The sequence below is a fragment of the Saccharibacillus sp. JS10 genome, assembly GCF_024436065.1.
GTDB lineage: Bacteria > Bacillota > Bacilli > Paenibacillales > Paenibacillaceae > Saccharibacillus.
On sequence record NZ_JANFNS010000002.1, the window covers coordinates 634,386 to 692,056 of the forward strand.

Genomic DNA, 57,671 nt, shown 5'->3' on the forward strand with positions numbered 1-57,671 from the left:
CATAGTTCCGAATAACGAATAGAGTGCCTGATTTCTATTGATATCCATGGTTTGACCCGCAGCAAACGTCCATCCTCGTGATGCAAAACTATAAGGAAAAAGTTTGATTTCTCCAATATAAGGTTCAGCCCCCATCGCATGAGCCGACTTCGTAAATTTCGGTCCTACCGACACAGCTCCAAATACCAATACAAAAGCCAACATCACTTTCAAAAAAGCGTTAAAATGTTTTCCGGACAATGCTAGACACCTCCTTCATTTTTTGTATTTCATTTTAATGAAATTAAATCTAAAATATGTATCGACCCTTTCTAATCGCGTGCTTTTTGACCGCGCATCATCTAATTTAGTGCGTCTAGTTTACTTGATCTTTTATTGAAAAGATATAGGAATGACCTTCGTAAACCATCTTTATTTTTAAATATTTTTCAATCAAAAGTCAGTCATTGCCATATAGGACTTTAGAACGTTAAAATTTATGAATTTTGCTTTACTTTACACGCTTGCTTAAGTATGATAAGAAAGCCCAAAAAACGGGTACTTTTGATCATCAATCCGCCTGATGAAAAACCACCTATAGGCGTATTTATAAACAGGTTCCGATCAGGAACCTGTTTTCTTTCCGCACATAAAAAGAAAAATGTCTAATTTTGACGAAGTATAGCAGGAGATCGCAATATCGCGTAGAATTCAAATTGAAGGTGAGACAGATCGATTTTATGACATCCCAGCAGGACGGAAGTGAATCAATGAACACAACTTCGGCGACACGCCAACTGACTTTTTACACCATTTCCGTCTTTTTTCTCGTTTTTGTATGTGAAGTGGTCGAATCTTATTTTTATACATTAGGTTCAGACCGAAGATGGGCGTCCGCTTTATCGCTAATGACCGCGTGCTTTTCGGTTACGGCATGTTTGACCGTTTACTTCCATGCTACGCCTTTGTTTGATCGCCGAATCGGCAGCTACAGCAAGCGTATGGTGAAGTTAATGGGAGCAGTAGGAGCGGTAGAACTTCTTTATTTAGCTAATAATTTTTTTCATTTTATGAATGATCCGGTGCCCGGTCGCGCAGGCGGAGAATGGTTGCTTTCATTGGCGGCGCTGATTTACGCGTGTGGCTTGCTCATTTTATTTGTATTACCGGAGCGAAAAGGCGATTTGCCCAGCCGATTACTGTATGTAGGTCTTCCGATCTGTACAGCTTCGCTCGCTGGCATTTTATTTTGGACACGTCAGCTTCTTTCGCCAGGTAGCGCGCGTATGTTTGATCTTAGTTTATTGATTGCAGCCTTTGGTGCGGCGATGATCGTGGCTGGAATTTTATTTGGTCATTATCGTAAAAAAGGATTTAAAGCACATTGGGTTTCGGTTCAGTCTTTGGGCTTTGTGGTGATCGGTCAAATTTTGCTTCTGCAATCCGGTCATTCTTCGGGAATTCCTTTTCTGATTGCTTCGGCTTTGCATGCACTGGCTTACGCGATTTTGGTGAGTCAAGGGCTTCGACTTTCGATTGCTGAGCCGCTACGCGAACGCAGAGAAGCAGAAGACCGAATCGAGTTTCTAGCGTTCAACGATGAACTGACCGGCTTACCTAACCGTCGCAGTCTTCATTCAAAGCTAAATTCACATTTTGATAAAGACGATTCCGGCAAAACGGCATTGCTGGTTCTAAATATCAATCGATTCAAAACAATCAACGACTCGCTTGGTTACGAAGCCGGTGACCGTCTGCTGGGAATTGTATCGGAGCTGCTCAAAAACCATGTTGAAGAACCGGAAGAAGTGTTCCGTACAGGCGGAGACGAATTTGCTGTCGTACTGCCTGAGATCGGCGGAGACGAAGCGATGCGAAGGGCGCATACATTATTGGAAGAATTCGAACGTCCAGTGAATGTAGGCGGAATGGAGCATTATGTTGCGTTGTCAGCAGGCATCGCCGTATATCCAGAAGACGGAAGCGCGGCAGATAATTTATTGCAAAGTGCGGACGCTGCTGTTCATTTAGCAAAGGAACAAGGTTCCGAGGTGAAACGTTTCGCTAAAGGGATGACATTGATTGCACGGGAAAAATTGATTTTGGAAAGCGATCTGCGTAAAGGGTTAGAACGAGGCGAATTTTATTTGGAATATCAGCCTAAAATGTCGGTAGAAAACGGACGTATTCTAGGAATGGAAGCGCTGGTACGCTGGAATCACCCAAGACGCGGAGCGATATCACCCAATGAGTTTATCCCGTTGGCAGAAGAAAGCGGTCTGATCGTGCCTTTAGGAGAATGGGTTCTGTACGAAGCATGCAGGCAAAATAAAGAATGGCAAAATAAAGGATACGAACCTCTATGTATGTCAGTCAATCTATCGATTCGTCAATTTCGTCAAGTTGGCTTAGCTGAGCAGATTGAACAAATGTTAGAGCAGATCGGATTAGATTCCAAATATGTCGAGCTTGAAATCACTGAAAGTATGACTGTAGATAAAGATGCAGCTTTCGAGCAATTGCAACGGTTCAAGCAGCTTGGGCTACATATCAGTATCGATGATTTTGGAACCGGCTATAGCTCACTGCATTATTTGAAAAATATGCCGATTGACCGTTTGAAGATTGATCGTTCTTTTGTTAGCGAAGTGATGAGCGGAGAACGGGATGCTGCGATCGTATCGACGATCACCTCGATGGCGCATCACCTCAAACTCAAAGTAACCGCAGAAGGCGTAGAAAACGAAGAACAACTCGAATTTTTACGCAGCCAACGTTGTCATGAAGCGCAAGGATTTTTATTCAGTCGCCCAGTTCCAGCAGCTAAATTCGAACGAATGTTTTTGCTTCAGCAAAAGTTGGGTTGATTGATTAATACGTCCAAACAAGTTGCCAAAAAGGTAGCTTGTTTTTTTTTGATAAAAAAATGCTTGCAATCTCTGTGTGAGAATGGTATATTATTTCTTGTCCCCAAGAGGACGTGCAAGTAAAAAGTACCATATTTTATCGGGACGTAGCTCAGCTTGGTAGAGCACCTGCTTTGGGAGCAGGGGGTCGCATGTTCAAATCGTGTCGTCCCGACCATTCCTTTTTACTTACATAATATGCGGGTGTAGTTCAATGGTAGAACTCCAGCCTTCCAAGCTGGTAGCGTGGGTTCGATTCCCATCACCCGCTTCACAAAAAAGAAGCCCATCACCGGGCTTCTTTTTTATTGCTTGGAGCTACATTGTTGCAATCAAAAGCCGCTAACTTCGTGAATTTCTCGAAGCTAGCGGCTTTTGCGATCAGAAACGTCCAAATGTATGAATAGCAACTATGAACGAGTAGAGACCTGTACAGACAATACCCGTTGTTCACCAGCGGTTACTTGACCCATCTCACTTAGCTCTACATCTTGCACAACGTCGATTCCATCTGGCACCAGAACCGGAGTGATCGTAGAAAGCCCTGCGGATTGAATCGCGGCTAAGTCAAATTCCATCAACAATTGCCCCGCTTTGACACGATCACCGCTTTGCACATGCGTCGTAAAGCCTTGACCTTTGAGCGAAACGGTGTTGATCCCGACATGGATCAACAGTTGAGCGCCGTTATCATGTTCAAGAATGATCGCATGTTTGCTTTTGTCCATCACATGAGCGACGGTGCAATCGAAAGGCGCAATCACGCGTCCTTCGGTCGGCTCAATCGCAATACCGCGTCCCATATGCCCTTCGGAAAAAGCAGGGTCAGGAACTTCGGATAGCGGCAGTACGCGTCCGCTTAGGGGAGCTTGAACCGCAAGTACAGTAGAAGTTGAAGCTTCATCTGCTGCAACTTGGTTTGACGCAGGAACCTGACTCATAGTTTCAGCAGATGCAGGCGCCGATGAAGGAGTAGATGCTGCAACTTCGTTGTGATCTGTCGCCAGAATCTGTTCATCTTTGTACCCGAATAACCAAGTCAGTGCGAACGCGATCGCTGCGCCGATCAGGTTGCACAAAATATACAGCGGCAATTGATTATTCAGATAAAGCAGTGAACCCGGAATCACCGTAACCGCCATACCGGTACCCGCCAGATGGAATAAGGATGCGAAAAATCCACCGATTGCTCCGCCGATCAGACCCATAACAAAAGGTTTCATATAACGCAGATTTACGCCGAAAATAGCAGGTTCGGTAATCCCGAGGAATGCAGATAGGGAAGAAGGCAATGCCAAAGCTTTGAGTTTAGCATTTTTTGTTTTCAACCCTACGGCTAAGCAAGCGGCGCCTTGAGCTGCCATCGCGCAAGTGATAATCGCATTGAACGGATTAGAGCCTGTTTGTTCGAGTAATTGAATTTCCAAAAAGTTGAAAATATGATGAACGCCTGTGACGACAACGATTTGATGGAAAAATCCAATCAGTAGACCCGCCGTACCGAAAGGCAAGTTCAACAAAAACGTCGTTCCGTGCAGCACCACGTTTTCAAGCGAATGGAACACAGGTCCGATCGCGAACAGACCGAGGGTGATCATGACGAGCAACGTAATAAATGGAGTCAAAATCAAATCGAGTGCTTCAGGAACCCGTTTACGCAACACTCTTTCGAATTTGGCTCCGATCAGACCGACGAAAAATGCCGGAAGAACCGATCCTTGATACCCGACGACCGGAATAAAGCCGAACATCGTCAAAGCTTCCGCACTGCCGTCGGCAACGGCATAAGCATTCGGCAAAGCCGGATTGACCAGCATCAAGCCGAGGACGATACCGAGTACGGGACTGCCGCCAAATACGCGGAATGCCGACCAAGCGACCAGCGCAGGTAAAAAGGCGAACGCCGTATCCGTCAACACTTCGGTGAACAATAAGAAGTTAGGCGGAATACTGTCTGGCGTTGCACCGAACCAAGACAAGACTAATTCTTGCGTAAGCAGTCCGCGTAGACCCATAAATAATCCGGTCGCGACAAGAACCGGAATAATCGGAACAAACACATCACCGAAGGTGCGGATTGCGCGCTGGAACGCATTACCTTGTTTTTTGCCTTCGCTTTTGATTTCTTCTTTGGATGTACTTTCGATACCCAACTTTTCGACTTCTTCAAAGATCCGATTAACGGTACCTGTGCCGAAAATAATCTGGTATTGACCGGAGTTGAAAAAAGCACCTTTGACTTTATCTGTATTTTCGATCCGTTCTTGGTCGATCTTTTCTTTATCTTTGACCATGATGCGTAAACGAGTTGCGCAGTGTGCAAATGAAGCGATATTTTCTTTGCCGCCTACGGCTTCGACTACGGATAAAGCGATATCCCGATTTTCAGACATGATATTCATTCCTTTCGCTATGTAGCATTTTCATTTTTAATGAGGAAACAGATAGGAAATCCAATTATTCGGTCTTTTTTGCACGTTGCCTAATTTCAGCTGGAAGCTCGCGTGAAATTCCGTCTGAGTCCAATTGCCAAAAGGCGCCTTCGAAATCCGCGCTGCCACCGATTGCAAAAAAGGAGATGCCCGTACTAGCGGAGTCAGGGAATAACCGAGCCGTGAATGTGGCTTCTCCGTCGCCTACGAAAATTTCTACAGACGAGGTATCGACGAATATACGGAAAGTGATCGATTGCCCTAACTGATCTGGGTTTCGCGTATAGCTGCGAGTCGTACCGAATTCGGTGCTACAAGCTGCGCCAGACTGTGAGCGATCCAATGTAATCAAGCCGTTGGAAGCGTCGTAAAAAAGTACCGTGCGTTCCATATCTCCGGTGCGGAATTCGATTCCGAATACGCCTTCTTCAAAAGTGTCTGTCTCATCTATCGCCGAATTTTCTGCAATTGGACAAATAGAAAATTCTAATTCGTAAGAAGTACCTTCAACGCCTTGAAAACTTCGATGTTGATTGATGAGCTGAGCGGCAAACGGTACTTTTTTTCCTCGCAAGCTTTTCAAGCCTGCTGCTGGACGTTGGATCAACTTGCCTTGATGTACCGATAATTCTCTAGGTAACGTCAGGCAATGCGCCCAACCGTGAGAATCTGTCGGATATTCCAGATCGGGTACACCCATCCAGCCGACCAATATCCGTTCACCGTCTGCACCCAGAGTCGTTTGCGGCGCATAAAAGTCGAATCCATAATCAAGTTCGATAAATTCCCCGTGCGAAAAATATTGACCGTCAGAAGCTAATGGCTCGCCGAGCAAATAACCAGACTGATAAATGTTGCGGAACTTTTCGTTTTCTGGGGCTAATCCTTGTGGACAGAACAAGAGAATGCCCGCATCGTCTAACTCAAAATAATCGGGGCATTCCCACATATAGCCGAAAGAAGGCAAAGACGTCTGTAATTCGCCTTCGAATGTCCAATTTACAAGATCCGGTGAACGATACAGCACAGCGGTACCCGTCAGATTTTCACGTTGAGCGCCGATCACGCAGCGATAATCAGTACCGTCTTTCCAGACTTTCGGATCGCGAAAATGTTCGGTGTAACCCGTGGGAACGCTCTCAATAACAGGTGGCTCTATTTTCTGGGCAAGACCTTCGCCATCCGTAACCGCAAGACATTGATACGGATGACGAATCCATTGTTCATCGCGTGTATTGCCGGTGTACATGAGATATAATTTGCCGTCTTTTTCAATCCCGCTTCCGGAGTATGCTCCATGCGAATCGTAAGTCCCGCCCGGCTCCAGACCTATTCCCGCGTCTTCCCAATGCGCCAAATCTGACGAAACCAGATGATACCAATATTTCATGCCGTGATCGGTACCTAGAGGGAACCATTGATAAAATAAATGATACTTGCCGTTGTAAAAGGTAAATCCGTTCGGATCGTTCAGCAGTCCGATATGCGGTTGAATATGGTAGCCTTGTCGCCAACGGGATTGATGTACGAGACTTTCCAACTGCTGTATTTCTTCAATAGCTGCTTCTTCCAACAGTCGATATTTTTGTTCTTTTGTCATTTTCATAGATGTAGACATTCCTCCATAGTTATTTTCGGAACCGGTTCCATTTTTAGCTGAAAGTGATCTCAACAATTTTGACAAGATGATCATCGAAAACTCTATCCAACCACTTTACTTTTTTTAAAAAAGGAACCGGTTCCAAAACGTAGCGACGATAAAGTTCTATCGCGGGTCTGCGTGGGGCAGATCAGACGCTTCCGAACAAAACAAGCCGTACTTCCTTTGTTCGGAACCGGTTCCATTTGCATTATAACGGAGAAACTTTTAAATTGTCAACGCTTTCTCGAAGCCTCATTTCAACATCGATCACAGTCAACTTTTGGACATCTTCATCGGCTGCGAGCTTAAGAATATGACGCGCCGCAACTTTACCTGCTTCGAAATAAGGAAAATGTACGGTCGTTAGCTCCGGGTGAATGATCGTCGTTACTTCATAACCGCCAAAGCCCGTGATCGAGATTTGCGAAGGAATCGATAAACCGCGTAAATGCGCCGCTTTGACTACACCTAACGCAATATTATCGGTCGCGCATACGATCAATGTCGGTGCGCATTCGTCCAAAATTTGTTCTGCGACAAGCTTGGAATCGGCAAGTTTAAAACTACTTTCGTAATAAAAAATATCGCAGTCTCCACATTCTTCTATCGCTTGGCGGAAGCCTGACTTTCGCTGCTTGCCAACCGCTTCATCGTCTTCGGTCACGCCTAAATACGCGATTTTGCGATGCCCTTTTTCAAGCACATGACGACCCATCATCAGACCGGCTTGATAATCATCGTAGATCAGACTATGTAGATTATCGTTTTTTTGACCGACCAATAATACCGGAACCCCTGACACTTCGGCAGCGCGTAGATGTTCGTCGGTCACTTGCGCAGGCATTAGAATAATTCCGGCTACTTTTTGGCGTGCCAGATCATAGATCGCTTCGATTTCCCGCTGGCGATCTTGTCCGGTATTGTAGACAAGCATTTGTCCGCCTGCTGCGCGTAATTCTTCATCGATTCCCGTCATCGTTTGCGCAGCCGCAAATGAATCGAGCCGAGGAACGATCGTACCGATCAGATAATTGCGTTTGGCTTTGAGGCTTTGAGCGAATGTATTGGGCACATATCCCGCTTCACGTGTGATTCGTTCTAATTTTTGCTTTGTTTTGACACTGACAGATCCGCCGTTCAAATAACGAGATACCGTGCTTTTGGCGACGCCCGCCATTTGCGCGATATCCGATATTGTTTTTTTCATCTCCGCTTCGTCCTTTCCCGGTTGCTAAGCCGATTTTACCACGTTCATCAAAGTTTTGCAGATCAGGGGTATCGGAAATCGAGATTTCGACCGATAGATAAGAAGAAGGGTTTTGAGCCTGGGGGAAAAGATGAAAAACCTCATCGGAGCGTTAAGGAGCGGAGCAGATATGGACGACTACACGCGGGAAAAACGGGGAAATGGAATCGGTCTGGCTTTGATCGCCGGAATCGGATTATTGACGTATTTAGCTTTTTTGGTCGGCGTACTGTTTTTAGCAGGAAAAGGTCTGCACGCGGTATGGATGTATCTATTCGGGTAATAAAAGGAAAAGAGTTGTGATCGCTTACAGGTTTCGGTATACTAGCGGTGTTCCACTTTTTCCTGATTTATCTATTCTATAGAATTTGAGAGGTAACCAATATCCAATGAAAATGACGACGAATGTCCGCATCTAACTCCATTTTTTCGATCAATTCGGAAAATAACAACTCGACAGGCGAACGCTACCGGTTTGTCTGCGACTTGAGTGTGATTAGGATACGTCTGTCTTTCATAGGAAGCCGGTTGCCTTTTTTGCGTACCCGTTTTTCGGGAATTAGGCACAAGTTTTATTGAAAAACAACCGTTTCTTTTCGGGATTTTCAACTCAAGTTCGCAGCGGCGGTCGTCGTTTCGCGGACTTTTTTTGATACCGGAAAGGATGAAGAATATATGCCTACATGGATGATTGCAAAAGATATAGAAAAAGAATGGAACGGCCGCGTACTTTTTGAACAGATTAATTTGGAAGTGACCGAAGGAGAGCGGTTAGCGCTATTTGGACGCAACGGTTGCGGCAAAACGACGCTTCTGCGAATTTTGGCAGGCATCGACGAAGCAACGAGCGGTAGCATAGAACGTATTCTTCCGCTGGAAGAATGGGGCATGATGAAGCAGCATGAAGAAGTGCCGATTCATACAACTGCGCTAGAACGGGCTTATTTCGAACATGAACAATTGTATCAATTAAAAGAAGATTTAACGTATTGGATGCAGCAGATGAGCGGAGCGGATCAAGATTCTGAGCAAGCGCTAGAAGCTTACGGCTTTGCACTTCAGCAATACGAAGCACAAGGCGGATATGAGTGGGAATATGAAGTGGAAAAGCAACTTCAACAAATTGGAATGCCGAAAAGCACATGGGATCTGCCGTACTCCTCTTTAAGCGGCGGGCAAAAAACGCGGGTGCGTCTTGCGGCTTTACTTGCCAAATCACCTAAGCTGCTCATTTTGGACGAACCGACGAATCATTTGGACGAAGAGAGTCTACACGCGTTAGAGCAACAACTTAAAAATTACACAGGAACGCTGCTTTTCGTTTCCCATGACCGGCAGTTTATAGACGAAGTCGCGACTTCGGTCTGCGAACTGAACCCGGACGGAATCACGAAGTACCGCGGCGGGTATACCGATTACAAAAACTACAAAGAACGTGAGTTGCGTGAGCACGAAGCGCTGCACAAAAAGCAAGAACAACAACGTAAAGCGCTCGAAGAATCGATCCGTAATTATCAACAATGGTTTTTACAAGCGCATCATTCGGCAAGTCATCAGAGCGAAGTCAAAATCACAGCAAGCTTTTATAAAGCCAAAGCGAAAAAGAACGTCTCTCGTTATCATGCCAAGCAAAAGCAACTGGAGCGATTGGATGCGGAAAGCGTAGGCAGTGTACGTAAAGCCCCGCGAATGAAAATGAACTTGGAAGACGAAGGCTTCGAAGCGCGCACGTTACTTCGATTTGAGCATGTAGATTTTGCATATGAACAACGGATGATATTAAAAAATGTTCATTTCCAGCTCAATCGCGGCGATCGGTTGGCAGTGCGCGGAGCCAATGGAAGCGGCAAAACGACACTGCTGCGATTAGCCAACGGTAAACTGTCTGCGACAGATGGCAAAGTGATCCTTCATCCTAAAGTAAAGGTCGGTTATTTCTCGCAAGAGCTGGAAGGGTTGCCGGTTGATCAGACATTGCTCGATAGTTTACTGGAGTTGCCGAATATGACGCAGACGGAAGCGCGCACGCTACTGGGATGTTTTCTTTTTTCCAAAGAAGACGTGTTCAAAAAAATCGGCAATCTGAGTATGGGCGAAAAGTGCCGAGCCGCGTTTATCCGATTGTATTTTGGCGGTGCGAACTTACTTATTCTCGATGAACCGAATAACTATCTCGATATCGATACGCGTGAAGTGATGGAATCGGCATTGATGCGGTACTCCGGCGCTCTGCTCGTGGTTTCCCACGACCGGATGCTTGTGCGTAAAGTCGGGAATCGGATTATCGATCTGGATGGTAAAGGCGGGTTTTCGTTGTTCGAAGGGAGTCTTGAAGAACAAGAGGAAAATGACAAGCAGCGTATCAAAAATCCGGTTGGTCGCGAAGAAAACGAACGACGGTTGATGTTGGAGTTGAGGTTAGCGGAGTTGCTGAGAGGCGAAGTGGAAAACCGTTCAAGTGAAGCTCAGCCAAAGCCCAAGCATGATGTGCAGTTGTCGAATATGTCGCCGGAAAAGCTGTCCAATGAGACGATCAAGGAAATTCGCGAAGTGAAGCAAGAACTTGCGGAATTAAAAGGAAAGTCTTAAAAGGGAAAAGGTTGAGTAGATATTGCGGCGCGGCAGGTTTTCAGAGGCTTTTGTTGACGACTCTGCCGCTTTTTTAGTAGAATATACAGGTGTTTTATAATACATTTATAATATAAATTTTACGCGATGAAAGAGAAAAGTAAGCACCGCCGACGTACAGGGAAAAAATGCCGTTGGATTGAGAGCATTTTTACGAGCACGACGCTGCTGAAGTTCACTCTGGAGCTGCTTTTTGAACAGGGCGTTTGATGTCCGTTAGTAGGAAAGCCGGGTTGACGATCCGTTATTTTCGTCTCTGAGAGAAGTTCGGTCGCTGCGACCGCAATGTTTCCTTTGATGCCAACAGGCGGCGGGAAAACTTCTGAATTAGGGTGGTAACACGATCTTTTCGTCCCTGCGGACGGGAAGGTCTTTTTGTTTTTCGGCTGTTTTTGTAAAAAAAAGCAAATATTGATTAATCCCTGAATGGGAAAGGAGTCTGCGGACGATGAGAGAACGGTTAGAAGAATTAAAAGTAGAAGCGCTGGAGCAGTTAAGCAGCGTAGCAGACGCAAAACAACTCGACGAGTTGCGCGTCAAATACCAAGGTAAAAAAGGCAAACTGACAGAAATCTTGCGCGGAATGGGCGGATTGTCGGCAGAAGAACGTCCGGTAATCGGACAGCTTGCGAACGAAGTACGCGATGCGATCGATGCAGCGGTTAGCGCACACGCGGAGCGTTTCGAACGCGAAGATACGGAGCGTCGTTTGGCTTCCGAGACGATCGATATCTCGCTGCCGGGACGTAAGCTTTCCCGCGGTGCCGTTCATCCGTTGACACGCGTGATCGAAGAAATCGAACAAATCTTTATCGGAATGGGTTACCGCATCGCGGAAGGCCCGGAAGTCGAGACGGATTACCATAACTTCGAAGCGTTGAACTTGCCAAAAGACCACCCGGCGCGCGATATGCAAGATTCTTTCTATATTACAGAAGATCTGCTGATGCGTACGCAGACGTCTCCGGTACAAGTCCGCACGATGGAAGCGATGAGCGGCGAAGTGCCGGTTAAAATCATCTGCCCGGGCAAAGTCTACCGCCGCGATGACGACGATGCAACGCACTCTTTCCAATTCAATCAGATCGAAGGTCTGGTGATCGGCAAAAATATTCGTATGAGCGACCTAAAAGGCACGCTGCTGCACTTCATGAAAGAATTGTTCGGTAGCGACACCGAAATTCGGATGCGCCCAAGTTTCTTCCCGTTCACGGAGCCAAGCGCCGAAGTTGACGTGACGTACAAGAAAAAAGGCGCTACAGAAGCCGGCTGGCTAGAAGTGTTGGGTTGCGGCATGGTGCACCCTCGCGTGCTTGAAATGAGCGGTTATGATCCCGAACAATATAGCGGATTTGCTTTCGGTATCGGCGTAGAGCGTCTTGCGATGCTGAAATACGGCGTTGACGATATTCGTCATTTCTACAACAACGATGAACGGTTCTTGGAGCAGTTCGCACGTCAATAGAAGTTATGGATTCCATATCATATAGAAGCAAAATTATAGATTAAGGAAGTGAGCGGGCAGTGAAAGTATCCACGCAATGGTTATCGGAGTATGTAAGTATCGAAGGCGTAACGCCTGAACAGTTGGCTGAAAAAATTACGCGTTCGGGAATCGAGATCGATGAGATCGAGCAGCGCAATCAGGGCGTAACCGGCGTCGTAGTCGGTTATGTGAAACACAAAGAAAAACATCCGGATGCAGATAAATTGAACGTATGTACCGTAGACGTAGGCACAGGCGAAGATTTGCAAATCGTATGCGGAGCGAAAAACGTAGATGCGGGGCAAAAAGTACCGGTCGCGGTTGTCGGCGCGGTACTTCCAGGGAACTTCAAAATCAAAAACGCGAAACTTCGCGGCGTTGCTTCGCAAGGGATGATCTGTTCGGCAAGCGAGCTTGGCATGAACGACAAATTGCTGCCGAAAGATCAACAAGAAGGGATTCTCGTATTGCCGGAAAATACAGAACTCGGTCTGCCGATCACGCAAGTGTTGGGACTCGACGATGCCGTGTTGGAATTCGATCTGACACCTAACCGCTCGGATTGCCTGAGCATGATCGGTGCAGCGTATGAGACAGCGGCGATTTTGGGGCGCGAAGTGAAATTGCCTTCAATCGATCTGATTGAAAGCGGCAGCGCTGCTTCGGAAAAAGTGAGTGTAAGTATCGAAGACGAAAGTTTGTGCTCGCATTATGCGATTCGTTATATTTCCGATGTCAAAATCGGCCCTTCGCCGCAATGGATGCAAAACCGTCTGATGGCGGCGGGTGTTCGCCCGACGAACAACGTCGTAGATATTACAAACTACGTCATGCTGGAATGTGGACAACCGTTACATGCGTTCGACGCTGACAAGTTAGGCTCGCAAATCGGCGTACGCGCTGCACGCGAAGGCGAAGTATTGACTACGCTTGACGGTCAAGAACGCAAACTTGATCCGTCGATGCTGCTCATTACAGGCAACGATACGCCTGCTGCGCTTGCAGGCGTAATGGGCGGTCTTGCGACCGAAGTAACGGATGCAACCGTGAATATCGCGCTGGAATCGGCGAAATTCTCCGGTTCTTCGGTACGCAAAACATCGAGAAAACTCGGTCTTCGTTCCGAAGCAAGCTTGCGCTTCGAAAAAGAAGTCGATCCTTCTGCGGTTATCGCGGCTTTGGATCGCGCAGCGCTGCTGCTGTCGCGCCACGCTAGCGGTTCTGTGCAACACGGTGTTGTCGAGCAGCGCAGCGGACAAATCCAAGAACAGAAAATTACGCTTTCGCTATCGAAACTCAACCGTTACCTCGGTACCGACATTTCGATGCTGGAAGTGAAAGCGATCTTTGCGCGACTGAACTTCAAATGCGGAGACAGCGCTCAAGATCAACTTGAAATCCAGGTACCTACCCGTCGCGGCGATATTATGCACGATGTCGATCTGATCGAAGAAGTCGCTCGTATCCACGGGTATGATCAAATTCCAACGACGGTTATTGAAGGGCCTACTACTCCAGGTGCTTATAGCAAATCCCAAGCGGTGCGTTATGCGGTACGTCGTCGATTGACATCCGGTGGCTTCCACGAAGCCATCACGTATTCGTTCACGCGTCCGGAAAACACGCAAGTGTTCACTGCGTTTTCGGCGGATAGCCATGCTGTTCCGCTCGCGATGCCAATGAGTGAAGATCGCAGTGTGCTGCGTACAACTTTGGTTCCTTTGCTTTTAGAGTCGGCACAATACAACCGAAACCGCAAAAATAGCGATCTGTCGTTTTTCGAGATCGGTAAAGTATTCCATGCCAGTGAGCAAAAAGTGACGATTCAACCGATCGAGCGCATGATGCTCGGCTTGCTTCTGACAGGTAACCGTAATGACGGTACAGTGGGCGCAGCTTCGCGTAAGGTCGATTTCTTCGATCTTAAAGGCGCAGTTGAAAGCGTACTGGAAGAGCTGGGTCTTAGCGTTGAATTCCGCGCAGATGCACCGGACGGTTTCCATCCGGGACGTTCCGCTTCGTTATACTTGAAGCAAGCTCCGAGTCAACGAATCGGCGTATTGGGTCAACTGCATCCGCAGCTTCAGCGCGATTACGATCTGGATGATACGTACGCTGCCGAATTATGCCTGGACGAACTGTATAGCTATGCAGCGCCAGAAATCGAATACCGCGATCTGCCGCGTTACCCTTCTGCGCAGCGCGATATTGCAGTAGTCGTGGATCTATCACTCGAAGCTGGGAAATTGATCGAAGTTGTACGTCAATCGGCAGGCGAGTTGCTGCAAGACGTGAATGTGTTCGACGTCTATACAGGCGACCGCGTCGCTTCGGATAAAAAAAGCGTAGCTTTGGCACTTACTTATCGTCATGCTGAGCGCACGTTGACCGACGAAGAAGTAGCGACAGCGCAACAACAAGTCGTACAAGCTTTAGAAGAAAATTTTGCTGCAGAATTGAGAAAGTAAAGTCATTTCGGCAGGAAAACGGCAAAACCGCATCGAATTCTTTGAAGAAGTCCGTTCGTTATAGCGTTCGGAGCCTTGAAGAAGGGTGCGGTTTTTGGCTGTAAAAGCAGATGCTGCTTATCATGTTCTTTTTACATGTATGATTTTGTACACTTAAACTTAAAAAAGCCGGCAGATCGCCGAATGGATAGCATAATCATTAAACACCCAAGAGCGGAGAGGAGTTGTCGAATATGGCTGAAGAACGGAAAACAGTCAGCGTGGATATTTACGGAACATCTTATAAAATTTTCGGGAGCAGCCAAGACTACGTGAAACGGGTCGCTCGATTGGTTGATGAACGCATGACGGCAATTGCAACCGGGCATCCAAGATTGGATACCGTTCGGATTGCAGTCTTGGCAGCGGTTAATATGGCAGAGACGAACGTCATGAATCAAGACTTGCAAGCACGACTCAACGAAGCGACGATGCAAAGCGAAGGTCTTCAAGCGGAGATCGAAACGTTGCGTACGCAACGCCAATCGGAAGCCGCGATCATTGATGAATTGCGTGCAGAGAATGTTCGTTTGACAGCGGCTGAACAAGAATTGGCGGAGCGCAACCAAGAAATTCAAAAAGCAAATACGGAATTGCAGCGATTAAACGGGCTGAAGCAGCAGTTGGAAAGTAAGTTAAGCGAAGCGGAGAAATCCGGGAATGAAGCTCGCAACACGCTTAAAACAACCAACGAGAAGCTGACTTCGGAACGTAAAACCAACGAAGGTCTATCCAATGATCTAAAAGCCGCTCGTTCTGAGCTTGGACGTAGTCAAAGTGCGCTTGCCGAAAATCGCAAACGTAGTACAGCGCTTGAGCAAGAAGGTCAACAATTACGTGAGCAGTTAGCCACTAATCAATCGCGGATTGAAGACTTGGAACGCGAACTGAGCACACTGCTTCAACAAGAAACAGAAGCTCAGCAACAAAATGCGAATCTTACAGCTCAAATTGCCGAGCTAGAGCAAGTAGGTGAGCAAGCGCAGAAACAGAAAGAAGCGCTGCAAAGCGAACTCCAACAATTGCGTGTAAGCAAGCAAGAACTCGAAGATCAACAACAACAAGCGAACACACGTATTGCCGAATTGGATCAATCGGTGTTGACGTTAACAGAGCTTCGCCATACATTAGAAGATCGCGTTCAAGAACTTGAAGAAAGCGAAAGTATTTGGAGCGAAGAACATACACGTCTGGAATCGGAACTTGGCGAGACAAGAAATCGCGAACACGAATTGTCTGAACGTTATGAAGAAGCACGTTCGAATTTGCAGCAGTTGGAGCGACGCCAAGCCGAAGAAGAATCACGCCGCATAGAATTGGAAGCAGGGCTTGCCGATCTGCAAGAAACGGAGCGCGATTTGCGTGAAGAACAAGAGCGTCTACGCGTTGAAATTAGCGAACGTCATACTGCCCATGAGCAATTGGAACAACGCACCGCAGAACTTGCCGAAGCGGAAACCGCATTAGCTGAAGAAAATGCCGAGCTTAGCCAGAAGTTGAAGGTCTGGGAACAGGAACAACACAAGTGGGAAGAAGAAAAGCAAACGTTCGAGTCTATGCTTGAAGAATCGGATACGACCCTTGTTTCTGTGCAAAAGCAGTATCAAGAACAACGTGTAGAAGCCGAACGTCTGAGCAGCGAATTGAATACTCTGGGTGAAGTGAATACGCGCCTTGTGGCTGATTTGGAAACGGCAGAAGCCCAAAAACAACAACTTTCGGATGAGAAAGAATCTTTGATTGCGCAGCAGCAAAGTCTGGAGCACCAATTGCAGGAAGCTCAAAACCAGCACAATCAATTGGAGCAACGTACCGAGCAAGAAATTCAGCAACGCGGTGCACAGATTCAAGCCTTGTCTCAGCAATTGGAGACTGCGAAGCAATCCGTCGTAGAGCTTGAAGCGCAGCAAGCGCGTTTGGAGACGCGTATAAGCGAACTGACTCAAAACGAAGAGTATGTAACAGGCGAAGTGCTACGTTTGGAGCAAGAGTTAACTGAATTGACAGAACGCGAGCGGATGTTGCAAATCCAGTCTGATCGACAGCATGAAGAAATCAACACGCTAAGCCATGAACGTGCCGCGCTCGAAAATGAACGAAACTCTCTGCAAGGTCAGCTTCGCAGCCAAGAAGAAGTGTCCGAGCGTTTTGCGCAAGAACAACAACATCTGACTGAGCAATTGAACGAAGCACAGAGTAAACAACGAGAAATCGAAGAATTCAGCGATCGCGTTCAACAACAATTAACGCGTATGCAGACTGAGCATCAGTCTGTCGTTGAAGAACGTAGTGCATTGTCAACTCAACTGGATAACCTTCAAAGCCAGTTTGATAACGTTCAAGATCGTGCATCGCAATTGACGGCTGAACTTAAGGATTACACCGAGCGAGAAGCTCAGCATAATCGTCAGTATACGGAGATTGAGCAGAAGCTGACAGAATCGCTGCAACAGATCGCGGAAAGACAAGCTCAAATCCATACTCTTGAACATACAGTCGAGCAAGAACAGCAGCAAACGCAAGAAGCTTCGGAAGCTCTGGAACGTGCAGAAAAAGAGCGTCAAAAGTATGCTGCACAATTCGCTGAATTCGCAGGCAGAGAAGCATCGTGGAGAATCGAAACGAGCCGTCAACGCCGCGAATTGCAAGAAGCGAATGAACGCGAGAAACTGTTGACCAAGCAAAAAAACGGAGCGGAACGCAAGTTGGAAGAAGCCGAAGCGCTTAAAGCCAAACATTCCAGCGAAAACGGACAGTTGAACAACGAGCTTTCCAAAGAACGCCAGTCTGTTCAAAACCTTGAGAAGCAGCTTCGTGTGCTACAATCCGAATTACAACAACTTCAAGATCGTCGTCGTTCTTGGGAACAAGAAAAATCGGAGCTTGAAGCGCAATTGAACGATGCTCAAACACGATCTGTTCAAGCGGACGAAATCGACAAGTTGCAAAATGAACTGGGGCAGGTGACGGAGCAATATGAAGTTCTTTCCCATCAGCTTCGCATTCTTCATGTCGAAAGCCAAATGGACAAAGAAAAACGCGAAGCTGCCGAGCTTGAGTTTGCAAGATTGCAAGAACAATATGCTGCGCTCCAAAAAGAATATAACGAATGGATGGAATTGTTCGATCAAGAGCAGCAACATTAAGGTGCATTATGGGTAACGTCGATGTAGTCAATCGGCAGGTCTTAAATGCGTATTGGGTTGTCGTCGCGATGGTATTGGTTGTCGAAATCATTTATTTTATAAACGGCGGCAGCGGTCGTTACGATTTCGCTTCTTTGATCTATCGAATTGTTTTAGTAATCGGGATTGCGGGTCTAGGTGAGCTGCTTTACATCTATTTTCGGCGATACGGTAGGCAAGTCATCATCGGAGTCAGCTTAACGCTGGCGTATGTGAATTATTTGAATCTAAGTGTGTATACCGAAAACGTACCGGGAATGTTTTTGATTTTTCCAATGCTTGTCCCGCTGATTTATTTTGATCGCAAATTGCTGGATTTATTCGGTGTGCTCAATATTTTTCTGTATACGTTGTTTTACTTTACGTTAGAGCGTACGATTTACGACCGAAGTATCGAAGATTTTTTGTTGATGGAAGCGATGCTGGTTTCGGCTTTGCTTTTGGCACGTACGGTACTGGCGCGCGCAATCGAGATCGGTCGGCAAGTCGAGCATTTAACGCAATCGCAGCAAGATTTGCTCGTGGATAAAGCGGTATCTCAGCGTATGCTCAAAATCGATGCGCTCACCCAGCTTTATAATCATGTGACCTTTTACGAATACTTAGAAGATCTGGTCGATCAAAGTCATCGCAATGGTCTGGAGATTCAAGTCGCCGTATTAGACATCGATAATTTTAAAAAAATCAACGATACGTACGGTCATATCATCGGCGATTTAGTACTAAAAGAAGTGTCGATTCGGATCGGTATGACGGTCTCGTTGAACGATTTTGCAGCTAGGTATGGCGGCGAAGAGTTTGCTGTCATTTTTACGGAAAAAAGTTTGGAAGAAGCTTTTGACTATACGGAGCAGATTCGATTAGCTGTCGAAAATGCGAACTATTCGTATATGGGCAATCATCCGGTTACGGTCAGTATCGGGCTTTGTACGTATGAGCCGGAAGATACAGCGGAGACGATGTTCGCTAAAGCGGACGCAGCGTTATACCGTGCCAAGCGTTCGGGCAAAAATCGCGTGGAGCAATACGATGCGAATTTGGACAGCATCAAGCAACGTTAAGGTCATTTAGGTTTATAAAAGGTGTGGTAGACCCTTCCGTAAGTTTGGCGATGCCGAGCACGGAAGGGTCTTTGCGATAAGGTTATACGAATATGTACATGGTTTCATGACCTGTAATTCGTTATAATTAAAAGGCGGAGAGTTTTGGTTCTCCAGAACCGATAAGGAGTTGTCACGTTCTTGAACGATAAAATATTTGAAATTCTACAATATGAACGCATTTCAAATGCGCTTGCCGATCAAGCACAGACGTCGCTAGGCAAAGAAGCGGCACGTGCATTGAAACCGGATACGGAATTGTCTGCGGTACAAAAATTGCTACAAGCCACGCATGAAGCTTTTCATGCCGACCGACTTAAAGGCGCACCGCCGTTTGGCGGAATCGTCGATATTCGCCCAGCGGTTCAGCGTGCTCGAATCGGCGGGATGCTGAATCCCCACGAGTTGATGGGGATTGCGACGACCTTATACGGTTCGCGCAGGTTGCGTCGTTTTATCCAGACTTTGCATGATGAACACCCGGTTGAATTGTTGAATAGTTTAGCTGAACTGATCTCTGAGCAAAAAGATTTGGAACGTCTGATCAATTCATGTATCGGAGATGCTGCCGAAGTCTTGGACTCGGCAAGCCCTACGCTTGCGAATATCCGGCGCGAACTGCGCGGCGGAGAATCACGGATTCGCGAAAAGTTGGAATCGATGATTCGTTCGTCCAGCGTTTCCAAAATGCTTCAAGATCAATTGATTACGATTCGCGGCGATCGTTTCGTGATTCCGGTAAAGTCGGAATATCGTTCGCATTTCGGCGGGATCGTGCATGACCAATCCAGTTCCGGCGCAACGATGTTTATCGAGCCGGAAGCGATTGTCGCAATGAATAACAAGCTACGCGAAACGAAGTTGCGCGAGATTCAAGAAGTCGAGATCATTTTGCAAAAATTAACGGCGGCTGTAGGCGAACAAGCGGATCTTTTGGCGTATGACGTGGATACTTTGGCGCAGTTGGACTTCATTTTCGCAAAAGGGCGTCTGGCTCATCAGATGAAAGCAACCGAACCGACTGTGAACGATCGTGGATATTTAAAAATCCGTAAAGGTCGCCATCCGCTCATCGACGCGAAAGTCGTTGTCCCTCTCGATGTTGAACTTGGCGGCGAATTCTCAAGCATCATCGTTACAGGACCAAATACCGGGGGTAAAACGGTAACGCTCAAAACGATCGGCCTGCTCAGCATGATGGCAATGTCCGGGTTATTTGTCCCTGCGGATGAAGGTTGCGAACTTTGCGTATTCGACGCGATCTATGCCGATATCGGCGACGAGCAAAGTATCGAACAAAGTCTGAGTACGTTCTCCAGTCATATGACGAATATTATTCGGATTTTGAAAGACATGACGCCAAAAAGTTTGGTACTGCTCGACGAAGTCGGAGCAGGTACCGATCCGGCGGAAGGTTCGGCGCTGGCGATTGCCATTTTGGAATATATCCATCAGTTTAATTGCCGCATGGTGGCAACGACGCACTATAGCGAACTCAAAGCTTATGCGTATGAACGCAGCGGCGTTATCAATGCGAGTATGGAATTCGATGTGGCGACGCTCAGCCCGACTTATCGATTGCTTGTCGGTGTGCCTGGACGAAGCAACGCTTTTGCGATTGCTGAACGTCTAGGATTGCCCGGCAAAATCTTGAGCTTCGCTCGCGGCGAAGTCAAAGAAGAAGATTTGCGCGTCGAAAATATGATTAGCGCACTCGAAGAAAATCGCCTGGGCGCCGAAGCGGAACGCGAAGAAGCGGAGCGTCTGCGCCGCGAAATGGAAGAGCTTCGAACGCGTCACGAGCGCGAACTGGAAAAGCAAGAAGCTCAGCGCGAAGCCCGTCTTGAGAAAGCCGAGAACGAAGCGCGGGACATTCTTGCCAAAGCGCGTAAAGAAGCCGACGAAGTCGTATCGGAATTACGTCGTTTGGCGATGGAAGAAGGCGCTTCGGTCAAAGAACATAAGTTGATTGCAGCTCGCAGACAGTTGGATGAAGCGGAACCTGCGGCGCGTACGAAAAAAGCGAAAAAACCGGCGAATACGAAAGCTCCGCAACAAATCGGTGCCGGCGACGAAGTATTACTGCATAATCTCGGTCAGCGTGGTCATGTGATCGAATTGGATGGCAAAGAAGCTTTGGTACAAGTCGGAATCATGAAAATGAAAGTCTCGCTTGATTCGCTTGAACGTGTACAGACCAGCCCGGTCAAAGTACCGAAGCAAAAGCCGGTTACCGCGGTAAAACGTACTAAAGACGACAGTACACGCTCAGAACTCGATTTGCGCGGTACGAATTTGGAAGAAGCATTGATCGAGACCGATCGCTTCCTCGACGAGTCGTTTTTATCCAACTTGGGTCAAGTGTATCTGATCCACGGTAAAGGAACCGGAATTTTACGTACAGGCATTCAAGAACATTTGCGTCGGCATAAGCTTGTCAAATCTTATCGACTCGGGAACTACGGTGAAGGCGGCAACGGGGTAACCGTGGCTGAACTCAAGTAGTGGAAAGGGCGAGGTTTGATCTTTGATGAATACATTGATCGATTCGATGTTGGCGACGCCTATAGGAGCGTCGATTGCCTACTTTTCGGTAGCGGTTCTGGAATTGGTTGTCTTTTTATCGATTTTCGAATGGGTAACCCGGTATAAGTGTTGGGACGAAATTCGTAAAGGCAACTTGGCGGTTGCCATGGCAACCGGCGGTAAAATTTTTGGGATTTGCAATATTTTGCGCTTTTGTATCGAATCCGGTTCGACCGTCTATGAAAGTATGTTGTGGTCGGTTGTGGGGTTCGTACTATTGCTCCTTGCTTATTTCATATTTGAGTTTGTGACGCCGTTTTTCAAAGTGGACGAAGAGATTGGCAAAGATAATCGGGCTGTAGGCTTGATTTCGATGATCTTGTCGGTTTCGTTGTCTTACGTAATTGGGGTGTCGGTGTTGTGAGTGTTTTGGAGGCGCTGCGGGGATCGTTCATTTCAGTCGCTTGTTGCAATCGGGAAGCTGGATGGTATTGGAATGGAGGCTTCCCGATTGCAAAGGCGAACGCTACGCTCTTCCATCGAACGATCCCCTTCGCTACTCCATGCGTGTGTGGAGGTTAAGAGAGTTTAAAGATTAAGAGATAAAACAAAGAGCATTAAAGATGAACTGCCCCTATTTCCTTTGGAAATAGGGGTTTCGTTTAGAGAGTTCAAAAATTAGGCACAAAAGAAAATATAAAAAAAGCCGCCCGAAAGAGAAATTGAGGTAGGGGCGGTATGGTTGGAATGAGCGGAAGCGGTAGCATACGGATATTTTTTAAGGTAAGATGGGGTACAATGAAGCAAGTGAAATACGATCATAAAAGTTAAGATCAAGCGAAAAGATTTGGAGGCGTGTCTAGTGAAAGAAACGAATAAGCTCAAGCTTGATATTCTTGAATTGTTGGAAGAAGACGCACGGCGTACTCATGGGCTGCTCGCCACGATGCTGAATGTACCGGAAGAAGAAGTACGCGAAGCGGTCGCCGAGTTGGAACAAGATCATGTTATCGTTAAATATGCGACAGTTGTCAACGAAAGCAAAGTCAATGACGAGAAAGTGACGGCGTTGATCGAAGTGCAGATTACCCCGGAACGCGGACGCGGATTCGAAGGGATCGCCGAGCGCATTTATTTGTATCCACAAGTCAAAGCCGTATTTTTGATGTCGGGCGCTTATGATTTGCTCGTTGAAGTCGAAGGAATGAGCTTAAAAGAAGTAGCAAGTTTCGTTTCGGACAAGCTTTCGCCGATTGAATCCGTATTGTCGACCAAAACTCACTTTATTCTTAAAAAATACAAGCAAAACGGGATCATTTTCGAAGAACACGAAGAAGATCGCCGTCTGCTGATCTCGCCGTAAAGGATGCGAAACGATGATAACTAACCGGGAATTGAATGTAAACGGCACACAGCAACCTTCCGAATCGCAGCACGGTTCGATGGAACGATATTTGTCGCCGTTAGTACGCGATATTAAGCCTTCGGGCATCCGTAAGTTTTTCGATCTCGTCAGTGCGAGTAAAGATATTATTACACTTGGTGTCGGCGAACCCGATTTCGTTACGCCGTGGCATGTACGCGAAGCTTGCGTCTATTCGCTGGAACGTGGATATACGCGGTATACCTCGAATGCGGGAATGCCCGAACTTCGCGAAGCGATCTCGAATTATCTGGATCAATCGTTTGGAACGTCTTACGATCCGGAAAAAGAAGTGCTCGTTACCGTCGGCGGAAGCGAAGCGATCGATTTGGCACTGCGTGCTTTGATTCGTCCAGGCGACGAAGTGCTGGTGCCCGAACCTTGCTACATTTCGTATTCGCCGATCACTTCGATCGGAGGCGGTATTCCAGTCGGCATCGAGACTTTTGCCAAAGATAACTTCAAATTAACTGCCGAAGCACTCGAAGCGAGCATTACACCTAAATCGAAAGTCTTAATTTTATGTTATCCAAGTAACCCGACAGGTGCGACGATGACTGCCGAAGATTGGTTGCCGATTGCAAAAGTCGTGGAAAAACACGATCTGATCGTGATCTCGGATGAAATTTACGCGGAACTGAGCTACGGACAGGTTAAACACGCAAGTTTTGCAGCAGCTCCGGGCATGAAAGATCGCACGATTCTCGTCAGCGGTTTTTCTAAAGCTTTTGCGATGACGGGTTGGCGGATGGGCTATGCTTGCGGGCATCCTGAACTCATCTCTGCGATGCTGAAAATCCATCAGTACACAGTTATGTGTGCGCCAGTCATGGGACAGGTCGCAGCGCTTGAAGCGTTAACGAACGGTCTTGGAGAAAAAGATAAAATGGTTGAGTCGTACAATCGCCGTCGCCGCCTTGTTGTTCAAGGGCTGCGCGATGCGGGATTGGATTGCCATGAACCGGAAGGTGCTTTTTATGCGTTCCCAAGTATCCAATCGACCGGTCTGACATCGGAAAACTTTTCTCAACGTTTGCTAGTCGAAGGCAAAGTTGCGGCTGTACCGGGTAGCGTATTCGGGCTTGGCGGCGAAGGGTTTATGCGTTGTTCGTATGCGACCTCTGTCGCACAATTGAACGAAGCTTTGGACCGAATTGGTCAATTTGTATACAAAGTCAAACGCGAAGGCGCGTAATCGTCACCTCTAGAGAAAAGCTCGGATTTTAAAAGCAGTCTCCTTTTTACAAAAGTTGATTTTGATGGAAAGGTTCTATATAATGGGGACTCGAATCTGGCAACTTTTCAAGGGGGAATGCTTTTTGTCTGGCGCACTAGCAGAACGCGAACTTTTCTTGCAAGAAGAAATTCGGATTTTGCGTATCCAAATAGAAGAAACGTTCGTGCGCGAACAGTCGTTCACTGCGGAAACGGTCGTCGAAATTAGCAGTCAGCTCGATATGAAGATTAATGAGTATATGCAGCTTACACGCTAATCATGAGATATAACGTCTACTTTTTTACGTCTATCCCTTTTGTTAAAACTGAATAGTTATACACCGTAAAAGAAAGTGACTTCGCGCTGAAGTTCTTTCTTTTTTTGTTTATCCACAATTCGGTGACAAGAAATAACGAAAATGCTTACAGCTATACAATTATGATATATTGATTAAGTAGGTAGATGGGTAGGTCTAAATTGCAAGGAATCGTTCGAGGAGGAATAGAAGTGAAGTGGAGAAAAGCGGGATTCTTGTTGCTGCTGGTCGCGACGATTTCATTACTTGCCGGTTGCGGAAAAGAAGAAGGTACATTGATCTTTATGTCGGACAAAGCTTCATCAAACCGCGAAGGTATTGATACCATTCAAGAAAAATTAACTGCCGAAGTGCCTGATCTAAAAGCAGAATTTAACTATTCGCCATTATTCGATCTGAATAAAGTATTGGTAGAGTATGTAGGCGGAGACAACTCGATCGTTATTTTGCCAACAGATACGATCAAAGTCTACGGTAAAGACGGAGGGCATATTCCTCTTGACGATTATTTCGACCAAGCCGATTATCCAGATGGCGTATTTGAGAGCGGCGTATTGAAAGACGGCGAACAAGATGCAGTAATGGAAAAGCATTTGTTCGGGATTCCGGTCAAAGATATGAAGATGTTCCAAGATGCCGGGTATACACCTGACAATATGCTCGCTTGTGTATTGGTGACAGCTCCCGATCGTGAAGTCGCGATCAAAGTGTTGCAAAAACTGACTGAAGGCTAACAGACGGAACCGATAAGGAGGACGCGGATATGCGTATTTATACGAAAACGGGAGATCAAGGTCAAACGTCGGTTATCGGAGGTCGGGTTCGAAAAGACGATGCTCAAGTCGAAGCTTACGGCACGATCGACGAATTGAACAGTTTTGTAGGTCAAGCCGCTTCGTTACTTCAAGACGATCGGTTCAAAGATTTGCGTGAACAGTTAGCTGTTATTGGGCAAGAACTATTCGATTGCGGTTCGGATTTGGCGTATACGCCTGCGGCGCAGCAAGCCTACAAAACACATGAAGCGATGACTGGGCGATTGGAACTGTGGATTGATCGACTCGAAGCAGGAAATCCGCCGCTGGAACGTTTTATTTTACCGGGAGGAAGCCCGCCCGCAGCTGCTCTTCATGTCTGCCGCACCGTATGTAGACGCGCCGAGCGCCGAGTGGTCGCTTTGATGGATCATACTGAAATCAATGCCGAAGTATTAAAGTATCTGAACCGATTGTCTGATTATTTTTTCAGTGCCGCGCGTGCTGCCAATCTGAAATTAAGAGTCGACGACGTCGAATATGTGCGCAGCGCACGAGTATTTTCGACAGATCAAAACGAACAAGAGTCGGGTGAATAACGATTAAACCTTATGATTTTCCTACAGAAAAAGGGATTGAACCGAAACACGGGTATTACGATCCGATTGCGTATATTGTCACTGCGCGCGAACAAGGCTGGACACTCAAAACTTTGATGCAAAACAAGCTGGGTGTATCGCGCAAGCTGACCTCAAGATTGAAAATGACGGAAAAAGGCATCATGCTCAACGGAAAAAGAGTCTATATCAGTGTGCATCTTCAAGAAGGCGATCTTGTCGAGTTGCGTATGGAACGTGAAGAATCGGACGATATTTTGCCGGAAAACCTTGCATTTGATATTTTGTACGAAGATTCGCAGCTGCTTATTGTCAACAAACCAGCAGGGATGATCGTGCATCCGACGCAAGGACATTATACCGGCACATTGGCAAACGGCGTCGTTCAACATTGGATCAATCGCGGCGAACAAGTCCGGTTTCGTCCGGTACATCGGCTAGACCGGGAAACGTCGGGCGTTCTTGCGATTGCCAAAAATCCATATGTGCATCAACATATCTCGGAGCAGATGATTGCAGGAACCGTCGATAAAATTTACCGGGCTTGGGTGCATGGGACTCCAAATCCGCCAAGTGGGCGTATCGAAGGCGCGATTGACCGAAGCCCAGAAGATCCGCACGTTCGAGTCGTAACGGAATCAGGATATGCGGCGGCAACGCGTTACCAAACATTGGACATTTATCCGCAGCAAAACGCATCTTTGGTCGAATTAGAATTGGAAAGCGGACGGACGCATCAGATTCGGGTGCATATGACCTTTATCGGGCATCCTTTAATTGGAGATGACCTGTATAAATATGCGTTAGATGCTCCAATTACAGAAAATGAGCGAGCTGCTTCTGAAGAGCTAGACAAGAAGCTAGGCAGACAAGCGTTACATGCGTTCCGGTTGGCTTTTGTGCATCCAAGCACAGGTCAGCGAATGACGTTCGAAGCGCCTTTGCCACTTGATTTGCAGCAGTTGCAGCAAGAGTTACAAAGCGATAGGAGAGATTAACATGACCTCATTGAAAGTGTATCATTACGCAAAATGCAGTACGTGCCGCAATGCGATCAAATGGTTGCAAAACGCGGGACATGATTTGGAATTGATTCCAATCAACGAACAACCGCCTTCCAAAGAAGAAATCCTCGATCTGATTGCAAAAAGCGGATTGGAATCGAAAAAGTTTTTTAACGTAAGCGGCGAAGTCTATAAATCGATGGAACTCAAAAACAAACTGCCCGATTTGAACGAAGAAGAACGTGCCGAATTGCTTTCTTCTAACGGGATGTTAATCAAACGCCCTGTCGTGACAGATGGCATACAAGCGACAGTCGGCTTCAAACCCGAACAGTACGAGCAAAGCTGGAGTCCAAAGGAGAACCATTCATGAGTGAATACAACGGGATTGAAGGGTTACCGGAAAATGTACTGGCACGCAAACCGTCTTTGATGTTGATCGACGGGATGGCGCTGCTTTTTCGCGCGTATTATGCGACTGCGTTAAAAGGTTATATCCGCCGCACCGCAGCAGGTGTACCGACCAACGGGATTTACGGCTTTGTGCGGTATATGTGGGATGCGGTGCAGCAGTTTGATCCGACGCATATTGCGTGTTGTTGGGATATGGGCGGTCGCACATTCCGCACCGAACAATTCGAATCGTACAAAGGCAATCGCTCGGCGGCTCCCGACGATCTGATTCCGCAATTCGATCTGGTCAAAGAAGTCGTCGAAGCGATGAATATTCCGAATATCGGATTGAGCGGTTATGAAGCGGACGATTGTATCGGAACGATCGCCAAACGCTGCGTCCGCGAACATCAGATGGATGTACAAATTTTGTCCGGGGATAACGATCTGCTTCAACTGACGGAAGATCAGATCAAAGTCATCATTATGAAAAAAGGCTACGGCAATTACCAAGTGTATACGCCACAGTTTTTGATGGAAGAAAAAGGGCTAACCCCTTCGCAGATCATCGATATGAAAGGTCTGATGGGCGATGCCAGCGACAATTATCCGGGCGTCAAAGGAATCGGCGAAAAAACAGCGATCAAGCTGGTTCAAGAATACGGCGATATCGACGGAATTTTGGCGAATTTGGATCAATTGACGAAGTCGGTTCGGAGCAAGATCGAGAACGATCTGGATATGCTGCATATGTCACGCAAACTCGCAGAGATTCACTGCGAAGTGCCGATTGAATACGCGATTGACCTGTGCGAATTCAAGCTGGATGACGCGAAGATTGCGGCTAAGTTTGAAGAGCTTGAGATGAGTAGTCTTACCAAAATGGTCGGGGCTGACGTGTTCGGTTGACCGCTTTGGGATTGAGCGGGGCGGCGTGTGGAGATGCTGAGAAGCAATAGAGGCGCTGCGGGTGGAAAAGAGCTTCGATCGCCGCTAAAATCCGATTCCCCCTTATTGAATAAACAAGCTGGGGGAAGGGAATCGGATTTTAGATGCGAACGCTGACGCTTCTTCGCTTCTTTTCCACCCTCCGCTACGCTGCTGCAGAGCGGGGGCGGTCAACCTCTCCCTTTGGGATGGGAGAGGGGAAGGGCAAGCGAATGCCCATAAACCAATAGGCATCGCTTTTAAAGATTTTTCAAGAGAAAAGAGCTGAAAGGTAAATTTCCTTTCAGCTCTTTTCTCTTGATCACCCTAACAACAAAAAAGCTTCTGCCTTTTTTGTGCTTTAGGGCATAGGGGTACCGGCACTTACGAACTTAAGTGTGCGCGCGTGCGTGGGAGCGGAGGGGAAAGATGCCGGAAGAAGCAACGCGGTCGCTTTTAAAATCCGGTTTCTACCCACCAGCATGTTTGATCCAATCCAAAGAAACCGGATTTTACAGGCGATCTGAAGGCATTTTCCCCCGTAGCGTCTCCCCACAGCACCGAACCCCCACCTGCCAAACTTTTTTAACAAAATAGCAGGAAATCACCCCCTTTACCGCCAATTAAAGAAAGTAGGCGAGTTAGCATCGCATTATCATATTCAAGAAACAAGAGGAGAAGCGTTTAAATGAAAAGCAAAAAATGGGGAACTTTGCTGTTAGCAGGAGTGCTGGCGGTCACAGGTGTATTTAGTTTGTCGGGGGAACAAAAAGTCGAAGCCGCAGGATCGATCACCACGGCGGTTCGCAAAGTATCGGTATCAGGACGCACGTATAGTGTGCAGACTGTTAATATCCCGAAAGGAACCAAAGCAGCGCTGGGTTTGGCACAAGGGCAAGTCGGTCAGACGCAAAGTTTTGCTTCAATCGTCAAAAACACCAATGCGACAGCGGCGATCAACGGAGCTTTTTTCAATTCATATGGCGGTCCAGCCGATCCTTACGGAACTTTAATTTCAAAAGGGCAGATTATTCATACTGGATATTACGGTAGCAGTATTGGTTTTAAAAAAGACGGAACGGTTCTGATGGATTCGCTTCGTGCCAATGTTGGCGGTACGGTAAGCAGCAAGCCTGATAAAAACGGCAAAAGTCGAACACTCGGCTGGTACGCGACTTTCGTCAACCGTACACCGGATGCCGGGCAAAATGTCGTATTAATGTACAATCAAGCGCGTGGAAGCCATGTAGGATTCAGCGGCGGAGTCGCGGTAACGGTTCGTAAAGGCAAAGTGGTCAAAAAAGCGACGAATACCAATACGACCATTCCTTCGGACGGATATGTATTGGTCTTCCACGGTTCAGAACAACAAAACGCAGATCGATTCGACGTCGGATATACCGTAGATATGCAGTTTACGTATACCGATGCTTACGGAAAAAGTATTCCGTGGGACGATGTCGTGACGGCTGTAGGAGCAGGCCCGCGCCTTCTTACAAATAGCCAAATTTCACTCGACGCGAAAGGCGAAGGATTTAACGATCCGAAAATTTTAACTTCTTCCGGTGCGCGCAGCGGTATTGCGATTATGCCGGATGGCTCAGTGATGTTGGCGACGGTTAATGGAGCAACCATGAATCAATGGGCACAAATCATGAAAAAGCTCGGAGCCAAACAAGCGATGAATCTGGATGGCGGCGCTTCTTCCGCAATGTATGCGAACGGCAAAACGCTCACGAATGCAGGACGTCCACTCAGCAACACGTTAATTTTCGGGCAATGGGTAGCGATGCAGTAAAATTCATGACATAATAATTCCAAATAGAGGAGGGAAGCGGAATGAAATTGATCAAAATTGCTGCTGTGAATATCGGTCTGCCTCAAACCGTGCCTCACGGCAAAAAAGAAGTCGAAACCGGGATCTTCAAATCTCCAGTGAATAACGCCGTATATTTGAGTAAACTCGGTTTTGAAGGAGACGGACAAGCCGATTTGAAAAATCACGGCGGCGTAGACAAAGCAGCATGCGTATATTCGATCGACCGTTTTCCTTTTTGGGAAGCGGATTTGTTACCCAAGCTTGAACCGGGTGCGTTCGGCGAAAATCTATCTCTTGAAGGCGGAGCGGAAGAAGATTTTTGTATCGGCGATACTTTTGCAATCGGAGAAGCCATTGTACAAGTGAGTCAGCCTCGGCAACCTTGTTTCAAATTATCGGTTCGTTACGGTGTGCCGGAATTACCGGTGAAAGTACAGGAAACCGGCTATAGCGGATTTTATTTTCGGGTACTTCAAGAAGGTTTAATTCGAAGCGGCGATGTCTTTCAATTGATCGAGCGACATCCTGCCGCGATGACCGTCATGCGCGCGAATGAAATTAAGTACAAAGGACAAGACGATGCCGAAGGAATTCGCGAGTTACTCTCTATTCCGGAATTGGCAGAAGCTTGGCGAGGTTCTTTGGAGAAGCGATTGGCTAAATTAGAACACAATAGTTGATCCCAAATTTTAGGTTGACGAACTTCCGTGGAAGCGAGTATGATAAGTCCAACAGTATAACGACGCAGAGGAAGCACCTCTCTTACATATCTATGTAGGAGGGGTGCTTTTTTGCGTGCATGCTGAATATCGGGGATAGGGTGGGGGATGAAGATGACAATCGTATTTTTGAATCGGATGGAAATTGAAAAAGAACATGAGGTACAGGCAGCGAATGTTTGGATCGAAGAACAAGACGGGCTATGGATCTGTGGATGGAATCAAGAAGTAGAATTTCATTCGTCTGAGGATCAGCGAGATACTTGGTATGAGGGTGCAGATTGGAATGAAATGCTTGCCGTATATCGACATAAGCTTGCTTCAAAGCTTGCCGAAGGTTATCGTCCGATCATTCGCGATACGTTCCAAGAATTTCTCGAGTCCGGGCAGCGAGGTCGCTATACCCAAAAATTAATCTGCTATAGCGAACTTCACGCTGACGAAGAATTATACAAACAATTAGCGGCTTGGCGGCGTGTACGTGCAACCGAAGAACATCGCGCGCCTTATTTGATCGCAACGAACCGCGCGCTGCGCTTGATCGGAACTTTTTTGCCGCAGACTTTAGAAGAACTTCGCGAACTACCGGGAATCGGTGAACATACCGTCAATCGGTACGGTGAAGCTCTGATTGCACATACTCAAGATATTGAGCGCAAACATGCTTTTCCTCTGGATTGGGTAGAGCATCGTTTGAATGAAGAAGAATTCGAAGCTTGGACATACACGAGCAAAGAACGCAAATTCAAGCGGGAAGCGGAGCGAGTACGAGCTAATCGATTATTACTTGAAAGTATGGAGCCCCATAGTGATTATGTCTCGTTAACGTTGATCAGCCAAGAAAGCGGAATGCAGCGACGCGAATTGATCGAAATGATGGAATCGCTCCAAAAAGACGGGTATCATTTTGAAGAAATTGTTCAGCATGAAGTGCAATTGGTGTCAGAGTCGCAACTTGCAGCGATCGAACAAGCGTATCAAGAAATTGGCGATACGTTTCTCAAGCCTGTATTGAAAAAAGTGTATGGAGAAGAACTACCGAGCGAATCGGGAACGGATCTATTATACGAACAGCTTCGGTTATTGCGGATTCGTTATCGTCAGCGTGCCGAACGTGTCGCAGCAGAGTTAATTGGAAGCGAACAGCTTTCTACTACGCCAAAAGTCGTCGTAACTCCGTCCAAGCGCTCGAAGTCGCAGGCTGCTGCAACAGGAACAGAATAGATTCGATTTTGTTGCTAGACAAAAAGACCGTTTCAAGTCTCCTCAGAAGGAAATTCGAAACGGTCTTTGTTTATCTCAATGACGGGCTTATAACCAACCTTTTTTGCGGAACAGAAGATACATCGTCATACCTAGAATAATCATCAGTCCAATGACCATCGGATAACCATACGTCCAATGTAACTCTGGCATATGGTCGAAGTTCATTCCGTAAATCCCGGTTACGACCGTCAGCGGCATGAAGATCGTGGTGATCACGGTAAAGACTTTCATGATTTCGTTCGCGCGATTGGAGATACTGGACTGATAAGCTTCTCGAAGGTTGCCCATCAGATCGCGGTACGTATCGAAAGCTTCAGAGACTTTGACGGTATTTTCATAAATATCGCTAAAGTATTTTTGCAATTCATCGTCAATCAAGCGCAGGTCTTTCTTATTCAAAATATTGATCACTTCGCGCTGAGGAACCAGTACTTTTTTGAGCCACAAAATCTCTGCGCGTAACCCGATAATATCGTTCAAGTGGGTACGCTTCGTATTCATCAAAATATCTTCTTCCAACTGTTCGATCTGATCTTCGATCCGATCGCCTACCGCAAAGAAGTTGTCGACAACACGGTCAATCAGCAGATACATAAACCGGTCTGGCGTATTCACTTCTTCTTCCCACATAATCGGCTTGACCGTACGCAGCTCATGGATCTTTTGCCGAGTAACGGTAATCACAAAATGCCGCCCCAAAAAGATATTCAGTGCGCGCATAAAAATTTCTTCATTATCAAATCGAATACTATTGACGACCGTAAAGTAATGATTTTCGTAAATTTCGATCTTTGGTCGTTGTTCTTCTTCGCCAAGCATATCTTCGACAGCCAGATCATGCAGACCGAATGTGAGTTGCAACAATGTCACATCGTCCAGATCCGCGTCAATCCAATAAAAGCCTTCTTCGGGTGCGTTTAACGTTTCATTCAATTGTTCATTGTCAATCAGCGTAAATACGCCGTTTTTTACATGCCGGATTTTCATGCCGTTCACTCCTTCGAAATCGTAAGTCCTTACATCGTCTCGAATTTGCGGGAGAACGCAGGAAAAAACAAGCCGGCAAAGGTATGCGTCATCTCTAAAAGCTGAACATTTCAGTCTTTAGGAAGTCCCCATCTGGTGAATATCCAAAAATGGAGGCAAAAAGCCGGTAGGCTGTTTTTTCTGCTGTGTTTGATTCAACTGCGTTCTCTCACGCTTAGGCCTCGGGTCGCCGTCCATCTGAAATTCACCCCTTGTTTTCAATCATTGTTTTCATAAAACCCTCGTTAAGTATACCTTGCGACTATAGCCCTTTCAAGGCTTTATTATCGTAAGGTCGATGCTTTAGGTATCGGTTGAAAAGGTATTAAACTGTAGAGAATAAGCAAGGTAGGAAGGATGGAAAAGATAGGAATCCGAACCTCAAGTCTGATCCGCGAGATCGTGTTCACAGAAGGTTTTGCGATCCGTTATCCAAATTCTGAGATTGAACGATAGATGAACCGACCTTAGGAAGAATGGTTCGAATATGAAGACGAACAGCAATCGCGAATACAGTTGCAAAGTTATGCACAAAGAATTCATAATGATGTGCTACCCTATTTGAAAAAGAGCCGCTCTATATAAAGAAAAGTGAAAGAAAATTCATGTCAGCTTCTTCTTGATTGAATACATATTTCATGTATAATTGATCTAAAGTTATTCTGGCTTAACTGCTGGAACCCAACAATTGAATAGTTCTCCCGACGTGCACACGTCGGTTGAAAAGTGGAATCTTATCAAGAGCAGGTGGAGGGACTAGCCCGATGAAACCCGGCAACCGGCGACTTAGTCGCACGGTGCTAATTCTTGCAGTTACCATGCGATCCAAGACGAGGAACGAGTCGCTCACTCCTATCGTCATGGAACATGCGATTAAAGACAAGGTAGTCCTTATCCCCTTCGTCCTATCGCATCTTCGCTGGTAACTGGCAGATGAGAGAGGCGCTATCTTTCTATAGACCTTTCTCGGCTTGCCCAGGGGAGGTCTTTTTTGTACAAAAAGCCCTCTTTTTATCTCATTAACCACCAATTGAAATACCAGAAGGAGTGAAAAGTAGATGCCGATTAAAGTACCCGATAATTTACCGGCAAAAGAAGTATTGCTGGAGGAAAATATTTTCGTCATGGACGAAAGCCGAGCATACAGCCAAGATATTCGACCGCTGCGTATTGCGATTTTGAATTTGATGCCGACCAAAGAAACCACGGAAACGCAGTTATTGCGTTTGATCGGCAATACACCGCTTCAAGTCGATGTCGTGTTGCTTTATCCAAGTTCGCACACATCCAAAAACACTTCCGAAGAATATCTGAACACCTTTTACAAAACGTTTGACGAAATTAAGCATCAGCGTTTTGACGGGATGATTATTACCGGCGCACCGGTAGAACAACTGGAATTCGAAGAAGTAAGTTATTGGGATGAAATTCGCCAAATCTTTGAGTGGACCAAAAAAAATGTTACATCGACCATGCACATCTGTTGGGCTTCGCAAGCAGGGTTGTACCATCATTTTGGCGTTAGCAAAATTCCTTTGGCTGAAAAATGTTTCGGGGTGTTCCCGCACACCATCAACAAAACGAATGTCCAATTGCTACGCGGATTTGATGAATCTTTCGATGTGCCGCATTCTCGTCATACCGATGTGCAGCGTTCTGATATTTTGAAAAACGAAGAGTTGGAGATTTTAGCTGAATCCGAAGAAGCAGGGGTCTATCTGGTCGCAACCAAAGACGGCAAACAAATCTTCGCGACCGGTCATTCCGAATACGATCCTTTTTCGTTGAAATGGGAATACGACCGCGATATTGCAAAAGGGTTGGACGTAGCGGTTCCAAAAAATTATTTCCCGGGTGATGATCCAACTCGTAAACCGTTGTCTTCTTGGCGTGCGCATGCCAATCTGCTCTTTTCGAACTGGCTCAACTACTATGTATACCAAGAAACACCTTTCGATCAGGTCGATTTGACGAAGGCCAAAGAATTTAGCGATTACGGCGCAGGTATTTAATCTATTTCATATATTTCATCTATTCGAAAACTCGGGAGGAATAACCATGAAGGACGATAGACAGCTCAGAATAGAAAGTGCTTTGGCTCAGATCGGTTCGCTTGAAGATCCACAAACAGGGGGCGTAACGTTTCCGATTTATCATTCGACGGCTTACCGTCATCCGGGGCTGGGTCGCAGTACAGGATTCGATTACACGCGTACCAAAAACCCGACTCGATCGGTGTTGGAAGAAGCGTCGGCGAAGTTGGAATCGGGGGATGCAGGCTTCGCTTGTAGTTCGGGGATGGCGGCTTTGCAAACGATTTTCGCTTTATTCAGTCAAGGCGATCATCTGATTGTATCTCTGGATTTATACGGCGGAACGTATCGATTGTTGGAACGGATTCTTTCCCGCTTCGGTATTACTGCATCTTATGTCGATACAAATGACCTGGACGGAATCGAAAAGTTGCGTACACCGAATACGAAAGCCGTATTTATCGAGACGCCAACAAATCCATTGATGATGGTTACGGATATTAAAGCTGTAGCCGACTGGGCAAAACCACATGGTATTCTAACAATCGTGGATAACACGCTATTAACACCATTTTTCCAACGTCCAATCGAGTTGGGCGCTGACATCGTCGTTCACAGTGCGACTAAATATTTGGGCGGTCATAACGACGTGCTTGCCGGATTAATCATTACAAAAGGCGAAAAGTTGTCCGAAGAAATGTTTTTCCTGCATAACTCGATCGGTGCGGTGCTTAGCCCAACGGATTCGTATCAATTAATGCGCGGAATGAAGACGCTGGCGCTGCGTATGGAGCGTCACGAAAGCAATTCGCTCGCACTCGCTCGCTTTTTAGAGCAACATCCTCAGATCGAAGCAGTCTATCATCCAGGTCTGCCGGGACATCCGGGGCATGACGTTCAAAATCGCCAATCGAGCGGCAATACCGGCATTTTCTCTTTCAAAGTCAAAGATGCACGTTGGATCGAGCCGATCTTGAGTCATATCCGTCTGATTGCGTTTGCGGAAAGTCTAGGCGGCGTTGAATCGTTGATGACATATCCTTCGGTACAGACCCATGCGGATATTCCGCAAGAAATTCGCGATGCGATCGGCGTCGACGATAAATTGCTGCGTTTCTCGGTCGGTATTGAGCATATCGATGACCTGATTGCTGATTTGGATCAGGCTTTGCAAGCCGCATTACGTGTTACGGAAAGCGGGGAATAATCCGATGGCCCACGAACAAGAACAAACATTGAAGACCGGTACAGAAAAGCCGTCTCAACCTCAAGGAAGAACGCCTGAGCAAGCGGAGCATCTTCCTTCGCAACTTCAGACCCCGGAAGAAGCTGCCGCAGCGCTTAAAGGTCGACATTTCGATACCAAGTTGATTCATTTTGGTGCAGAGATCGACCCAGCGACAGGAGCTTCCAGCGTACCGATCTATCAAGCTTCGACGTTTCATCATTTCGATGTCTATAATCCGCCGCAATACGATTACAGCCGTTCGGGCAGCCCGACTCGTCAAGCATTGGAAGATTACATTTCGCTGCTCGAAGGCGGCGCAGGTGGTTATGCGTTTGCATCGGGTATGGCGGCGATCTCCGCTGCTTTAATGATGTTCTCGGCAGGCGATCATCTGATCGTGACTGAAGATGTCTACGGCGGTACGTACAGATTGCTAACAACCATTTTAAGCCGCATGAATATCGAGACGACTTTTGTCGATATGACCGATCTGGATCAGATCAAAAATGCGCTGCGTTCGAATACCAAAGGTGTGTTTATGGAAACCCCGTCTAATCCTACATTAAAAATTACAGATCTCGGTGCGGTGACCGCGTGGGCAAAAGAACATAATCTGTTGACCTTAGTGGACAACACCTTCATGACGCCTTACTACCAACGTCCAATTGAGCAAGGCGTAGACATCATTTTGCACAGCGCGACTAAATTCCTCGGCGGGCATAGTGATGTATTAGCAGGGCTTGCGGTTGCGCGTACTCCGGAACTTGCCGCAGAATTGAAAAAGTTGCAAAACGGTCTGGGCACAGTGTTGGGCCCGCAAGATAGTTGGCTGTTAATGCGAGGGATGAAAACGTTAGGCGCACGGATGGGACGCAGCGAAATCGGAGCGCGTAAGTTAGCGGCTTGGTTATCGGAGCGAAGCGATATTACGTCCGTGTATTATCCGGGGCTTGAGAATCATCCGGGCAAAGAAATTCACGAAAAACAATCCACCGGATACGGAGCAGTCGTTTCATTCGATGTCGGTTCGGAAGAACGCGCGAAGCGTCTGTTGAACAAAGTGAAGTTGCCTTTGGTGGCGGTCAGCTTAGGCGCTGTCGAAAGTATTTTGTCGTATCCGCCGATGATGTCCCATGCCGCAATGCCTCGTGAAGTACGTTTGGAACGAGGGATAGGCGACGGATTATTACGTTTTTCGGTAGGATTAGAGAACATCGACGATTTAATCGAAGATTTGGAGCAAGCTTTGATCGATTAACTTTATTTGGATAAAGGGAGTAAGCATATTTTTCTGTTATAATGCAAAATGAAGCTTACAACCTTGAACGAAAAGAGGAAAATCGATGGAAACTGTAGCTATTATTTTGGTAGCTCTAATCGCGCTGTTGCATGTATACATCTTGGTATTGGAAATGTTCATGTGGAACAAACCACGCGGCATGAAAGCTTTTGGATTAGAGCAAAAATTTGCGGATATGACCGTATCGCTTGCGGGCAATCAGGGGCTGTATAATGGATTTCTTGCCGCAGGATTGGTCTTCGGTCTAGTCTATCCAAATCCTGAAGCAGCAGCGCATATTCAAATCTTCTTCTTAGTCTGTGTGATGATCGCAGGCATTTACGGAGCAATTACAGCAAAAGCCAAAATTTTGTTTGTCCAAACGGTTCCGGCTTTGATCGCTTTGATTGCGGTACTGATCGCTTCGTAATCTATGGATAAGAGTTAGCCCACAATCGGTTCGCTTAGGCGGATCGATTGTTTGGTTTTGGATACTTTATTAATTAGCGCAATCGGTGAAATATTTAATTCTAGGATGGAATGTGATAGGATAGATCATACAAAGATTTCGCAATGCAGCTACACGAGTCTAATTTCATTTGAACCTATTTTCACAAAGGAGGCTGCATGTATGAATGCGGTTGATGCTATATTAGAAAAAGCTTTAAACGGAGGACGACTTACGGTCGAAGACGCCGTAGCTTTATATGAATCGGATGACGTCGAAAAACTCGGACGCGTAGCGAACGAATTGATGATGCGCAAAAATCCTGAGCCGATCACGACATTCGTAATCGGACGTAACGTCAATTATACGAACGTATGCGATGTTTTTTGTCGCTTCTGCGCATTTTATCGTCGTCCGGGTTCGCCAGAAGGTTATGTACTGCCGGATGAAGTGATTTTGCAAAAAATTCAAGAAACCCAAGACGTAGGCGGTACAGAGATTTTGATGCAAGGCGGAGTCAATCCCGATTTGCCGTTCCAATATTATTTAGATATTTTACGTAAAATCAAGCAGCATTTCCCGGATATCACGATGCACTCTTTCTCTCCTGCCGAGATTATGAAGATGCAAAAGCTGTCGGGAATGTCGATGGAAGATACCATTCGTGCGATCCACGAAGCGGGTCTTGATTCTTTGCCAGGCGGTGGCGGCGAGATTCTGGACGACCGTACACGCCGCAAAATCAGTCGCTTAAAAGGTTCGTGGCGCGATTGGATGGACGTGATGCAGACGGCGCACAAAGTCGGCATGAATACGACCGCTACGATGGTTATCGGATTTGGCGAGTCTTACGAAGAACGCGCACTGCATTTGCTTCGTGTGCGTGATGCACAAGACGAATGTATCGCGAACGGCTATGATTCGGAAGGATTCCTTGCGTTCATTTCTTGGACATTCCAGCCGGATAATACGAATATGAAAGTCGAAAAGCAAACGCCTGAACAATATTTGAAAAATGTTGCGATCAGCCGGATCTTTATCGATAATATCAAGCACTTCCAATCTTCTTGGGTAACGATGGGACCTGAAGTCGGCAAATTGTCGCTTCGTTACGGCTGTGACGACTTCGGTAGTACGATGATGGAAGAAAACGTCGTATCCGCAGCAGGCACTACGCATAAAGTGAATATCGAGCAAACGTTAGAAATCATTCGTGCAGCAGGCAAAATTCCCGCTCAGCGCGATACAAAATATAATCTGATCCAAGTCTTCGATGACGAAAACATGAAAGTCCAACGCGACTTTATTATGCAGAACTAATTCATCGATAACGGGATTTCAATAAAAAAACCTTTTCCGTCTTATTCGGTAGCCTGTAGAGGCATCCGATAAGAGGAAAAGGTTTTTTGTTTTGCAGACGTCGGTTAAGTCGGATTTTTTACCAATAAATAAAGGAAGTAAGGCGCTCCGATAAAAGCAACGATAATGCCGGCGGCAATGCCGTTTCCGAGATTACGACCAATCGTATCGGCAAGCAGCAGCAACCATCCGCCGCTCAAAAGAGAAATCGGAATCAAACGCTGATATGCTGCGCCGACCAGACTGCGAGCGATATGCGGAGCCATCAGACCGATAAAAGCGATCCCGCCTGTTACGGAAACGGCTGAAGCTGCCAACGCAACGGCTGTGAGCAGAAGCAAAATTCGATCTTTTTGTACGGTAACGCCTGCACCGACCGCCGAAGATTCGCCAAGCGAAAGTAAATTTAAAGCTTTAGATTTGTATAGTGCGTATGGGATCAGTACGATCAGCCACGGAAGCAACGCCCAGACGAAAGGCCAATCGGTTCCCCATATATTTCCCGCTAACCAAGTGGCAATAAAATCAACTTTGACCCGATCGACTGAAGAAATCAGTACAATCATCACACCGGATAAAGCCGTTGAAAATCCGACGCCGGTCAGAATCATTTTTAACGGCTGAACGCCTTCGCCTCGCTGATAAGCGAACAAATAAATACAGGTCGCGGTAAGCAGCGCACTGACGAAAGCGACTACCGGAAGCAGATAGACGAACGTCCCAACTTCAAGAGGAGCAAAAAGAAAAAATATGGCTACGCCAACTCCGGCGCCCGAATTGATACCGACGATACCCGGGTCAGCGAGTTCATTACGCGTAATACCTTGCAAAATAGCACCGGATAAAGCCAGTGCCATACCCGCAAGCAAAGTAATCAAAATACGGGGTAATCGAATACTGAACAATACAAATTCATCTTTGAACGTGCCTTGTCCAAACAAAGTCGGCAAAATCCGGTCAAACGAAACGGTGGACGAGCCCAAGCCCAGACTGATAAAGATCGTAACTAGAATGAGTAAAACCAGTGCAGCAGCAATCCGTTGCGTTTTTGGAATTGGAACAGCGGTCTTCGATAAGATCTTCACGATAAAGACTTGCCTCCTTTGCGTACAATCAACAGAAAGAAAGGTAGTCCCAATACGGCGATAATCGCTGCTACTGGCGTTTCAAGCGGTGCGTTCAACATACGCCCGAGCGTATCGGCAGCAATCATAAAGATTGCACCGAAGATCGCAGAAAAAGGCAAAATCACGCGGTAATCGGTTCCGACAAAAATACGAACTAAATGAGGAATCATCAGACCGACAAAAGCTAGATTACCGACAAGCGATACCGCAGCCCCCGCAAGCAAAGTGACGACGACGCATAAGACTAACTTGATCCAACCTGTGTTGAGTCCAAGACCGATCGCTGTCGATTCATTTAAGCTCATGATCGTAAGTTGCCGCGAAAATAACAGCGAAACAATCACGCATCCGACGATAACCGGAGAAATTGCGATAAGTTGATCCCAAGACGTTCCGATCAAGCCGCCGGATGTCCACATCGAGACGCTTTTGGAGATTTGAAAAGCAAGGCTGATCGCTTCGGCAAACGCAGTTAACAGCGCAGACACAGCGGCTCCGGCTAATACCATACGCAGTGGCGACAACGTTTTGCCGCGCAGCGCAAGCAAGCCGAATACGAACATCACGCCGACTGCCGCGCCGATGAAGCAAGCGATCATTACACCGAAATAACTGGCTGCCGGAATAAAAGCGAATACGACGGCAAGAGCCGCGTTCGCGCCTGCCGTGATCCCAAGAAGCCCGGGATCGGCAAGCGGGTTACGCGTCAGCCCTTGCATAATTGCACCCGATACAGCCAGTGCGGCACCGACCAATAACGCTCCAAGTTCTCTTGGGAGACGAAGTTCGCGAATGACCGATATATCTGGATTTGTGAGACTAGAGTTGCTGATTGCTAGCCAAATATCCGATACCGATACGTTTTTGGCTCCAACCAAGATCGCTCCGATAAAAACGAGCACTAATAGTAATAGAGACATCCCTAATTTGATTGCAGGTTGACGCAGCAACCGAGGAAGAGCGAAAGTTTTCATACGACTAGATTAGTTGCCGAGAAACGACTTTTTGAAGAAATCCAGTTGGTATTGAAGCGATACTGCATCGTTAAAGTAGAAAGCAGTTGCGTCAGTTTCATACACATGTCCGTTTTTGACAGCTGGAATATTTTTGTACGTATCGGTATTTTGGAACGAATTGTCGCCCGTCAACGTTTTGCTGAAAATAATATAATCGCCCATATATTCCGGTAATACTTCGAGCGATAGATCATAATAACCTTGCTTCGACGTCACTTCTTTGACTTTTTCCGGCATTTTTAGACCCATAGCTTGATACAACACTTCTGTACCCCGACCCCAAGCATCGCCGAAAATATACATCGCTTTGGCGTCGCCTTCCATCACGGTAACGGTTTGATCTGCACCGATCTTGGCTTTGATTTCCTCTCCGGCGGTTTGTGCTTGTTTTTTGAAATCAGCGACCCAAGCAGCACCTTCTTCGCCTTTGTTGATTGCTTTGGCTACTTCTTCGATCTGAGTCAAATAATCGACTTTATTGTACGTGTACGTCACGAGAGGAGCGATCTGCTTGAGTTTATCCGCATTTTTTACATCGCTTGAAGCAATAATAAGATCGGGTTGAAGTTCAATAATTTTCTCAATATCGTCTGCCGATACTTCAGGAACGTCTTTCAGTTGATCTTGGAAATTTGGATTGGCTTTACTCCACTTATCGACACCGACCACCGGAACACCGAATTTCAACAAGTTACCGGTATAGCTAGACAAATCGACGACGCGTTGAGGATTAGCAGGAACTTGAATCGGTCCATTTTCGGACTCGTATGTAATCGTATCGGAAGCGGTATCACTTGGAGCACTTTCATTTGTAGCACCGTTAGCTGTAGGCGTTTTCGCCGTATTTCCACATGCGCTTAGAACAAGAATGAACACCAACAACAAAGGCAAAGACCATTTTTTCAACAGAGACACTCCCCTTTTTTTTAATTGAAAACGATAATCGTTATCAATAGACAATATCCAAACTTTACGGTGGAGCGAATATTTTGTCAATAGGGAAAAGGAAAGAAAAAGTTTCATGACAAAAAAGACTTGCTTCTTTGCTGTATATGCAGCAAAGAAGCAAGCCTGTTTTTAAGAAATATAAATATTAGTTTTTGATGACTTTTTCGAAGAAATCCAACACGGCGCGGTATACGCGCATTTCATTTTCTTTTACCGCAAATCCATGCCCTTCGTCATCTAACACGATATATTCGACGTTGGCGCCTTTTTCTTGCAGTGCTTGAACGATCTGGTCGGATTCGGCTTTGACGACGCGGGGATCATTGGCGCCTTGAATGACCAGCATCGGCTTTGTCATTTGATCCAAATACGTAATCGGCGAATAAGCGGTCAGTTTGTCTTTGTCTTCGACGGGATCGCCTACCCATTGCTTCATCATCGGTTTCCAATGTTCCGGTACCGAGTTGATAAAGGAGAACAGGTCGCTAGGTCCGAACAGATCGACAACGGCTTTGAAATAGTCGGCATGGCGTCCGTGTAATAGAAGTGCCATATATCCACCGAAACTTCCGCCCATCAGCAGCAGCTTGTCACGATCCGCATGACCCTTTTCGATCAACCAATCTAGACCCGCGATATTGTCGAGACGAGGACCATCGCCCCAATCGCCTTCAACTTTTTTGCAGAAAGCTAGACCGTAACCGGTCGAACCCCGGAAATTCGGCGCGAAAATATTGAAACCGCGATTCACGAGAAATTGGAACAATGAGCGGAAAGCGAGACGCTCCGCAGCTTGAGGTCCGCCGTGCGGCCATAAGATGGTATGCCCATTCGACGTTTCTTCGGTAGCCCGGAAAAACAAAGCTTCGATATTCAGTCCGTCGAACGATGGATAATTCAGCACTTCAGGACGAACTAATTCCGATTCGGAAATACCGGGTACGCTATAGTTCGTGCATGTTGTCCATTCTTCGGAAAAACGTTCTTTTTTGAAAATATTCGTTGGGCTTACCGCACTGCGACCAAGCAGATACAGATTACCGCTTTCGGCAACTTTTACAGAAGAAATATTATCGACCGGAATCGGCACACCGCCTAATGTACCCGCTTCCAGATCATACGTATATAAATAATCGGCAACGCCTTTGCTCGCAGTCAAGTACAGCACTTTGCGTTCTTTATCGTAAGTGACCGAGGTGAAATCGACCCCTTCAAGCTCTAACAATTTGGTTTTCGTTTCGCTTTTAATATCGAATTTCGCCAAGTACGTAAAGTCGCCACCTGCATTGGTCAAAAAGTGCAACTCGGCATCGCCGGTAAACACGCTGTCCGATACGGTATACTCGCCTTGAGCTTCCGGATCGAGAGAAACATGCTTGTCTCCATAACATACAAAAGCAGGTGCGTACGTATTGGCAAAATGTTTGGCGTACACGAGATAATCTTCTTTTGGACTCACATCGGTCAAAAAGACCGAAGCATCGCCGGAACCTTGTAGCACCGACACTTCTTGCCCGGTACTCAGATCGCAGCAAAGCGCACTTAAAAAGGTCGCATCTTCTTTCGTCGACGTATAATAAAGCCGTTTGCCGTCCTCCGACAAGATCGGATTCATATGTCGATGACCTTTTTTGACGCAAAGAGGCAGCAGTTCCCCGCCTTGCGGTTGCAGCGCGTAAAGCTGTGCGTTCTCGTCGCCGTCTTGGTCAAATCCGGCTACCAGAAAACGTCCGCGCTTGTCGTACTGAACCCCATGACAATTTTGTCCATTGAACGTGAGTGGGTACGGAAAAGCATTTGGAAGATCCATTGCCCATAGATCAAACTTTCCGCTGAGATTGGTGCTCAGCACAAGCTGTTCTTCATCCGGGCTAATCGCAAACGCCTGGATTGCAAATGTGCGGAAAAACTGCTCGACATCAGGTTTTTTGAACGATAGCATGGAATCCTCCTTAGGGTCGGCTTATTGCCTTGAATGTGATTGTGCAGAACGCACATCTATAGTATTCGGGCTTTTCTAGAAGAATCCTGCAAGTTTTCTGTAAAATCGGGTACAAGAAAAGAGAGAGAAATGACGACTTAAACAAGGGGTGTAGAGACGATGGCACATAATCAACATAAAAACACAAAACATTTTGACGCAAACGAGATTAAAGTGATCGCTTTCGATCTGGATGGTACATTGATCGACGCGTCGAACGCGATGTTGGAAGTCGATGAAGAAGTATTCGGAGAAGCGGTCGAGAACGGTCATGCCGAGCGTAAACCCACCAAAGAAGAAATTTACGATACGTTCGGAATGATCGGCGATGAAGCTTGGGCGCAACTGTCTTCCGGGCTGCAAGAAGATCAAAAAGATCAGTACCGAAAAAAACGCGATGAACGTCTGCAAGCGAAAATGGATCAAAATTCGTATGCCTTATCCGGTGTACCCCAGTTGCTGCAAAGCTTATCCGAAAAAGGCTATAAACTTGCCACTGCAAGCAACTGTGGAGACAAATATTTGGAGCAAGTGCTGGCGCAAGACGGTTTAAGCCAATGGATCGATTATCCGTTATGTGCAGGCAATGTCGGAGCTTCGGAAAAAAGCGATGTGTTAATGGAGCTACTGAAGCAAAGTGGACTGGATGCGTCGCAAGCACTTATGGTCGGCGACCGGAAATCGGATATTGAAGCGGCGCAAAAAGCCGGGATGCCGGTCGTAGGCGTGCAATCCGAATTTGCAGAAGACGGGGAATTAGATGAAGCGAATGCGGTGATCGACGATATTCAAGATTTGGAAAAATGGCTAAGTGAGCATACAAATTCATCGTCCGGTTCCCGTTAAGTCTTGACGCTTTTCCTGCATGCGCTTATAATGAACAGCAGCAAAAGCTTCGACGAAGACATGAATGTAGAGATCAAGGACTGACCCAGAGAGAGGGAACATGGGCTGCAATTTCCTCCAGACCGATCTACGTTTACCCCTTCCGAGCTGCGTGTTCGAACTCTTTGTTTTCATGTCCATGAAACAAAGAAAGTAGATCCCGCCGGACCGCACTTCCGTTATTGATGTGCTCAATGAGGGCTTTTATTTCGTGATATCCGATTTTTTCGGAAGTTTGACGAAATCAAGCCGAATCAGGGTGGAACCACGGGTATAACGCTCGTCCCTTCGCGGGATGGGCGTTTTTTTGTGCGCGAATTCCGTATTGGCTTTTTCTAATTTGAGGAGGAATGATGATTTTGGCTATTTCTATTAGTCTGCCGGACGGCTCCGTCCGCGAATACGCAGAAGGCAGTACCATTGATGACGTGGCAGCGTCGATTAGCAGCAGCTTGCGTAAAAGCGCACTTGCAGGTAAACAAAACGGGATCGTTGTCGATCTGAGCACGCCTCTTGAAAATGGAGCGCAGATCGAAATCGTAATGCCGGGTTCGCCGGAAGGGCTTGAAGTGGTTCGTCACAGTACCGCTCACTTGACTGCGCAAGCGGTACGCCGTTTGTTCGGAACAAGCGAAGTGAAACTGGGCATCGGCCCTGTAATTGAAGAAGGTTTCTACTATGATATGGATCTGGAACACGGTCTGAACCCTGAAGATCTGCAAAAGATCGAGAAAGAAATGGAACGGATCGTTGGCGAAAACTTGCCGATTACGCGCCGCGAAGTAAGCCGCGAAGAAGCGCTCAAAATTTTCGGAGAGCTTGGCGATCCTTACAAAATCGAATTGATCGAAGCTTTGCCGGAAGATTCCGCGATTACAATCTACGATCAAGGCGAATTTTTCGACCTGTGCCGTGGACCACACGTGCCTTCGACAGGAAAGCTCAAAGTATTCAAACTTCTCAGCGTAGCCGGTGCTTACTGGCGCGGAGATAGCAAAAACAAAATGCTGCAACGGATTTACGGAACGGCGTTTTTCAAAAAAGCAGAACTAGATGAGCATATGCACTTCTTGGAAGAAGCGAAAAAACGCGATCACCGTAAACTAGGTAAAGATTTGAAAATGTTCACTTTTAACAATCTGGTTGGTCAAGGTCTGCCGATCTGGTTGCCGAACGGTGCAAGACTGCGTCGTACGCTGGAGCGTTACATCGTGGATTTGGAAGAAAGCCTGGGCTACCAACACGTCTATACTCCAGTTATGGGTAACGTCGAGTTGTACAAAACTTCGGGTCACTGGGAACACTACCAAGAAGATATGTTCCCGCCGATGGAACTGGACAACGAATCGCTTGTGCTGCGTCCGATGAACTGCCCTCACCATATGATGGTTTATAAAAGCGATATGCACAGCTACCGCGAACTGCCGATCCGTATCGCGGAACTCGGTCTGATGCACCGTTATGAAATGTCGGGCGCGTTGACAGGCTTCCACCGTGTACGTGCGATGACTTTGAACGATGCGCATATCTTCTGCCGTCCTGATCAGATCAAAGAAGAATTTGGTCGCGTCGTGAAGTTGATTGCGAAAGTCTACGAAGATTTCGGTATCGAAAGTTACCGTTTCCGTCTGTCGTACCGCGATCCGCAAGATACCGAGAAGTATTTCCAAAACGATGAAATGTGGGAAATGTCCCAACGTATGCTGCGTGAAGTTGTCGAAGAACTGGAACTTCCTTTCTATGAAGCAGAAGGCGAAGCCGCGTTCTACGGTCCGAAGCTTGACGTACAGATCAAAACAGCTCTGGGTAAAGAAGAAACATTATCGACCGCGCAACTCGATTTCTTGCTTCCAGAACGTTTTGAGTTGGAATATATCGGCGACGACGGTCAGAAGCATCGTCCAGTCGTAATCCACCGCGGGATCATCAGTACAATGGAACGTTTCACAGCATTCTTGCTGGAAAACTTTGCAGGCAATCTGCCGCTTTGGCTATCGCCTGTACAAGCAAAAATCATTCCGGTATCGGGCAACTACAGCGAATATGCCGAGCAAGTGGCAGATCGTATGAGAGAAGCGGGTATCCGCGTCGAGACCGATGTACGGAACGAAAAATTGGGCTATAAGATTCGCGAAGCTCAGCTTGAAAAATCACCGTACATGTTCGTAGTCGGCGAAAATGAAAAAGAAGCTGGCGGCGTATCGGTACGTAAACGCGGCGAAGGCGATCTCGGCGCGAAAGCGCTGGATGAAGTGATTGCGATGCTGCAAGAAGAAGTACGCACGCGCAAAGTCTAAGTAAAACTTGAAAGCAGAATTATCCAAAAGCCGCTCCTGGTAGACAGGGGCGGCTTTTTTGCGTTGGATGGCTACGTCGCAAGGCGGAAAAAGCCACGGCTAAAGCCTGACCGCTTTTTCGCTCCGCAGATGCAGAGTAAGATCATTCCCGCGCCGCTACTGGCTTTACCTTTTTTCGAACATACTGAAAAAAACGAAAAGGCGGCGTGAACAATGACAAAAAGCAGAGTAAGAAGATGGCTCAAACAATGGTATAGCCGGTGGTTACGTCCAAATCCTGTGGAATCCCGGCACACATTCGTCAACGATACAACGAAGCCTAATCAAAATCAGTCGATCGCAATTGACGGAATTCGTGGACGAGTATAGTCAAAGTAAAATGTTTATAAAGAACGCCTCGGTCTTAAGACCGAGAGAAGGTTCATTCCGTAGCCGCTTTTGGCTTTGCATCACTTTCGATACAATGAACCTATAAGAAATATCCGAAAAGAAAAACAAGAAAAATATTGGATGTATAAAAAAGAATGAGTAGTTGTTACTTCGAAGGAGGAGAGCGGCATGAAAAGATCTGGAGCGTTATGGCTAATTGTAATGGGTGTTGGATTTATGGCTTATCAGGCAGGCTTCATTACTTACGGAATCGGAGATTTGATTCGTACATTTTGGCCGATGATTTTGATTATGGTCGGGCTTTCGCAATTGTTAAGTACGAAAAAACATAGTTCAAGCGTCATTGGGCACGTCATTTTGATCGCAATCGGCGGATACTTCCAAGTTCGCAATTTGGGGCTTACCGATATGGGCACAGGCGAGTTTTTCAAATTTATGATTCCTGCAGGATTGATCGCGATTGGAGTGTATACTTTGTTCAAACCAAAATCTACTCCTGACTATCCGTTACCGCGTCCGGAAGAAAGTCATCACATACCGCCGTATAACGGAAATCATCAACATTTTCCGCCTACGCCGCCAACACCGCCGTCACCGATCGAGCCGTTGGAATCGCCGTTAGATCGGATGTTTGTGAACTTAGACAAAAAAGAGTTTGATCCAAATCATCAGGAAAATCATCGCGAAAAATATCAGGAACAAGAACATCCAAAATCCGAAAAAAATTCAGAGTTTCAAAAAATCGGAGACATGGCTCGCGAAATCGGTAAGCAAACGGCAGATCAAGTTCGTAAAATCGACTTTTCCCGGATTGCGGAAGAAGTGAAGCACGAGGTCGATAGTGCGATGAAAGATTTTAAAAAGTCTTCTACACACGATTCTCATCACCATACTCCTGGTAAAGTTTCGTTAGACAAAGAACCTTTTGCTCAAAATGTTTCAGACGATCCTCGATTTTATGGATATGATAGTGAAGAAATGAAAAAAACGCGTCAACAAGCAGACAAAGAAAAAAAAGATAAAACGGTTAATGAATCGAATTTTATCGGAGATTACTATATAGGAAGAGATTATTTCAAACTCAAGCCGCTCAATATTTCTCATTTTGTTGGAGATACGGTAATCGACTTGACGAAAGCTCAAATTCCTTATGGGACAACCAAAATCAATGTTTCCAGCTTTATCGGCGATGTCGTGATTTATATGCCGAATGATCCCGAAGTTGGAGTGAAAGTGAATAGCAGTTCATTTTTAGGGAATCATAACGTATTGGGCAAACGTCGCACGGGCATGGTTAGCGGTGTCGACGAAACGCAAAATTACGACGAATGTTCGAAACGCCTTAAAATTCATGTCAGCTCATTTATTTCGGATGTTAACGTCAATATCGTAGGGTAAAGGCGGTCGGTTATGGGAAATCTATTAAAAAACACGAAGTGGGAGCTTACGTTTTACTTTTTGCTAAGCGGCGGGATTCTCGCCGCTTTACTGTATTGGTTGAGCTTATACGGATTTGTAAAAGTCTTGCCCGCAAAAATTTGGATCTTATATCTGTTTGTTACGGTGTTAGTTGCGGTTGTAACCGGCTATATTGCGGGACGCCGAATCCAGCGCCGTATTGATGTGCTGCATTATACGATGCTCCAAGTCTCGCAAGGAAATTTAGCGCTCAGACTCGGGAGTCCGGATGATCAATCGTTTGCGCGGGTGTATAGTGAATTCAATACGATGATGGATTCGATCGAAACGAAAACCAAGTTGCTCCAAAAGTTGGGCGAAACCGAAGCGATCGGCAAAGAACAATTGGTCGATAACGCGGTGCGCGAAGAACGCCGCCGGATGGCACGCGATCTGCACGATTCGGTTAGCCAGCAGTTATTTGCGATCCATATGTCTGCCGCTTCGCTGCCAAAAGTGTTAGAGTTAAATCCAGAAGCTTCAGTACAAGTGATGCAGCAACTGATTCAGATGTCGAATCTGGCTCAGAAACAAATGCGTGCATTAATCGCGCAGCTTCGTCCTGTCGAGCTTGAAGGGATTGCGCTTCCTGCGGCTTTGGATCGCTGGTTCCCCGATTATTGTATTCAAAACGGCTTAAAAGGGATCAAAGACGTCGAATCTTGCGACGAATTATCCGAAGCGATCGAGCAACAGCTATTTTTGATCGTCCAAGAAGCGATGGGGAATATCGTGAAGCATGCTCAGGCGCAGATGGTAAGTTTGTCGCTACGTGAAAATGAACGCCAAGTCTTGCTGTCAATTAGCGATGATGGAAAAGGATTTGCTAGCGGCGCTACGCAAAGACAAGGTTCTTACGGCTTGACAACGATGCGGGAACGAGCCGAGAAATTAGGCGGGCGAGCCGAAATTTTATCGAAGCCAGGAGAAGGCACAACGATTCGTATACATATTCCAAAATTCACAGAAGGAAAGGCAGTGGACGAGCATGGAGAAGATCAAGATTCTGTTGGCGGACGATCACGACATGGTGAGAATGGGTCTGAAAACGTACTTGATGCTGGAACCGGGGTTTGATGTAATCGCCGAAGCATCGAATGGATTGGAAGTGATCGAACGCTTGCGGGAAATCGCGGCTGAAGGAAGCGAAATGCCGGATCTGATCTTGATGGATTTAATGATGCCGGAGATGAACGGAACCGAAGCGACGCGGCTTGTTTTATCGGAGTTTCCAGCTGTACGCGTCGTGATGCTGACTAGCTTTTTGGAAGATCGATTAGTGATGGAAGCGATCGAAGCTGGAGCTGTCAGCTATGTGCTGAAGACCGTAACCGCAGAAGAATTGATTTATGCGTTAAAAGGCGCTTTTCGCGGTATGCCGGTGATGACGGGCGACGTCTCCCAAGCTTTGACGCGCGGCATCCGTCAACGCACGGTTCAATCCGATTCTTCGCCGCTGACCGAGCGGGAAAAAGAAGTATTATTATTGATCGCCGAAGGCATGGGTAATAAAGAGATCGGCGAAGAATTACATATCAGTATCAAAACCGTCAAAACGCATGTAAGCAATTTGTTGATGAAATGCGAGTTGGAAGATCGGACGCAGCTTGCGATTTTTGCTCATCGGCAGGGGATGGTTAGGTTGTGACGGGGGGAAGCGAGAAGACTGCGAGATAAATTCGTTAGCGTATGCTTACGATGTGCCTTTCTTCGAAAGCCTTTAGGTCGCTTGTTGAAATCGGGAAATTTGATTGGAGTTTTTAATAGGTATTTTCCCGATTTCAAAGGCGAACATTCCATTCCTCCACTGAATTTATCTCTCCGTCTTCTCGCTTCCAGTTACGGTAGGTGTAGGTGGTACAGAAAACATATTTAAAGAAGACTCCTTCTTTTCTTAGAAGGAGTTGGCATGATTAAGAAACCCAGCTCTCATTATGGAGCTGGGTTTCTTTGCGTTGAATCAGGTTAATATTTGTATTGATTTGTAGAGTACATTCAGTGGAATACGGTCAAACGAGAAGAAGTAAAAAAAGCTATCGCCAAAACCAAACGTAACTGGAAGCGAGAAAACGGAGAGGGGAATTCAGTGCAGGAGCGTTAGCGTTCGCCTTTGAAATTGAGAAAACTCCTATTAAAAGTCCAATCAAAGTTTCTCAATTTCAACAAGCGACCGAAACGAATTCTCCTCGCAGTCTTCTCGCTTCCCCCACCCCGCCAACTAACATGTTTAACAAAGAGTTTTTCTTTATGTTTTTCTTATCTATCTTTATACCTGTTTTAATGTGTAATTAAGGTTGTTAGGCGAAAATAAGTACAGAAGCAAACGACACACAACAAACCACATCACAACTCGCTAGTCGATGAATCCAACCTAGTTTTACAAACAGTTTAATCCAAATTACGTGACTTCGGCATTGCCCGGAGGCGAGGAGGAAATAGAAATGGACGACAAAAAATACGGAAACTCTTTCGAAGGAAACAATGAAGCAGGGCAAAACGGAAATCCTCAAGAAGACCGCAACCAAGCATCGAATAACCGCTCCTCCGAGCAATCGGGCAACCCAGACGGTTCTTCGTACTACTACTCATACGGACCTTTCCAATCGGTAGGATCTTCGGAGTCCGAGTCGAAAAACCCGGTAAAAGATGTTGAAGTCACGCCGCCAAGCCCAGTTCGGAGTTATGATTCTTACGGAACTCCAAACGGATCGAACGGTTCTTCGCAAAATGGCAACTGGAACTATAACCAAAAACCAAAATCTTCGTTTAAAAATATGGTAACTTCGTTTGCGGCAGGTGCGCTTGGCGCGATCGTCATTACCGGTTCCGTTTTTACAGCAGGTCATGCAGGTTGGTTCGGCGGAGCAGATAACACGGCTCAAGCAGCAACGACGAACGCTACAGCAAAATCCAGCGGCGTATCGACAGCAGCCTACACGATTGCTTCTTCGAAAGATATTTCGGATGTCGTAAATCAAGCAAGCCCTTCGGTCGTCAAAATCGAAACCTTATCCAAAGGCGGCAGTTCTTCGAACAGTACGCAAGGCAATTACAACGATCCATTCTTCCGCTTCTTCGGCAATTCCCAAGGAAACGGTAACGAAGGTCAAAATAACAATAGCGGAAATTCCGATAGCTCAGGTCAGCTGACACCGCTTGGTCTGGGAACTGGATTTATTTTCGATAAAGAAGGATACATTTTGACCAATAACCACGTGGTTGAAGGTGGCGACGTGATCCAAGTTACGCTGGACGGCAATACGAAACCTTACGAAGCCAAACTGCTTGGTCATAGCGCTGATCTTGACTTAGCCGTACTGAAAATTACAAGCACCGACGGTAAAGACTTCCCAGCGATTTCGCTTGGTGATTCGGATGCAACCGCAATCGGGAACTGGGTCGTGGCGATTGGTAACCCGGAAGGATTCGAACATACCGTAACCGCAGGTGTACTGAGTGCGAAAGAACGCGAAATTTCGATCGCTGACCAATCGACAGGCGGAACAACCGATTACAAACACTTGCTACAAACAGATGCTTCAATCAACCCTGGTAACTCCGGCGGTCCGTTGCTTAACCTGAACGGCGAAGTGATCGGGATGAATACAGCCGTGAGCACAGAAGCGCAAGGTATCGGTTTTGCTATCTCGTCGAACACGATCAAGAACGTCGTTGAACAATTGAAAAATAACCAAGAAATTCCGAAAGAAGCGATTCCGTTTATCGGAGCAAGCTTGACTACCATGTCCGATAGCATCGCGCAACAAATGGGCGTAACGACAAAAGAAGGTTCTCTCGTAAGCAACGTTCTGTACGGTTCGCCAGCTTACAAAGCCGATCTGCGCAGCTACGATATTATTTCAGGTATGAACGGTCAAGCGTATGCAACTAGCCAAGATCTGATCACAGCGATTCAAAAACTGAAAGTCGGAGATACGGCGACACTCAATGTAATTCGTAACGACAAAAAAGTGGATATCAAAGTAACAATCGGCGACCGCAACGAATACGAAAAATCGAGTGCAGCTCAGCAAAATCCAAGTACTCAAAATGAGAATGGATTCATGAATCCGTTTGGCGGTCAATAAGCCTTATCTTTTTGACCTTAGAGTTACAGCGTAAGAAGTGCGGGAGGGACTACCCTCCCGTTTTTGCTGTGCGGATGCTACAATAATAAAAAAGCACGTAGAGGGGAAGAAAGCGTATTATGAGATCGAATATTCTGATTGTCGATGACGACGAAAAAATCATTTCTATGCTCAGGAGAGGGTTGGCTTTTGAAGGCTATGAAGTGCATACCGCTCCCAATGGTTCCGAAGGTTTGAAGCTAATGCGGACAACCGATCCTGACTTGTTGGTTTTGGATGTGATGATGCCCGAAGTCGATGGGTTCGAAGTCGTACGCCGATTACGCGAAGCAGGAAGCGCAGTACCGGTATTGATGTTGACTGCCAAAGACGAGCTCGAAAATCGGGTCAAAGGGTTGGATCTTGGCGCGGACGATTATTTGGTCAAACCTTTCGCGTTAGAAGAATTGTTGGCGCGTGTACGTGCACTTCTAAGGCGCAAAACGGATACCGTACGTGAAGACGACGGAGAACGACTGACTTTCGAAGATCTAGTCATGAACGTCGATTCTCGTGAAGTGACTCGCGGCGACAAACGAATCGAGCTGACGGCAAAAGAATTCGAACTGCTGCATCTATTCATGCTCAACCCTCGCCGAGTATTATCGCGTGATCTGATCATGGATAAAATCTGGGGTTACGATTATAGCGGCGAGTCGAATGTTCTCGAAGTCTACGTCGCGATGCTTAGACAAAAAACGGAAAGTCCTGAACATAAGCGCTTGATTCAGACCATCCGTGGTGCTGGTTACATCTTAAGAAGCGATTCCTAAAAGGGGGCAGCCCTCTGCTATGTCTATCCGTTTACGTTTGACCGCTTGGTACTCAGGCATTCTTGCGTTGACTTTATTAATGTTCAGCGGAATTATTTATACATTCGTCTACTACAATACGTATCAGAATACGTACGACACTTGGCAAAGTCGGATTCGAGAACAAATTCGGCAAAGTATTGTTGTGGATCAGACCGGCAGAGTAACGTCGGATATCAATATGGCGAATCTGCTCAAAACGATCGATAGTCGGTTATACGTACAAATTTACGATTATCGTACACGAACGTTGAAGCAATCGACCAATATGGCTTTTGTCAGCCCGACGTTCAAATTCAACGTGCCGGAGTTAGATGAAATCAACCAAGATTTCAGCCGGATCTATACAGAAAGTCGTCCGTACCTCATGTATCAGCAAGTATTGAGCACCGGTAACGGAGATCCTGTATTACTGCAAATTGCAGCAAGTACCGAAGAAGCCGAAAATTTGTTATCCGATCTCCGGTTTATTTTGTTGATGGGCTCGTTGTCGACGTTGATTTTGGCATTTACTTTAGGGCTGTTTTTGGCGAGGAAATCGATGGCACCGATCGGCAAAGTCATTGAAGCGGCGAACGCCGTTCAAACGAGTAGCGATCTGAGCGTACGAATCGATTATACAGGCCCTCAAGATGAAGTGGGTCAACTGATCAGTACCGTTAACCGGATGTTGGGGCGTACCGAGCACTTTTACAAAGATTTAGAAGAATCTTACCGGGCGCAGCGACGTTTTGTATCTGATGCTTCGCATGAGCTGCGTACACCGCTTACGACAATTCGCGGCAATACGGATTTGCTCAAAAAGATTTGGACGATGGACGGCGCTTCTTCCAGACTGAGCGAAGAAGATTTGAAGCAAATGTCGGTCGAAGCCATTGGCGATATTGCGGATGAATCCGAGCGTATGAGCCGCTTGATCGGCGATATGTTGTCGCTGGCAAGAGCAGATGCCGGGCAGACGATGCAAAAAGAATGGTTGGAACTCGGTCCGCTGGTTGAAGATGTAGTGCGCCGTGCACAATTTTTACCGCATCAAGCGGAATGGGCGCCCGGCGATTTAAGCGCTTTGGACGGTATTGCAGTGATTGGCAACAAAGATTATTTGCAGCAAATGTTGTTTATTTTTATCGAAAACTCGTTCAAATATACGACAGAAGGGCAAGTGTCTCTAGACATCGTCGTGTACCGTCAACAAGTCGGGATTCGAGTGAAAGATAGCGGAATCGGCATGGACAAGGACGAAGTGCCGCATATTTTCGAACGGTTCTACCGCGCGGACGAATCACGCGGGAAAACACCGGGCACAGGGCTTGGACTGTCGATCGCCAAATGGATTATTGACGAACATCAAGGCTCCGTTGAGGTGGTGACAGTCAAAGGCGAAGGGTCAACGTTTATTATTTGGCTGCCCGCATTATTCCCGGAAATCCAGGCTGCTGAAGATATCGAAGTCTTTTACGAAGACGAACCGATCGAAATTAATCCGGAAGTAAACGAAGAAAGTAAGCCAAAGTCTACCGATTCGGGTAAAGAGACATAGAGGCTGTACGTCTTCCGATATCACGAGAAAAGAAGGCGATCTTCTCACCAGCAAACGCGCTGATTGGAAGCTCGCCTTTCTTCGGCTTACAGAATACGTTATAATCGGGATATACGCGAGATTTCGCGTTTGAAGCCATGAATCCGAAAGCAGGTGCTAATAGATGGAAGTTCTACGTATCGCCCCGCGCGGCTATTGCTATGGAGTCGTTGACGCTATGGTGCTGGCTAGACAAGCGGCAAAAAATCTCGATCTGCCAAGACCTATTTATATACTCGGGATGATCGTGCACAACGCACACGTGACCCAATCGTTCGAAGACGAAGGCATCATTACGCTCGACGGACCGAACCGTTTGGAGATTTTGGAGCAAGTGGATCAAGGCACGGTTATCTTTACCGCACACGGCGTGTCTCCGGAAGTTCGCAAGCGTGCTCGTGAGCGCGGTCTGACGACCGTCGATGCGACATGCCCGGATGTCACGAAGACCCATGATTTGATTCGCGAGAAAGCCGATGAAGGCTACGAAATCATTTATATTGGCAAAAGAAATCATCCTGAACCCGAAGGCGCGATCGGAATCGCTCCGGACAAAGTTCATTTGATTGAAAAAGAAGAAGAAATTCAACATCTGAATGTACCCAATGGCAAAATCATTATCACAAACCAGACGACCATGAGCCAATGGGACATCAAAACGATTATGAAAATGTTGCTGGAACGTTACCCGGGAGCTGAAGTTCATAACGAAATTTGTTTGGCGACGCAAGTCCGTCAAGAAGCGGTTGCCGAGCAAGCCGGTCAAGCGGATCTCGTGATCGTCGTTGGTGATCCGCGCAGTAACAACTCGAACCGCCTTGCGCAAGTCTCGGAAGAGATTGCAGGCACTACGGCTTACCGCGTCTCTGACGTGAGCGAGATCAAGCAAGAATGGCTGATGGGTATCTCCAAAGTCGCAGTGACGGCTGGAGCATCGACGCCTACGCCGATTACGAAAGAAGTCATCAATTATTTGGAACAGTTCGAAGAAAGCGATGCGGCGACTTGGGAAATCAAGCGCACTATCGATATGAAGAAACTGCTGCCGCCGGTTCGTGAAAAAACAAAAGTTAAAGCACAAGCAGAATAAGGATTAGTAAAAGCCTCTTTTCTTTTTTTATCAAAGATTAGAGGCTTTTTTTATTTTTAAAAAGCTCTTGCGGTTGACGGAGAGCTTTTTGTTTGTTAATATTGCTTTATTGGATAAAAGCCTAAAAGCATAAAAGCGTTTAAGTGCGAAAGAGTCCGTGGGGTACAGACATCTCGGGAACAACGTTCCTATTCTTATATTGAAGGGAAGAGATAATCATGATCGCTATTTTATCGAACCAAGCTCCGGAGGAGCAATTGCAAGACGTAATTCGTACGATTGAAAAAGAAGGGCTGACCGTACATGTATCGCGAGGCTCAGACCGAACGGTTGTCGGATTGGTGGGTCAAGCCGAACCTAGACTTGCGGAGCATCTGCGTCAAATGAAAGGCGTCGAAGAAGTCGTGAAGATCTCCAAATCATACAAATTGGCAAGTCGCGATTTCCACCCGGAAGATACAGTGATTCAGATCGGCGACGTGAAGATCGGTGGCGG

General features: G+C 46.6%; 45 protein-coding genes, 2 tRNA genes and 1 riboswitch (2 of these 48 cut by a window edge). Of the genes, 38 read left to right on the plus strand and 9 right to left on the minus strand.

The annotated features are described in order from the left end of the window. On the minus strand, positions 1 to 240 hold the start of the coding sequence (locus NOM90_RS08270) for an InlB B-repeat-containing protein (protein WP_255941260.1). It extends 4,488 nt beyond the left edge of the window; 240 of the gene's 4,728 nt are visible here — the first part of the coding sequence; its start codon is at positions 238 to 240; the stop codon falls past the left edge of the window. Positions 241 to 749: 509 nt separating this feature from the next. Between NOM90_RS08270 and NOM90_RS08275 the strand changes: the two genes are divergently transcribed. From NOM90_RS08275 to NOM90_RS08285, 3 genes are all read left to right on the plus strand, one after another. Beyond that, positions 750 to 2,846, plus strand: a complete 2,097-nt coding sequence (locus NOM90_RS08275; protein ID WP_255941262.1) for a putative bifunctional diguanylate cyclase/phosphodiesterase — start codon at positions 750 to 752, stop codon at positions 2,844 to 2,846. A gap of 140 nt (positions 2,847 to 2,986) precedes the next feature. Then, positions 2,987 to 3,063 (plus strand) — tRNA-Pro (locus tag NOM90_RS08280). A gap of 22 nt (positions 3,064 to 3,085) precedes the next feature. Then, positions 3,086 to 3,156 (plus strand) — tRNA-Gly (locus NOM90_RS08285). Between the two features lie 139 nt (positions 3,157 to 3,295). Here NOM90_RS08285 and NOM90_RS08290 read toward each other — a convergent pair. The 3 genes from NOM90_RS08290 to NOM90_RS08300 all read right to left on the minus strand — a co-directional run bounded on the left by NOM90_RS08290 (position 3,296) and on the right by NOM90_RS08300 (position 8,166). Continuing rightward, the gene (locus tag NOM90_RS08290; protein WP_255941264.1) at positions 3,296 to 5,278 is read right to left on the minus strand and encodes a sucrose-specific PTS transporter subunit IIBC; all 1,983 of its coding nucleotides are present in this window, start codon (positions 5,276 to 5,278) and stop codon (positions 3,296 to 3,298) included. Between the two features lie 64 nt (positions 5,279 to 5,342). Continuing rightward, a complete protein-coding gene (locus tag NOM90_RS08295) occupies positions 5,343 to 6,923 on the minus strand; it encodes a glycoside hydrolase family 32 protein (RefSeq protein WP_255941266.1) in 1,581 nt (526 codons plus the stop codon). Positions 6,924 to 7,167: 244 nt separating this feature from the next. Then, the gene (locus NOM90_RS08300) at positions 7,168 to 8,166 is read right to left on the minus strand and encodes a LacI family DNA-binding transcriptional regulator (RefSeq protein WP_255941268.1); all 999 of its coding nucleotides are present in this window, start codon (positions 8,164 to 8,166) and stop codon (positions 7,168 to 7,170) included. A 130-nt stretch (positions 8,167 to 8,296) separates the two neighbouring features. Here NOM90_RS08300 and NOM90_RS08305 point away from each other — a divergent pair, with 130 nt between their 5' ends. The 19 genes from NOM90_RS08305 to NOM90_RS08395 all read left to right on the plus strand — a co-directional run bounded on the left by NOM90_RS08305 (position 8,297) and on the right by NOM90_RS08395 (position 32,050). After that, entirely contained in the window at positions 8,297 to 8,488 is a 192-nt protein-coding gene (locus NOM90_RS08305) for a hypothetical protein (RefSeq protein WP_255941270.1), read from the plus strand. 392 nt (positions 8,489 to 8,880) lie between these two features. Then, positions 8,881 to 10,794 (plus strand): ribosomal protection-like ABC-F family protein, encoded by a 1,914-nt coding sequence (gene abc-f, locus NOM90_RS08310; protein ID WP_255941272.1) that lies wholly within the window; start codon positions 8,881 to 8,883, stop codon positions 10,792 to 10,794. Positions 10,795 to 11,281: 487 nt separating this feature from the next. Then, complete coding sequence (gene pheS, locus NOM90_RS08315) at positions 11,282 to 12,298, plus strand: phenylalanine--tRNA ligase subunit alpha (protein ID WP_255941273.1); 1,017 nt, start codon at positions 11,282 to 11,284, stop codon at positions 12,296 to 12,298. A 59-nt stretch (positions 12,299 to 12,357) separates the two neighbouring features. Beyond that, complete coding sequence (gene pheT, locus NOM90_RS08320; RefSeq protein ID WP_255941274.1) at positions 12,358 to 14,787, plus strand: phenylalanine--tRNA ligase subunit beta; 2,430 nt, start codon at positions 12,358 to 12,360, stop codon at positions 14,785 to 14,787. Between the two features lie 233 nt (positions 14,788 to 15,020). Continuing rightward, positions 15,021 to 17,972, plus strand: a complete 2,952-nt coding sequence (gene zapA, locus NOM90_RS08325) for a cell division protein ZapA (RefSeq protein ID WP_255941275.1) — start codon at positions 15,021 to 15,023, stop codon at positions 17,970 to 17,972. An 8-nt stretch (positions 17,973 to 17,980) separates the two neighbouring features. Continuing rightward, positions 17,981 to 19,072, plus strand: coding sequence for a GGDEF domain-containing protein (locus NOM90_RS08330; RefSeq protein ID WP_255941276.1), 1,092 nt, complete (start codon positions 17,981 to 17,983; stop codon positions 19,070 to 19,072). 180 nt (positions 19,073 to 19,252) lie between these two features. Further along, on the plus strand, positions 19,253 to 21,616 hold the full coding sequence (locus NOM90_RS08335) for an endonuclease MutS2 (RefSeq protein WP_255941277.1): 2,364 nt from the start codon (positions 19,253 to 19,255) through the stop codon (positions 21,614 to 21,616). Between the two features lie 25 nt (positions 21,617 to 21,641). Further along, positions 21,642 to 22,061 carry a DUF350 domain-containing protein gene (locus NOM90_RS08340; RefSeq protein ID WP_255941278.1) on the plus strand — a complete coding sequence of 140 codons (420 nt, stop codon included), beginning with the start codon at positions 21,642 to 21,644 and terminating at the stop codon, positions 22,059 to 22,061. Positions 22,062 to 22,499: 438 nt separating this feature from the next. Continuing rightward, on the plus strand, positions 22,500 to 23,000 hold the full coding sequence (locus tag NOM90_RS08345) for an Lrp/AsnC family transcriptional regulator (protein WP_255941279.1): 501 nt from the start codon (positions 22,500 to 22,502) through the stop codon (positions 22,998 to 23,000). Positions 23,001 to 23,079: 79 nt separating this feature from the next. Continuing rightward, complete coding sequence (locus NOM90_RS08350) at positions 23,080 to 24,255, plus strand: aminotransferase class I/II-fold pyridoxal phosphate-dependent enzyme (protein ID WP_255941857.1); 1,176 nt, start codon at positions 23,080 to 23,082, stop codon at positions 24,253 to 24,255. A 124-nt stretch (positions 24,256 to 24,379) separates the two neighbouring features. Beyond that, a complete protein-coding gene (locus tag NOM90_RS08355; RefSeq protein ID WP_255941280.1) occupies positions 24,380 to 24,553 on the plus strand; it encodes an aspartyl-phosphate phosphatase Spo0E family protein in 174 nt (57 codons plus the stop codon). A 230-nt stretch (positions 24,554 to 24,783) separates the two neighbouring features. Then, a complete protein-coding gene (locus NOM90_RS08360; protein WP_255941281.1) occupies positions 24,784 to 25,326 on the plus strand; it encodes a type 2 periplasmic-binding domain-containing protein in 543 nt (180 codons plus the stop codon). Positions 25,327 to 25,355: 29 nt separating this feature from the next. After that, positions 25,356 to 25,946, plus strand: a complete 591-nt coding sequence (locus NOM90_RS08365; protein ID WP_255941282.1) for a cob(I)yrinic acid a,c-diamide adenosyltransferase — start codon at positions 25,356 to 25,358, stop codon at positions 25,944 to 25,946. A 35-nt stretch (positions 25,947 to 25,981) separates the two neighbouring features. Then, positions 25,982 to 26,962 carry an RluA family pseudouridine synthase gene (locus NOM90_RS08370; protein WP_255941858.1) on the plus strand — a complete coding sequence of 327 codons (981 nt, stop codon included), beginning with the start codon at positions 25,982 to 25,984 and terminating at the stop codon, positions 26,960 to 26,962. Between the two features lies 1 nt (position 26,963). Further along, positions 26,964 to 27,341: an arsenate reductase family protein gene (locus NOM90_RS08375; protein WP_255941283.1), complete on the plus strand. Its 378-nt coding sequence runs from the start codon at positions 26,964 to 26,966 to the stop codon at positions 27,339 to 27,341. Then, a complete protein-coding gene (locus NOM90_RS08380) occupies positions 27,338 to 28,270 on the plus strand; it encodes a 5'-3' exonuclease (RefSeq protein ID WP_255941285.1) in 933 nt (310 codons plus the stop codon). Before NOM90_RS08375 ends, NOM90_RS08380 begins: the two co-directional genes overlap by 4 nt. A gap of 706 nt (positions 28,271 to 28,976) precedes the next feature. Continuing rightward, positions 28,977 to 30,086: a phosphodiester glycosidase family protein gene (locus NOM90_RS08385; RefSeq protein WP_255941286.1), complete on the plus strand. Its 1,110-nt coding sequence runs from the start codon at positions 28,977 to 28,979 to the stop codon at positions 30,084 to 30,086. Between the two features lie 41 nt (positions 30,087 to 30,127). Continuing rightward, positions 30,128 to 30,787 (plus strand): MOSC domain-containing protein, encoded by a 660-nt coding sequence (locus NOM90_RS08390; protein WP_255941288.1) that lies wholly within the window; start codon positions 30,128 to 30,130, stop codon positions 30,785 to 30,787. 153 nt (positions 30,788 to 30,940) lie between these two features. Further along, entirely contained in the window at positions 30,941 to 32,050 is a 1,110-nt protein-coding gene (locus tag NOM90_RS08395) for an HRDC domain-containing protein (RefSeq protein WP_255941290.1), read from the plus strand. 87 nt (positions 32,051 to 32,137) lie between these two features. On the opposite strand, the gene corA is transcribed toward NOM90_RS08395, so the two are convergent. Continuing rightward, a complete protein-coding gene (gene corA, locus NOM90_RS08400; protein WP_255941292.1) occupies positions 32,138 to 33,079 on the minus strand; it encodes a magnesium/cobalt transporter CorA in 942 nt (313 codons plus the stop codon). 770 nt (positions 33,080 to 33,849) lie between these two features. Next, a riboswitch (SAM riboswitch) is annotated at positions 33,850 to 33,955 on the plus strand. A 221-nt stretch (positions 33,956 to 34,176) separates the two neighbouring features. Between corA and metA the strand changes: the two genes are divergently transcribed. From metA to mqnC, 5 genes are all read left to right on the plus strand, one after another. Continuing rightward, positions 34,177 to 35,130, plus strand: a complete 954-nt coding sequence (metA, locus tag NOM90_RS08405) for a homoserine O-acetyltransferase MetA (RefSeq protein WP_255941294.1) — start codon at positions 34,177 to 34,179, stop codon at positions 35,128 to 35,130. Positions 35,131 to 35,176: 46 nt separating this feature from the next. Next, entirely contained in the window at positions 35,177 to 36,358 is a 1,182-nt protein-coding gene (locus NOM90_RS08410) for an aminotransferase class I/II-fold pyridoxal phosphate-dependent enzyme (protein ID WP_255941296.1), read from the plus strand. A 4-nt stretch (positions 36,359 to 36,362) separates the two neighbouring features. Beyond that, positions 36,363 to 37,637 (plus strand): trans-sulfuration enzyme family protein, encoded by a 1,275-nt coding sequence (locus tag NOM90_RS08415; RefSeq protein WP_255941298.1) that lies wholly within the window; start codon positions 36,363 to 36,365, stop codon positions 37,635 to 37,637. Between the two features lie 85 nt (positions 37,638 to 37,722). Next, on the plus strand, positions 37,723 to 38,088 hold the full coding sequence (locus NOM90_RS08420) for a DUF1304 domain-containing protein (RefSeq protein WP_255941300.1): 366 nt from the start codon (positions 37,723 to 37,725) through the stop codon (positions 38,086 to 38,088). Between the two features lie 201 nt (positions 38,089 to 38,289). Then, the gene (mqnC, locus tag NOM90_RS08425) at positions 38,290 to 39,426 is read left to right on the plus strand and encodes a cyclic dehypoxanthinyl futalosine synthase (RefSeq protein ID WP_255941301.1); all 1,137 of its coding nucleotides are present in this window, start codon (positions 38,290 to 38,292) and stop codon (positions 39,424 to 39,426) included. A 104-nt stretch (positions 39,427 to 39,530) separates the two neighbouring features. On the opposite strand, the gene NOM90_RS08430 is transcribed toward mqnC, so the two are convergent. The 4 genes from NOM90_RS08430 to NOM90_RS08445 form a co-directional block, all read right to left on the minus strand. Then, complete coding sequence (locus tag NOM90_RS08430; RefSeq protein WP_255941303.1) at positions 39,531 to 40,550, minus strand: FecCD family ABC transporter permease; 1,020 nt, start codon at positions 40,548 to 40,550, stop codon at positions 39,531 to 39,533. Beyond that, positions 40,547 to 41,566, minus strand: a complete 1,020-nt coding sequence (locus NOM90_RS08435) for a FecCD family ABC transporter permease (RefSeq protein ID WP_255941305.1) — start codon at positions 41,564 to 41,566, stop codon at positions 40,547 to 40,549. Before NOM90_RS08435 ends, NOM90_RS08430 begins: the two co-directional genes overlap by 4 nt. Positions 41,567 to 41,575: 9 nt before the next feature. Then, positions 41,576 to 42,514, minus strand: a complete 939-nt coding sequence (locus NOM90_RS08440; RefSeq protein ID WP_255941307.1) for an iron-hydroxamate ABC transporter substrate-binding protein — start codon at positions 42,512 to 42,514, stop codon at positions 41,576 to 41,578. A gap of 187 nt (positions 42,515 to 42,701) precedes the next feature. Further along, positions 42,702 to 44,498, minus strand: coding sequence for a S9 family peptidase (locus NOM90_RS08445; RefSeq protein ID WP_255941309.1), 1,797 nt, complete (start codon positions 44,496 to 44,498; stop codon positions 42,702 to 42,704). 159 nt (positions 44,499 to 44,657) lie between these two features. Here NOM90_RS08445 and NOM90_RS08450 point away from each other — a divergent pair, with 159 nt between their 5' ends. From NOM90_RS08450 to aroF, 11 genes are all read left to right on the plus strand, one after another. Next, positions 44,658 to 45,383 carry an HAD family hydrolase gene (locus NOM90_RS08450; protein ID WP_255941310.1) on the plus strand — a complete coding sequence of 242 codons (726 nt, stop codon included), beginning with the start codon at positions 44,658 to 44,660 and terminating at the stop codon, positions 45,381 to 45,383. Between the two features lie 398 nt (positions 45,384 to 45,781). Further along, positions 45,782 to 47,719 carry a threonine--tRNA ligase gene (gene thrS, locus NOM90_RS08455; protein WP_255941311.1) on the plus strand — a complete coding sequence of 646 codons (1,938 nt, stop codon included), beginning with the start codon at positions 45,782 to 45,784 and terminating at the stop codon, positions 47,717 to 47,719. 213 nt (positions 47,720 to 47,932) lie between these two features. Next, complete coding sequence (locus NOM90_RS08460; RefSeq protein WP_255941313.1) at positions 47,933 to 48,088, plus strand: hypothetical protein; 156 nt, start codon at positions 47,933 to 47,935, stop codon at positions 48,086 to 48,088. 189 nt (positions 48,089 to 48,277) lie between these two features. Next, the gene (gene liaF / locus NOM90_RS08465) at positions 48,278 to 49,507 is read left to right on the plus strand and encodes a cell wall-active antibiotics response protein LiaF (protein WP_255941315.1); all 1,230 of its coding nucleotides are present in this window, start codon (positions 48,278 to 48,280) and stop codon (positions 49,505 to 49,507) included. 12 nt (positions 49,508 to 49,519) lie between these two features. Continuing rightward, entirely contained in the window at positions 49,520 to 50,644 is a 1,125-nt protein-coding gene (locus NOM90_RS08470) for a sensor histidine kinase (protein ID WP_255941317.1), read from the plus strand. Next, the gene (locus NOM90_RS08475) at positions 50,556 to 51,215 is read left to right on the plus strand and encodes a response regulator (protein ID WP_255941319.1); all 660 of its coding nucleotides are present in this window, start codon (positions 50,556 to 50,558) and stop codon (positions 51,213 to 51,215) included. Before NOM90_RS08470 ends, NOM90_RS08475 begins: the two co-directional genes overlap by 89 nt. A 793-nt stretch (positions 51,216 to 52,008) precedes the next feature. Next, positions 52,009 to 53,655, plus strand: coding sequence for a S1C family serine protease (locus NOM90_RS08480; RefSeq protein ID WP_255941320.1), 1,647 nt, complete (start codon positions 52,009 to 52,011; stop codon positions 53,653 to 53,655). 119 nt (positions 53,656 to 53,774) lie between these two features. Then, positions 53,775 to 54,467 carry a response regulator transcription factor gene (locus NOM90_RS08485; protein WP_255941322.1) on the plus strand — a complete coding sequence of 231 codons (693 nt, stop codon included), beginning with the start codon at positions 53,775 to 53,777 and terminating at the stop codon, positions 54,465 to 54,467. Between the two features lie 19 nt (positions 54,468 to 54,486). After that, positions 54,487 to 56,046 (plus strand): sensor histidine kinase, encoded by a 1,560-nt coding sequence (locus NOM90_RS08490; RefSeq protein ID WP_255941324.1) that lies wholly within the window; start codon positions 54,487 to 54,489, stop codon positions 56,044 to 56,046. 163 nt (positions 56,047 to 56,209) lie between these two features. Further along, complete coding sequence (locus tag NOM90_RS08495; protein WP_255941325.1) at positions 56,210 to 57,175, plus strand: 4-hydroxy-3-methylbut-2-enyl diphosphate reductase; 966 nt, start codon at positions 56,210 to 56,212, stop codon at positions 57,173 to 57,175. Positions 57,176 to 57,393: 218 nt separating this feature from the next. Beyond that, on the plus strand, positions 57,394 to 57,671 hold the 5' portion of the coding sequence (gene aroF / locus NOM90_RS08500) for a 3-deoxy-7-phosphoheptulonate synthase (RefSeq protein WP_255941326.1). The gene runs 787 nt beyond the window's last position; 278 of the gene's 1,065 nt are visible here — the first part of the coding sequence; its start codon is at positions 57,394 to 57,396; the stop codon falls past the right edge of the window.

What these genes read in the sequence shown, in the direction of transcription:
- NOM90_RS08435 (WP_255941305.1), bottom strand. Translation starts at nt 41,566, where the DNA reads ATGAAAACTTTCGCTCTTCCTCGGTTGCTGCGTCAACCTGCAATCAAA.
- mqnC (WP_255941301.1), top strand. Translation starts at nt 38,290, where the DNA reads ATGAATGCGGTTGATGCTATATTAGAAAAAGCTTTAAACGGAGGACGA.
- NOM90_RS08350 (WP_255941857.1), top strand. Translation starts at nt 23,080, where the DNA reads ATGGAACGATATTTGTCGCCGTTAGTACGCGATATTAAGCCTTCGGGC.
- NOM90_RS08485 (WP_255941322.1), top strand. Translation starts at nt 53,775, where the DNA reads ATGAGATCGAATATTCTGATTGTCGATGACGACGAAAAAATCATTTCT.
- NOM90_RS08490 (WP_255941324.1), top strand. Translation starts at nt 54,487, where the DNA reads ATGTCTATCCGTTTACGTTTGACCGCTTGGTACTCAGGCATTCTTGCG.
- NOM90_RS08415 (WP_255941298.1), top strand. Translation starts at nt 36,363, where the DNA reads ATGGCCCACGAACAAGAACAAACATTGAAGACCGGTACAGAAAAGCCG.
- NOM90_RS08305 (WP_255941270.1), top strand. Translation starts at nt 8,297, where the DNA reads ATGAAAAACCTCATCGGAGCGTTAAGGAGCGGAGCAGATATGGACGAC.
- NOM90_RS08385 (WP_255941286.1), top strand. Translation starts at nt 28,977, where the DNA reads ATGAAAAGCAAAAAATGGGGAACTTTGCTGTTAGCAGGAGTGCTGGCG.
- NOM90_RS08380 (WP_255941285.1), top strand. Translation starts at nt 27,338, where the DNA reads ATGAGTGAATACAACGGGATTGAAGGGTTACCGGAAAATGTACTGGCA.
- NOM90_RS08420 (WP_255941300.1), top strand. Translation starts at nt 37,723, where the DNA reads ATGGAAACTGTAGCTATTATTTTGGTAGCTCTAATCGCGCTGTTGCAT.
- NOM90_RS08365 (WP_255941282.1), top strand. Translation starts at nt 25,356, where the DNA reads ATGCGTATTTATACGAAAACGGGAGATCAAGGTCAAACGTCGGTTATC.
- pheS (WP_255941273.1), top strand. Translation starts at nt 11,282, where the DNA reads ATGAGAGAACGGTTAGAAGAATTAAAAGTAGAAGCGCTGGAGCAGTTA.
- NOM90_RS08460 (WP_255941313.1), top strand. Translation starts at nt 47,933, where the DNA reads ATGACAAAAAGCAGAGTAAGAAGATGGCTCAAACAATGGTATAGCCGG.
- NOM90_RS08295 (WP_255941266.1), bottom strand. Translation starts at nt 6,923, where the DNA reads ATGAAAATGACAAAAGAACAAAAATATCGACTGTTGGAAGAAGCAGCT.
- NOM90_RS08300 (WP_255941268.1), bottom strand. Translation starts at nt 8,166, where the DNA reads ATGAAAAAAACAATATCGGATATCGCGCAAATGGCGGGCGTCGCCAAA.
- NOM90_RS08290 (WP_255941264.1), bottom strand. Translation starts at nt 5,278, where the DNA reads ATGTCTGAAAATCGGGATATCGCTTTATCCGTAGTCGAAGCCGTAGGC.
- metA (WP_255941294.1), top strand. Translation starts at nt 34,177, where the DNA reads ATGCCGATTAAAGTACCCGATAATTTACCGGCAAAAGAAGTATTGCTG.
- zapA (WP_255941275.1), top strand. Translation starts at nt 15,021, where the DNA reads ATGGCTGAAGAACGGAAAACAGTCAGCGTGGATATTTACGGAACATCT.
- abc-f (WP_255941272.1), top strand. Translation starts at nt 8,881, where the DNA reads ATGCCTACATGGATGATTGCAAAAGATATAGAAAAAGAATGGAACGGC.
- NOM90_RS08395 (WP_255941290.1), top strand. Translation starts at nt 30,941, where the DNA reads ATGACAATCGTATTTTTGAATCGGATGGAAATTGAAAAAGAACATGAG.
- liaF (WP_255941315.1), top strand. Translation starts at nt 48,278, where the DNA reads ATGAAAAGATCTGGAGCGTTATGGCTAATTGTAATGGGTGTTGGATTT.
- NOM90_RS08275 (WP_255941262.1), top strand. Translation starts at nt 750, where the DNA reads ATGAACACAACTTCGGCGACACGCCAACTGACTTTTTACACCATTTCC.
- NOM90_RS08470 (WP_255941317.1), top strand. Translation starts at nt 49,520, where the DNA reads ATGGGAAATCTATTAAAAAACACGAAGTGGGAGCTTACGTTTTACTTT.
- NOM90_RS08445 (WP_255941309.1), bottom strand. Translation starts at nt 44,498, where the DNA reads ATGCTATCGTTCAAAAAACCTGATGTCGAGCAGTTTTTCCGCACATTT.
- NOM90_RS08410 (WP_255941296.1), top strand. Translation starts at nt 35,177, where the DNA reads ATGAAGGACGATAGACAGCTCAGAATAGAAAGTGCTTTGGCTCAGATC.
- NOM90_RS08390 (WP_255941288.1), top strand. Translation starts at nt 30,128, where the DNA reads ATGAAATTGATCAAAATTGCTGCTGTGAATATCGGTCTGCCTCAAACC.
- NOM90_RS08480 (WP_255941320.1), top strand. Translation starts at nt 52,009, where the DNA reads ATGGACGACAAAAAATACGGAAACTCTTTCGAAGGAAACAATGAAGCA.
- NOM90_RS08340 (WP_255941278.1), top strand. Translation starts at nt 21,642, where the DNA reads ATGAATACATTGATCGATTCGATGTTGGCGACGCCTATAGGAGCGTCG.
- NOM90_RS08475 (WP_255941319.1), top strand. Translation starts at nt 50,556, where the DNA reads ATGGAGAAGATCAAGATTCTGTTGGCGGACGATCACGACATGGTGAGA.
- NOM90_RS08450 (WP_255941310.1), top strand. Translation starts at nt 44,658, where the DNA reads ATGGCACATAATCAACATAAAAACACAAAACATTTTGACGCAAACGAG.
- NOM90_RS08375 (WP_255941283.1), top strand. Translation starts at nt 26,964, where the DNA reads ATGACCTCATTGAAAGTGTATCATTACGCAAAATGCAGTACGTGCCGC.
- NOM90_RS08495 (WP_255941325.1), top strand. Translation starts at nt 56,210, where the DNA reads ATGGAAGTTCTACGTATCGCCCCGCGCGGCTATTGCTATGGAGTCGTT.
- corA (WP_255941292.1), bottom strand. Translation starts at nt 33,079, where the DNA reads ATGAAAATCCGGCATGTAAAAAACGGCGTATTTACGCTGATTGACAAT.
- NOM90_RS08330 (WP_255941276.1), top strand. Translation starts at nt 17,981, where the DNA reads ATGGGTAACGTCGATGTAGTCAATCGGCAGGTCTTAAATGCGTATTGG.